52 protein-coding genes (1 of these 52 cut by a window edge) are annotated in these 57172 nt (G+C 71.9%); 26 read left to right on the forward strand and 26 right to left on the reverse strand.

Features of this window, described 5'->3' with window-relative positions; genetic code table 11:
• Positions 1–70: 70 nt before the first annotated feature.
• The 7 genes from AB0C20_RS04605 to folP all read right to left on the reverse strand — a co-directional run bounded on the left by AB0C20_RS04605 (position 71) and on the right by folP (position 4665).
• Positions 71–562 carry a hypothetical protein gene (locus AB0C20_RS04605; protein WP_238687029.1) on the reverse strand — a complete coding sequence of 164 codons (492 nt, stop codon included), beginning with the start codon at positions 560–562 and terminating at the stop codon, positions 71–73.
• A gap of 65 nt (positions 563–627) precedes the next feature.
• On the reverse strand, positions 628–936 hold the full coding sequence (locus AB0C20_RS04610) for a hypothetical protein (protein WP_357183420.1): 309 nt from the start codon (positions 934–936) through the stop codon (positions 628–630).
• Positions 937–989: 53 nt separating this feature from the next.
• Positions 990–2204, reverse strand: coding sequence for an ABC transporter permease (locus tag AB0C20_RS04615; RefSeq protein WP_357567356.1), 1215 nt, complete (start codon positions 2202–2204; stop codon positions 990–992).
• 119 nt (positions 2205–2323) lie between these two features.
• Entirely contained in the window at positions 2324–2860 is a 537-nt protein-coding gene (locus AB0C20_RS04620; protein WP_357183415.1) for a DUF3180 domain-containing protein, read from the reverse strand.
• Between the two features lie 19 nt (positions 2861–2879).
• On the reverse strand, positions 2880–3407 hold the full coding sequence (folK, locus tag AB0C20_RS04625; RefSeq protein WP_357183412.1) for a 2-amino-4-hydroxy-6-hydroxymethyldihydropteridine diphosphokinase: 528 nt from the start codon (positions 3405–3407) through the stop codon (positions 2880–2882).
• Positions 3404–3772, reverse strand: coding sequence for a dihydroneopterin aldolase (gene folB / locus AB0C20_RS04630; RefSeq protein ID WP_357567357.1), 369 nt, complete (start codon positions 3770–3772; stop codon positions 3404–3406). Before folB ends, folK begins: the two co-directional genes overlap by 4 nt.
• The gene (folP, locus tag AB0C20_RS04635) at positions 3769–4665 is read right to left on the reverse strand and encodes a dihydropteroate synthase (RefSeq protein WP_357183406.1); all 897 of its coding nucleotides are present in this window, start codon (positions 4663–4665) and stop codon (positions 3769–3771) included. The genes folB and folP overlap by 4 nt, the downstream gene beginning before the upstream one ends.
• Positions 4666–5022: 357 nt before the next feature.
• Here folP and AB0C20_RS04640 point away from each other — a divergent pair, with 357 nt between their 5' ends.
• From AB0C20_RS04640 to AB0C20_RS04670, 7 genes are all read left to right on the forward strand, one after another.
• Entirely contained in the window at positions 5023–5337 is a 315-nt protein-coding gene (locus AB0C20_RS04640; protein ID WP_074315118.1) for a hypothetical protein, read from the forward strand.
• Between the two features lie 13 nt (positions 5338–5350).
• Complete coding sequence (locus AB0C20_RS04645) at positions 5351–5713, forward strand: hypothetical protein (protein ID WP_053654782.1); 363 nt, start codon at positions 5351–5353, stop codon at positions 5711–5713.
• A gap of 70 nt (positions 5714–5783) precedes the next feature.
• Positions 5784–9236, forward strand: coding sequence for an ATP-binding protein (locus tag AB0C20_RS04650; protein ID WP_357183402.1), 3453 nt, complete (start codon positions 5784–5786; stop codon positions 9234–9236).
• Between the two features lies 1 nt (position 9237).
• Positions 9238–11187 carry an MFS transporter gene (locus AB0C20_RS04655; protein WP_357567358.1) on the forward strand — a complete coding sequence of 650 codons (1950 nt, stop codon included), beginning with the start codon at positions 9238–9240 and terminating at the stop codon, positions 11185–11187.
• Positions 11184–11741, forward strand: coding sequence for a hypothetical protein (locus AB0C20_RS04660; protein ID WP_357183397.1), 558 nt, complete (start codon positions 11184–11186; stop codon positions 11739–11741). Before AB0C20_RS04655 ends, AB0C20_RS04660 begins: the two co-directional genes overlap by 4 nt.
• Positions 11738–12916, forward strand: coding sequence for a M23 family metallopeptidase (locus AB0C20_RS04665; protein ID WP_357567359.1), 1179 nt, complete (start codon positions 11738–11740; stop codon positions 12914–12916). Before AB0C20_RS04660 ends, AB0C20_RS04665 begins: the two co-directional genes overlap by 4 nt.
• A 13-nt stretch (positions 12917–12929) precedes the next feature.
• Positions 12930–13529 (forward strand): hypothetical protein, encoded by a 600-nt coding sequence (locus tag AB0C20_RS04670; RefSeq protein WP_357183391.1) that lies wholly within the window; start codon positions 12930–12932, stop codon positions 13527–13529.
• Positions 13530–13532: 3 nt separating this feature from the next.
• Here the strand turns inward: AB0C20_RS04670 and AB0C20_RS04675 are convergent, their stop codons facing one another.
• On the reverse strand, positions 13533–13976 hold the full coding sequence (locus AB0C20_RS04675; protein ID WP_357567360.1) for a hypothetical protein: 444 nt from the start codon (positions 13974–13976) through the stop codon (positions 13533–13535).
• Positions 13977–14282: 306 nt separating this feature from the next.
• Here AB0C20_RS04675 and AB0C20_RS04680 point away from each other — a divergent pair, with 306 nt between their 5' ends.
• Positions 14283–16844, forward strand: a complete 2562-nt coding sequence (locus AB0C20_RS04680; RefSeq protein ID WP_357567361.1) for an FtsK/SpoIIIE domain-containing protein — start codon at positions 14283–14285, stop codon at positions 16842–16844.
• A gap of 46 nt (positions 16845–16890) precedes the next feature.
• A complete protein-coding gene (locus AB0C20_RS04685; protein ID WP_357183901.1) occupies positions 16891–17592 on the forward strand; it encodes a hypothetical protein in 702 nt (233 codons plus the stop codon).
• Between the two features lie 108 nt (positions 17593–17700).
• Here AB0C20_RS04685 and folE read toward each other — a convergent pair whose 3' ends face one another.
• The 4 genes from folE to AB0C20_RS04705 form a co-directional block, all read right to left on the reverse strand.
• Entirely contained in the window at positions 17701–18366 is a 666-nt protein-coding gene (folE, locus tag AB0C20_RS04690) for a GTP cyclohydrolase I FolE (protein ID WP_091403265.1), read from the reverse strand.
• 35 nt (positions 18367–18401) lie between these two features.
• Positions 18402–20420, reverse strand: coding sequence for an ATP-dependent zinc metalloprotease FtsH (ftsH, locus tag AB0C20_RS04695; RefSeq protein WP_357183385.1), 2019 nt, complete (start codon positions 20418–20420; stop codon positions 18402–18404).
• 529 nt (positions 20421–20949) lie between these two features.
• Positions 20950–21525 (reverse strand): hypoxanthine phosphoribosyltransferase, encoded by a 576-nt coding sequence (gene hpt / locus AB0C20_RS04700; protein WP_357183382.1) that lies wholly within the window; start codon positions 21523–21525, stop codon positions 20950–20952.
• Positions 21526–21625: 100 nt separating this feature from the next.
• Positions 21626–21871, reverse strand: coding sequence for a hypothetical protein (locus tag AB0C20_RS04705; protein ID WP_238687043.1), 246 nt, complete (start codon positions 21869–21871; stop codon positions 21626–21628).
• Between the two features lie 42 nt (positions 21872–21913).
• Between AB0C20_RS04705 and AB0C20_RS04710 the strand changes: the two genes are divergently transcribed.
• Entirely contained in the window at positions 21914–22876 is a 963-nt protein-coding gene (locus AB0C20_RS04710; RefSeq protein WP_357567362.1) for a helix-turn-helix domain-containing protein, read from the forward strand.
• 15 nt (positions 22877–22891) lie between these two features.
• Here AB0C20_RS04710 and tilS read toward each other — a convergent pair whose 3' ends face one another.
• The 3 genes from tilS to dacB form a co-directional block, all read right to left on the reverse strand.
• Positions 22892–23884, reverse strand: coding sequence for a tRNA lysidine(34) synthetase TilS (tilS, locus tag AB0C20_RS04715; protein WP_357567363.1), 993 nt, complete (start codon positions 23882–23884; stop codon positions 22892–22894).
• Positions 23885–23894: 10 nt separating this feature from the next.
• Positions 23895–24965, reverse strand: coding sequence for a zinc-dependent metalloprotease (locus AB0C20_RS04720; RefSeq protein ID WP_266304247.1), 1071 nt, complete (start codon positions 24963–24965; stop codon positions 23895–23897).
• Positions 24966–25058: 93 nt separating this feature from the next.
• Positions 25059–26555, reverse strand: a complete 1497-nt coding sequence (gene dacB, locus AB0C20_RS04725) for a D-alanyl-D-alanine carboxypeptidase/D-alanyl-D-alanine-endopeptidase (protein WP_357567364.1) — start codon at positions 26553–26555, stop codon at positions 25059–25061.
• 513 nt (positions 26556–27068) lie between these two features.
• On the opposite strand from dacB, the gene AB0C20_RS04730 reads away from it, so the two are divergent.
• Positions 27069–27575 carry an inorganic diphosphatase gene (locus AB0C20_RS04730; RefSeq protein WP_099849144.1) on the forward strand — a complete coding sequence of 169 codons (507 nt, stop codon included), beginning with the start codon at positions 27069–27071 and terminating at the stop codon, positions 27573–27575.
• A 31-nt stretch (positions 27576–27606) separates the two neighbouring features.
• Here the strand turns inward: AB0C20_RS04730 and eccD are convergent, their stop codons facing one another.
• Positions 27607–29010, reverse strand: coding sequence for a type VII secretion integral membrane protein EccD (eccD, locus tag AB0C20_RS04735; protein ID WP_357183368.1), 1404 nt, complete (start codon positions 29008–29010; stop codon positions 27607–27609).
• A gap of 101 nt (positions 29011–29111) precedes the next feature.
• On the opposite strand from eccD, the gene eccCa reads away from it, so the two are divergent.
• The 4 genes from eccCa to AB0C20_RS04755 all read left to right on the forward strand — a co-directional run bounded on the left by eccCa (position 29112) and on the right by AB0C20_RS04755 (position 36099).
• Positions 29112–33095, forward strand: a complete 3984-nt coding sequence (gene eccCa / locus AB0C20_RS04740; protein WP_357567365.1) for a type VII secretion protein EccCa — start codon at positions 29112–29114, stop codon at positions 33093–33095.
• Positions 33096–33169: 74 nt separating this feature from the next.
• Positions 33170–34510, forward strand: a complete 1341-nt coding sequence (gene mycP, locus AB0C20_RS04745; RefSeq protein WP_357183363.1) for a type VII secretion-associated serine protease mycosin — start codon at positions 33170–33172, stop codon at positions 34508–34510.
• A gap of 52 nt (positions 34511–34562) precedes the next feature.
• Entirely contained in the window at positions 34563–35354 is a 792-nt protein-coding gene (locus AB0C20_RS04750; RefSeq protein ID WP_357183360.1) for a phosphatase PAP2 family protein, read from the forward strand.
• Positions 35355–35391: 37 nt separating this feature from the next.
• Positions 35392–36099 carry a phosphatase PAP2 family protein gene (locus AB0C20_RS04755; RefSeq protein WP_357183357.1) on the forward strand — a complete coding sequence of 236 codons (708 nt, stop codon included), beginning with the start codon at positions 35392–35394 and terminating at the stop codon, positions 36097–36099.
• A gap of 19 nt (positions 36100–36118) precedes the next feature.
• On the opposite strand, the gene AB0C20_RS04760 is transcribed toward AB0C20_RS04755, so the two are convergent.
• From AB0C20_RS04760 to AB0C20_RS04785, 6 genes are all read right to left on the reverse strand, one after another.
• Positions 36119–37297: a MarP family serine protease gene (locus AB0C20_RS04760; protein WP_357183354.1), complete on the reverse strand. Its 1179-nt coding sequence runs from the start codon at positions 37295–37297 to the stop codon at positions 36119–36121.
• Between the two features lie 63 nt (positions 37298–37360).
• The gene (locus AB0C20_RS04765) at positions 37361–38053 is read right to left on the reverse strand and encodes a CoA pyrophosphatase (RefSeq protein ID WP_357567366.1); all 693 of its coding nucleotides are present in this window, start codon (positions 38051–38053) and stop codon (positions 37361–37363) included.
• The gene (locus AB0C20_RS04770) at positions 38050–38733 is read right to left on the reverse strand and encodes a TlpA disulfide reductase family protein (protein WP_357183349.1); all 684 of its coding nucleotides are present in this window, start codon (positions 38731–38733) and stop codon (positions 38050–38052) included. Before AB0C20_RS04770 ends, AB0C20_RS04765 begins: the two co-directional genes overlap by 4 nt.
• Positions 38730–39518 (reverse strand): endonuclease III, encoded by a 789-nt coding sequence (nth, locus tag AB0C20_RS04775; protein ID WP_357183346.1) that lies wholly within the window; start codon positions 39516–39518, stop codon positions 38730–38732. Before nth ends, AB0C20_RS04770 begins: the two co-directional genes overlap by 4 nt.
• A gap of 41 nt (positions 39519–39559) precedes the next feature.
• Positions 39560–40747 carry a CapA family protein gene (locus AB0C20_RS04780; RefSeq protein ID WP_357567367.1) on the reverse strand — a complete coding sequence of 396 codons (1188 nt, stop codon included), beginning with the start codon at positions 40745–40747 and terminating at the stop codon, positions 39560–39562.
• Between the two features lie 11 nt (positions 40748–40758).
• Positions 40759–41466, reverse strand: a complete 708-nt coding sequence (locus AB0C20_RS04785; RefSeq protein ID WP_357183340.1) for an adenosylcobinamide amidohydrolase — start codon at positions 41464–41466, stop codon at positions 40759–40761.
• A gap of 143 nt (positions 41467–41609) precedes the next feature.
• Here AB0C20_RS04785 and AB0C20_RS04790 point away from each other — a divergent pair, with 143 nt between their 5' ends.
• The 9 genes from AB0C20_RS04790 to AB0C20_RS04830 all read left to right on the forward strand — a co-directional run bounded on the left by AB0C20_RS04790 (position 41610) and on the right by AB0C20_RS04830 (position 52762).
• Positions 41610–42287 (forward strand): Crp/Fnr family transcriptional regulator, encoded by a 678-nt coding sequence (locus AB0C20_RS04790; RefSeq protein ID WP_007466162.1) that lies wholly within the window; start codon positions 41610–41612, stop codon positions 42285–42287.
• 112 nt (positions 42288–42399) lie between these two features.
• Positions 42400–43143, forward strand: a complete 744-nt coding sequence (locus tag AB0C20_RS04795) for a metallophosphoesterase family protein (protein WP_238687058.1) — start codon at positions 42400–42402, stop codon at positions 43141–43143.
• 369 nt (positions 43144–43512) lie between these two features.
• Positions 43513–44118: a TetR/AcrR family transcriptional regulator gene (locus tag AB0C20_RS04800; protein WP_210780790.1), complete on the forward strand. Its 606-nt coding sequence runs from the start codon at positions 43513–43515 to the stop codon at positions 44116–44118.
• 37 nt (positions 44119–44155) lie between these two features.
• Positions 44156–44953, forward strand: a complete 798-nt coding sequence (locus AB0C20_RS04805) for a TIGR03084 family metal-binding protein (protein ID WP_357183336.1) — start codon at positions 44156–44158, stop codon at positions 44951–44953.
• Positions 44950–46626, forward strand: coding sequence for an acyclic terpene utilization AtuA family protein (locus tag AB0C20_RS04810; RefSeq protein ID WP_357567368.1), 1677 nt, complete (start codon positions 44950–44952; stop codon positions 46624–46626). The genes AB0C20_RS04805 and AB0C20_RS04810 overlap by 4 nt, the downstream gene beginning before the upstream one ends.
• Positions 46623–47819 carry an acyl-CoA dehydrogenase family protein gene (locus tag AB0C20_RS04815; protein WP_357567369.1) on the forward strand — a complete coding sequence of 399 codons (1197 nt, stop codon included), beginning with the start codon at positions 46623–46625 and terminating at the stop codon, positions 47817–47819. The genes AB0C20_RS04810 and AB0C20_RS04815 overlap by 4 nt, the downstream gene beginning before the upstream one ends.
• Before the next feature lie 55 nt (positions 47820–47874).
• A complete protein-coding gene (locus tag AB0C20_RS04820) occupies positions 47875–49476 on the forward strand; it encodes a carboxyl transferase domain-containing protein (protein WP_357567370.1) in 1602 nt (533 codons plus the stop codon).
• A 128-nt stretch (positions 49477–49604) separates the two neighbouring features.
• Positions 49605–51602: a biotin carboxylase N-terminal domain-containing protein gene (locus AB0C20_RS04825; RefSeq protein ID WP_357567371.1), complete on the forward strand. Its 1998-nt coding sequence runs from the start codon at positions 49605–49607 to the stop codon at positions 51600–51602.
• On the forward strand, positions 51599–52762 hold the full coding sequence (locus AB0C20_RS04830; protein ID WP_357183323.1) for an acyl-CoA dehydrogenase: 1164 nt from the start codon (positions 51599–51601) through the stop codon (positions 52760–52762). Before AB0C20_RS04825 ends, AB0C20_RS04830 begins: the two co-directional genes overlap by 4 nt.
• 134 nt (positions 52763–52896) lie before the next feature.
• Here the strand turns inward: AB0C20_RS04830 and AB0C20_RS04835 are convergent, their stop codons facing one another.
• Both AB0C20_RS04835 and AB0C20_RS04840 read right to left on the reverse strand, forming a co-directional pair.
• Positions 52897–53910, reverse strand: coding sequence for a hypothetical protein (locus AB0C20_RS04835; RefSeq protein WP_357567372.1), 1014 nt, complete (start codon positions 53908–53910; stop codon positions 52897–52899).
• Positions 53907–54254 carry a PadR family transcriptional regulator gene (locus AB0C20_RS04840; RefSeq protein WP_357567373.1) on the reverse strand — a complete coding sequence of 116 codons (348 nt, stop codon included), beginning with the start codon at positions 54252–54254 and terminating at the stop codon, positions 53907–53909. Before AB0C20_RS04840 ends, AB0C20_RS04835 begins: the two co-directional genes overlap by 4 nt.
• A 98-nt stretch (positions 54255–54352) precedes the next feature.
• Here AB0C20_RS04840 and AB0C20_RS04845 point away from each other — a divergent pair, with 98 nt between their 5' ends.
• Positions 54353–54790: a DUF3592 domain-containing protein gene (locus tag AB0C20_RS04845; RefSeq protein WP_357567374.1), complete on the forward strand. Its 438-nt coding sequence runs from the start codon at positions 54353–54355 to the stop codon at positions 54788–54790.
• Positions 54791–54813: 23 nt separating this feature from the next.
• On the opposite strand, the gene AB0C20_RS04850 is transcribed toward AB0C20_RS04845, so the two are convergent.
• Entirely contained in the window at positions 54814–56025 is a 1212-nt protein-coding gene (locus AB0C20_RS04850; protein WP_357567375.1) for a hypothetical protein, read from the reverse strand.
• Entirely contained in the window at positions 56022–56963 is a 942-nt protein-coding gene (locus AB0C20_RS04855; protein WP_357183312.1) for a transporter substrate-binding domain-containing protein, read from the reverse strand. Before AB0C20_RS04855 ends, AB0C20_RS04850 begins: the two co-directional genes overlap by 4 nt.
• Before the next feature lie 168 nt (positions 56964–57131).
• On the opposite strand from AB0C20_RS04855, the gene AB0C20_RS04860 reads away from it, so the two are divergent.
• On the forward strand, positions 57132–57172 hold the 5' end (the start) of the coding sequence (locus AB0C20_RS04860; RefSeq protein ID WP_210780781.1) for a hypothetical protein. It continues 301 nt past the right edge of the window; only the first 41 of its 342 coding nucleotides appear in the window; it begins with the start codon at positions 57132–57134; its stop codon lies beyond the right edge, outside the window.

Below are 57172 nucleotides of genomic sequence, written 5' to 3' on the forward strand. Positions count from 1 at the left end.
CAGGTCCACCACCACCGGGTCGGGTCGGCCCTGGGCCTGCTCGACACCCCAGCCGCCCCGCTCGGTCGGGTCAGGCGCGACCGCCGAGGCTGGCGATGCCGATGATCCATCCGGTGAGAAAGCCGTAGCCGGCACCGGTGCTGGCGTCCTGTAGGGCCCCCAGCAGTGACGGTGCCGGGCCGAGCAGCGCCGCCAGCACGGCGGCCAGCCCGCCAGCCAGCACGTACGCGGCCCAGCCGGAGAAGAACTGGCTGACCGGGCCGGGCACCCGGGCGACCTGGGCGGCGGGCAACAGGTAGAGCAGCGCCACCGCGAGGACCACCAGCAGCACGGCTCGCAGGTCGGCGGCGAACAACCCGCCGGCCTGCCCGTCCGCGTCGAGCCGCCAGGCCGGCCAGGCGAGCAGGCGCGCGTAGAACGCCCCGGCCGACTCCGGGTCGGTCAGTGTGACGGCCCAGCCGGTGTACGCCGGACTGCCGCAGATGCCGACCAGCAGCAACACGGCGAGTGCGCCGGTGCCGGCGGCCGTGCCGTAGCGGCTGACCGGGCCGGAACGGTGCATGAACGACGCGATCCGCCCAGGCCCCGAACCGGTGGCTCGGGCGGACCTGGGCTGCCCCGAGCGGCTCAGTGCTTCATCAGGTAGTCGATGAAGGCGGCCCGCAGCAGCGGCGCCGACTCCTCGTAGCCGTGACCGGTCAGCTCCCGCCACAGCGCGTTGGCCTCGTCGATCGTCGGGCCGATCGAGTTCGGGGCGCCGTCCAGCACCGTGGCCTCGTCCGCGTTCGGCAGGTGGCGCAGCACCGACCAGAAGAAGGCCACGTCCCGACGCTCCCGGGCCCGGGCGAACGCCCGCTCCCGCAGCTCCTCGGTGGACAGCGCGTCAAGCTCCTCGAACGAGGTTCCGCCCGGGGTGGCGGCAGGTGAGTCGGTCATGTCGCCGAGCCTAACGGTCGAGATCAGCTCCGGCTCGGCGGACGCGACGCGGCTCACCGCTCGTCGGTGTCCCACCGTCGCGGGCCGTCCTCCCACCGCGGATCCCGCCACGGGTCGATCGGTTGCGGCGCGGCCTGGGTCGGCAGCGTGGGAGGCCAGTTGTCGACGGACTGCGGCTGCGGCGTGGTCCAGCCCGAGCTGATCGTGCCGTCGCTGACCGGCTCGGGCCGGTCGGTGCTGCCCGGTCGGGGCCGCCCGAGCGTCTCGACCAGGCGGGTGGCCAGCAACCCGACGCCGAGCGCGGCCCCGCCGACCACCCAGTTGCTCAGCGTCCAGCCGCGCTCCGGCGCGTACACCTGAAAGACCGTGACCAGGCCGACCGCCAGCAGCGTGCCGAACACGCCGCCCCGGCGGCCGTACGCGCTGGTGCCGGCGAGCAGGGCCACGCCCATGGCCAGCACCGTCCAGTCCAGCCCCGAGGTGGGCGCCACCGGCCCGGGGTCGTTGGCGGCCAGCAGGATGCCGGCCAGAGCGGCCAGCACCGTGGAGATGACCAACGCGACGGCGGTCACCACGGCGGCAACCGCGCCCCGCCGACGGGCCGGGTCGGCGATCGGTCGGTACCGGCCGACGAGCCGGCGGATCGCCCGGATCGCGCCGAACAACCCGCCCAGGACGGCCACCGCTGCGAAGCCGGCGAAGAGGTAACCGGCGCTGCTGGAGGGGTCGTAGTCGCCCTGCACCAGCACGGGCGCCGATCGGCGTTCGATGTACACCACCACGGCGGCGGCGCCGGCCAGGCTGGCGGCCCAGCCCGGCACGTGCAGCACCACCACGGCCAGCGCCAGCGCCAGCCCGCCCACCGCGGCGACCGCCACGGCCGGGCCGAGCGACGCCGGCAGGCCCCGGTCACCCTGCTCGGCGTAGTGCAGGGCGGCCGCTACCGCGATCGGGCCGACGGCCAGGTTCGGCGCGGCCGTGCGCAGACTCAGCCCGGCGGCCAGGGCGAGCATCCCCAGCCCGACCGCGTTGATCAGCAGCGTGCGCAGGTTGCCGTCGCGCACCGCGGCCGGATCCTCCCGCCAGAGCAGCCAGCTCACGGCGGCCAGCCCGGCCAGCAGCAGCAGCTCCCACCCCAGGTGTACGCCGATCCGATCCCGGCCGGGCTCACCGTGGGTGGGATCGTCGAAGACGTTGTCCAGGACGGCTGCCGGCACCCCCGACGAGGGTTCGGCCGACCGGTCCCGGCCCGCTTCTTCGTACCCCATGACGCCGCCTCCCCAGTGGCCGACCGTGCCCAGTCCGGCGCACGGACGGACCCTGGGCGGCCCTTGCTCTCCGATCGCAGGCACCGTACCCGCGCCCGCAGCCGGGCGTAACCCCCTGCTCAGCGCTGGCCGGGGCGGCTCTCCCGAGGGTCCTGCTCGCGCTCGTCGTCCGGGCGTTCCGGCACCCGGCAGGAGTGCTCCAACCAGAGCGCGGCGCCGACCAGTGCCAGCGAGGCGAGCAGGCCTCCGCCGGCGGCCGGTCGATCGTCCAGGGCTGCGCGGGTGGTCTCCACGAAGAGCCAGCCGGTGAGCCCCGCGTAGAAGCCCGCGAAGATCGCAGCGGCCAGTGCCGACGCCTTGGCCAGCACCACGAAGCGGGCGACCAACAGCGGATCGACCGGCTCCCGACCCGGCTTGCGCTCGATCCGGCCCCGGGTGTTGATCGCGGCGTACGCCTCCAGCACGGCGAGCCCGGCCAGCGTCACCACCGGCAGCCAGGGCAGCCGGGGAATGCCGCTGTAATAGAGGGTGCTGATCAGCAGCCAGGCCACCGCCGCCGCACCCAGGCCGGCCACTACCAGGGTCGAGATCCGGGTGGGGCCCATCCGCGACCCGTCCGGGCCCGACCCGCGGGGTGGGGGCTTCGCCTGCGTCATGCCGGCCGGTTCCGCTCGGTCATGCCGTCGACTCTAACGCCAACTCCGGCCGGGGACGCAGTTCCAACGCCTCGTCCGCCGCGGGGCCGATGGTCAACAGGTCGGTCAGCCAGCCGTGACCGGGCAGCCGACCGTACGGCTGGATGTCGATCCACGGACGCAGCACGAAGGCGCGCAGGTGCGCCCGAGGGTGCGGCAGGGTCAGCTCCTCCTCGTCGCTGAGCACCGGCTCGTCGTCGTCGCCCCAGACCGCGATCACGTCCACGTCGAGGGTGCGCGGCCCGAACCGCCGCTGCGGGTCACGGACCCGCCCGGCCGCACGCTCCGCGTCGCGGGCCCGCTCCAGCCAGTCGCGCGGGGTCGCGCTCTCGTCCTGCACGAGCACCACCGCGTTGAGGTACGCGGGCTGATCGGTGTCGCCCCACGGTGGAGTCTCGTACACCCCGGAGAGCACGAGCACCGCGTCGCCGAGGGTGGCGACGGCCGTACGCAGGTGCTCCAGGCGGTCGCCCAGGTTGCTGCCGAGCGACAGAACCGCCCGCGTCACCGGGTACGCGCCCGGGTCATGGTGACGGCCACGTCGCTGAAGGTGTGCGGTACCGGAGCCTCGGGCTTGTGCACTGTGATCGTCGCGGCGTCGACCCGAACGTCTGCCAGGCAGACCTCGAGGAGCCGGTCCGCCAGGGTCTCGATCAGGTTGACCGGCTCGCCGGTCACCACGGCGACCAGGCGTTCGGCCAACTCGCCGTAGTGCACTGTGGCGGTGACATCGTCGCTGGCGGCGGCCGGGCCGAGGTCCAGCTCCAGGACGGCGTCGACCACGAAGTCCTGCCCCTGAACGCGCTCGAAGTCGTACACCCCGTGCCGGCCGCGCGCCCGCAGGCCGGTCAGGTGGATCCGGTCCGTCGTCATCGCCGTACCCCATGCTCGTGATCGTCTTGCGTTCGCTTCCTGTCGTGCGGCGGCACGGCCAGGCGAGGCCTGCCGGTCGCCGCCCAGACGGCGAGCGCGTCGGCGGTGGCCTGCACGTCGTGTACGCGTACGCCCCAGGCGCCGGCGGCGACCGCCAGCACGCTGGTCGCCACTGTGGCCGCCTCCCGCTGGGCGGTCGGTCGCGGCGTGCCGTCCACGGCGGCGAGCAACCCACCGAGGTACGACTTGCGGCTAGCCCCGAAGAGCAGCGGGTAGCCGAGATCCAGCAACTCCGGCAGGCGGGCGCTGAGCTCCCAGTTGTGCGCGGCCGTCTTGGCGAAGCCGAGCCCGGGGTCGACGATGAGGCGGTCGGCGGCCACCCCGGCGGCCAACGCCGCGTCGATCCGTTGGGCCAACTCGGCCCGGACATCGGCCACCACGTCGGTGTAGGTGGCCAGTTCGCGCATGGCACGGGAGTGTCCACGCCAGTGCATCAGCACCCAGGGGCAGTGCGCGTCGCGGACCACCCGGGCCATGTCCGGGTCGGCCAGGCCACCGGAGACGTCGTTGACCACCGCCGCGCCGGCAGCCAGGGCGGCCTCCGCGACACGCGCACGGCTGGTGTCGACGCTGACCGCCACACCGGCGGCGGTCAGCTCGCGGATGACCGGCAACACCCGCTCGGCCTCGGTCGCCGCGTCGATCCGCTCGGCGCCCGGGCGGGTCGACTCGCCACCGATGTCGACCAGGTGCGCACCGGCGTCGCGTAGACGGACGCCGTGTCCGACGGCGGCGTCCAGGTCGGCGTACCGTCCGCCGTCGGAGAAGGAGTCCGGTGTGACGTTGAGGACGCCCATCACCACCGGGCCCGAAGCCCGCACCAGATCGGTCACGACTAGACGGTACCGGTCGCGGCAGCGGCGCCCAGCGACCCCGGGTAGGCCCCGTACCACTGCCCCTGACGTGCCGATTAGAACAGGTGTACGATCGGTCATCCGGGCAGTATCGGGCAGTCCCTTCGCGGCTTGTCGCAATCCGGGGCGGCCCGTACGCTTTGGAATTGGCCAGCATCGAGATGGCGAAGCTTGGAGGGAGGGCCGAAGCGGGGGAAAACCGCCCAAACCTCGCCACCCTCCGTGGTGAGTAACGAACACAGGGTCAAGAACGCCATGCCCTGTGGAGCACTTTTCCCGCCAGGCTTGCCTATTGCACCGCCGCGGCATCGCCGGCCGCGCTATGGGGAGGTTCCAGTGATCGCCTTCGAGCTCATGGAGACGGCGTCGTCCGGCGTCGCCCACGCGCTCTCCACCCTGGCGTCGACTCCACTCGCGGAGCCGGCACCGAAGGGGATCGACACCAACAGTGTCGTCACCTTCTTCGCCAGCAAGATCGCGCCGATCCTGCTCGCCGTCCTGGGCGTCATCTTCATCGGCCGTGCCAGCCGAGGTGAGATCTCCAAGGTGCTGACCAGCTCCGCGATCGCCATCGTCGGGCTCGCCTTCATCGCGGGCGCGGCAACACTCTTCTTCGTCGGCGATTACCTGATCGACCTGATCTTCGAATAGGCGCGTTCACCAGATGCGGCTGCGCACCGACGACGACATCTACCGGGCCCGCCTGGTCTACCTCGGGCCGCCCGGTTACACCCTTCCGGTCCACCTGCCCTACGCCCAGTACGGGCTCTTCATGCTGCTGGTCCCCCTCTACATGTTCATCCACTGGCTGTTCACGTTGACGGTCGAGCTCTTCCCAGCCTGGGAGATCGCGCTCGCCATCGTGACCACGTCGTTCATCTTCCGGCACGTCGACCCCGATCGGCCGGCGCGGGTGGTCATCCGCACCGCGCTGACCGACTGGCGACGCACCCGGGAGCCGGCGGTCGAGCAGCGCGATCCGCGCCTGGTCGGCAGCCGGATCAGGATTCGGGAGGAGCTGGCATGACCGGACGTACGTCGAACGGTCCGTCGCAGGACGCGGGCATGGGTCTGCCGACAGTCACCGAGGCGATCGCATGAGCCGCTCCTCCACGCCGGGCTCCCCGGCAGGCCGCCCAGGCGCACCAGTCGGTCACCGTGCGCACTCATTCGACTACACCGAGGACGAGGACGAGGTTGCCCTCGACCCCGCGCTGGTGACGTCACCTGGCCACGGTGCCGTCGGCGTGTTCCAGGCACCTCGGCCGATTCCCCGCCGGACGCCACCGGCCGAGCCCACCGCCGTGTCGGCCGGCGAGAACGCCGACATCGACTCCCCCTTCCTGGACCTCTTCGGCGGCGGGGGGCGACCCGCCTCGCCACGAGCCGTCACCGCCGGCCCGAGCACCCGCGAGCAGCCGGCGATCCCACATCAGCCGCCACCCACCGCCAGCCCGGCACCAGCCCGCGCGGTTCCCGAGCTCGAGCCACCGTGGACGCCGGCCGACCCGCCGGGCAATGGCGGCCGACCCGTCGAGCCACGACACGGCGGCGGCCACCCGGCCAGCGAGTCCCGGGTGCCGCATCAAGCCGGCGATCGACGGCCGATGCGGCGTCCGCCGGACGAGCCCGACCTGCCCACCGACGGCGGTTCACCGTCGGCGACCACAGGTTCCGTCCGCCGACCCGGCAACACCGTGCCGGGCGGCCGCCCCACAGCGATGTCGCCGGCCCGACCGGCGGCTCAAGGGCCACCCCAGCCGACGGTGGCCACCGGCCGGTCCACGGCCCCCTCGGAGCAGCCGGCCATGATCACGGCTGCGGATCGGCCGGCTCTCGAAAGCACGGCGCGCCGGGTCACCGACTCGGATCGACCCCGGAGCACCGGCACCTCGGCCTCCGGTAAGGAGATCGCCGCGCCGCGGCAGCGCACGGCGAGCCGATCGGATCGACCGATCAAGCCGACCCGGGTTCGCCCTCCGAAGATCAAATTCGGGGATCGGGATCCATCTGTCGAGCTGGCCATCACCGAGATCGCCGGCCACCTGACCTTCACACCCAACACCGTCACCGCGTGGTACTGGCTGCCCGAGGTCCGCTGGGCGTTCCGGCCGGACGCCGAGCGCGAGGCGCTGCTGTCGGCGATCTCCGAGCAGTACGCCGGCCTGGCCGGCTTCCGACTGCACCTGCGCCGCACCACCCGGCCGTTCCCGGCCGACGAGTGGGCGCGCACGATCGACACGCACACCTCGGCGCCGCTCCCCGACGTCCCCGGCACCACCGGCTGGGCCGACCACCTGGTCGCCGCCCAACGCCACCTGATGGCTGTCAACCACGCCGAGGGCCAGACCTACCTGGGCGTCACCTTCGCCAGGCGTTCCCTCGGCGACTCGCTCACCGAGCGGCTGCTGCGCACCTTCGGCCGGGGCACCGCCGATGGAGAACGCCGCAAACTGGGCCGCACCGTGGAACAGTTCGACGAGGTGCTCGGGGCGTTCGGCATGCGCGGCCGGCGGGTCACCGCCCAGGAGCTGGAATGGCTCCTCTACCGCTCGGTGGCGCTGTGCATGTCGCCGCCGAGCACCCTCTCCCCCGTCACCGACGGGCGCTGGGAGCGCGGCGACCTGCTCGCCATGACCGAGCAGGTCGAGCGCTACCGCACCCCGTACGGCTCGACGGTCAAGCTGGTCAACCGGATGACCGGCGAGGAGCGGCACGTGGCAGTGCTCGCGGTCGGCCGGATGGAGCCGCTGGAGATCCCGGAACGACACGAGCCCTGGCTGCACTTCCACGAGCGGCTGCCCTGGCCGATGGAGATCTCCACCCGCGTCGACATCCTCGGCTCCGGCGACTCCTTCCGTAATCTGGAACACCGGCTGCGGATGATCCGCTCGCAACAGCTCGACTACGCCGAACACGGCATCGACGCGCCTCCGGAGCTGGAGCGACTGGCCAAGCGCGCCCTGGTGATCGGCGACGAGATGACCACCGGCCTCCCGGTCGACTCGGCCCGTGCGCACGGCTGGCACCGGATCGCGGTCGGCGGCCGGACCAGGGAGGAATGCCTGGAGCGGGCCCGCCGGCTCATCCAGCTCTACTCCCGGGAGCTGCGCATCTCGCTGCAGCACCCGAAGAACCAGGACTGGCTGGCCCGCGAGTTCATCCCCGGCGAACCGATCGCCAACACCGGCTACGTGCGTCGCATGCCGGTGCCGCTGCTCGCCGCCGCGCTCCCCCAGGCCGCATCCAACGTGGGCGACCGGCGGGGCGACCTGATCGGCCGAACCGCCGGCACCTGCCGCCGTCCCGTCTTCCTCGACCTGCACTTCCCCATGGAGGTCCGGGAACGCTCCGGGCTCGCGGTCTTCGTCGCCGAACCGGGCGGTGGCAAGTCCACACTGCTCGGCGCCCTGGGCTATCTGGCCGCCCGCCGAGGTGTCCAGGTGACCCTGCTCGACCCGTCCGGCCCGCTGGCCCGCCTCTGCGCGATGCCCGAGCTGCGGCCGTACTCCCGGGTGTTGAACCTGACCGGCTCGGAGCACGGCACCCTGGCGCCCTACTCACTCATCCCGACGCCGCTGCGTTCCGAGTTCGGCACCGGGGCCGCCGGTGACCGGGAGTTCGAGATCGCGGTCTCCAACGCCCGAGCCGAGCGGCGGATGCTGGTCCAGGACATCTGCATGATGCTCGTCCCGCCGCAGGTGGCCAGGGAGGCGTCGACCGCCACCCTCTTCCGGCACGCCGTCCGCCAGGTCCCCGCCGAGGAGACCTCCACCCTGGACGACGTGGTGAGCTGCCTCGGGCGGCTCGACGACGACGCCGGCAAGGAACTGGCCAACCTCCTGCTCGACACCGCCGAGATGCCGCTGGCCATGCTTTTCTTCGGCCGACCGCCGGAAGGGCTGCTCGGTGCCGACGCGGCACTCACCGTGATCACCATGGCCGGGCTACGGCTGCCCGATCTCAAGATCGAACGCGAGTACTGGTCGGCCGAGGAAGCACTGGCCCTGCCGATGCTGCACACCGCCCACCGGCTCGCCGTGCGGCGCTGCTACGGCGGCTCGATGTCATCGCGCAAACTCGTCGGCCTCGACGAGGCGCACTTCATGGAAGGCTGGCGGTCCGGGCGCTCCTTCCTGGTCCGACTCGCCCGCGACTCCCGCAAGTGGAACCTGGCCGCACTGGTCGCCTCCCAGAATCCCAAAGACATCCTCGGCCTCGACGTGCAGAACCTCGTCTCCACAGTCTTCGTCGGCCGCATCGCCGAAGACGCCGAGATCGCCTCCGAGGCGCTACGGCTGCTGCGGGTGCCGGTCAACGACGGGTACGAGGCCACGCTCGCCTCGCTCTCCGCCGCCGACACCAGCTCGTCCAGCCGGCTCGGCTTCCGCGAGTTCGTGATGCGCGACGTGGACGGCCGGGTGCAGAAGGTCCGAGTCGACGTCTCGTACGTCGAAGGGCTGCTGGACCACCTCGACACGACGCCCGCCGCGATCGCCGCGGCGGCCGGCGTCCTGCCGAGCATCCCCCTGCCGGATCTGGAGGCGTGACATGGCTAGGGCCTGGGCAAGGACCGCGTCGTTCCTGCTCGCCCTTGGCGTACTGGCCGGGGCCACCCTCACCTGGCCGCTGATCGGCGCGGAGGCCGCAGCCGCCGCACCGCCCGCCGCCCAGGCCCGCGCCGACCTCTGCACGACCGCCGAATGGCAAGCTGACTTCCGCGCCTGCGTGGCGAAGCTACAAGCGGTCAGCGAAGACCAGGTCACCTGCCGCAACGCACCAACCCCCGGTACGCCGGACTCGGGGCTCGCAGGCTGGTTCGCGGCGGCGCCACCGACGGACGCCGCGAACGGAGTAGCTGGTCGGTACAGCCTCTATGGCTACGGTGGCTACAGCTATAACACCTATGACATCGACGGTGGCTGCGCCTCAAGCGTGCTTCATCCGGACTACAAGTTCACCACGACGATCGCCAATGGCGAGTTCATGGCCGCCACGGCGATTATCGGCGCATCAAATGCGCTCAGAGAGCGCGCCTGGGACCCCGGTTCGATGTGGGGATGGGCCGATCCGCTTGTCGAGCAGGCGACCAAGGCCGTGTACCAAAAGGTGTTCAGCGTCTTCGGAATCGTCACCCTGTGCGTGGTGGGACTCTACCTACTCTGGCGGTCCCGCCAGTCAGACATGAGCAACGCGATGACCACTGCGGGCTGGGCACTGCTGGTGATGGTCGCGGTCACCGCACTGGCCGCGTGGCCGGTCAAGTCAGCGAACATCGCCGACGGCGCACTTGTCACCAGCCTCGGAGTGGTGCATGACACCGTTGGGCCGCAGGCGAAGGAGCCGGACCCAGGGCGATGCATTGATCCGGACCGCTGCAAGGATCTTCGAACCCCTGCCGTCCGAGCCAGCGACACCGCTACCGAGACAATGCTGTACCGGAATTGGCTCCGGGGCGTATTAGGTTCAGCAGAAAGCGAGACCGCACTCAAGTACGGCCCCGCGCTCTACGATGCGAGATCTCTTACGTGGGGTGAGGCCAAGTCGATGCGCGCCAGCTCGGCCGCCCGAGAGGCGACGATCAAGGCAAAGCAGCAGCAGTGGGCGCGAGTGGCCCAGCAGATTAAGACCGAGGATCCAGAGGCGTACGAATATCTCCAGGGTATTCGCGATATGGATCGGGTCGGCGCCGGGTTCATCGCCGTGCTCGCGGCCCTACTCTTCGCGATGTTCGACCTGACCGCGTCGCTACTGGTATTGCTGGGTTTCCTGATCTTCCGATGGGCGGTGATCGCGGCACCCATCCTGGGCACCATCGGTCTACTGCGGCCGGCCAGCGCCGGTCTGCGGCGGTTGGCGAACGCAGTGGTCGCCGCGCTGTTCAACATCGCCATCTTCGGCACCGGGGCAGCCATCTACCTGTTTGCCGTCGACCTGATCATGAGTACCCCCACCATGCCGGGTTGGCTTCAGGTGGTGCTGGTCTGGCTCTGCGGGGTGGTCGGATGGCTGCTGCTGCGGCCGTACCGGCGGATCACGCAACTAGGCGGCAAGGACAGCAGCGAGGCGGTCAGTTCGGCCGGGTCCTGGCATCGCCGGTTCTTCCGCGACATGCGGACCGCCGCTCGCCTGGACGTAGCCGAGCCGGGCGGCACCGCCGAGCCGGTGGGTGGACGTCGACGGTCGCCCGACGCGACGCAGACCCGGCTACGTCCCGAGGCGCGGCGGGAGGACCCGGCCCCGGTGCCGACCGCGGCGGCCGAGGGCCGACGCGCGGACGCGGTGCGCCCCGACGGTCAAGAGCGGCCCGGCGAGGCACCGGCTGAGGAGGGCGGGGGTCGGAGCCGCCCAACCGCCCCGCAACCCCGACGCCGACAGCCAGCGACCTGGACCGAGCCGGATGTACCGGCTGAGAACCCGTCGTTCGTTGTCTACCGCCCGGGCTCCACCGAGCGAGTACCGGATCGCACCGGACCTCGGGTGCGCTCAGAGGCGAGGTGACGGTCATGCGACGGGCGTTGGAGTTCCTCTTCACTCGGGCGCTGCGGTCCCGGCTGGGCGTTGCGCTGGTGATCGGGGTGGTGGTCGTCGGTGTGCTCGGGGCGGCCCGGCTGATCTCGAACCCGGGCGATTCAGCCGATGGGTTGAGTAGCCGTCCGGATGGGCCGATCATCACCGTGGACCCGACGGCTGGCGACGACGGTCTGCTCAACAGCGCGGCTCCGCCGTCACCCGTGACGTCGCCCGGCGCCCGCACGCCCGAACAGACCGCGGACCGCTTCGCCAAGGCCTGGCTGGGCCGTCCCGGGATGACCACCGAAGAGTGGCAGGCTGGCCTGCGGCCACTTTCCACGCCAGCGCTGAGGGAGAAGTTGACCGGCGCCGAGCCCGAAAGCGTGCCGGCCGAGAAGGTCACCGGTCCTCCAACCATGCGAGAGCGGACCGAGACGTTCGTCGAGTTGGTGCTACCCCTTGATGCCGGCGGGCTCCGGTTGGAGCTGGTCACCTCCGATGGTGGTTGGCTGGTCGACGTTCTGGACTGGGAGCGGCCATGAGCGATGTTGGTAGCGCCAAAACGCGCCGGGGTCCCCTCCGGCTCGGTGTGGTCGCCGCGGTGCTCACCGGGATGCTGCTGTTGCTCTGCTGCACCGGCGGCACTGCGGCGTTCTTCCTCACCGGGCTCGGAGGCAACGACGCCGAGAACGGCGACACCATGGCGGGCATGGAGTGCGGGCCGGTCCGAGCAGTAAACATCGCGGGCAAGCTGCCACGATTCGCCCAGTACGGCGACAGTCAGGTCCGCAATGCCGCGATCATCGTCAAGGTCGGCCAGGACATGGGCGTACCTTCGCGAGGTTGGGTGGTCGCCCTCGCCACAGCTATGCAGGAGTCCGCCCTACGCAACCTTGCCAACAGCGGCGTACCCGAGTCCCTGGCTCTGCCGCATGAGGGCGTTGGCGCGGACCACGACTCGCTGGGCCTGTTCCAGCAGCGGCCGGGGTGGGGCAGTGTCGCCGAGCGGTTGAATCCCGCGTACGCGGCCCGCAAGTTCTACGAGAAGCTCGTCAAGGTGGGGAGCTGGCAACAACGACCGCTGACCGTGGTGGCGCAGCGGGTGCAGATCAGCGCATACCCGGACGCGTACGCCAAACACGAAGAGATAGCCAGCCGGATCGTGGACGCGCTGGCTGGTGGCGCGGCCCGCACTGTCGAGATCAACGGCAAGGCGGTGTGCAACGCGGCCGAGCGCGGCCAGATCGCTGCCTCCGGTTGGACCGCACCGATCCCTGGCGGAGTCGGCTCCGGTTTCCGCACCGCCAGCCGGCCCAGCCACAACGGAGTCGACATCGGCGCGGCAAAGGGCACCGAGATTCGCGCGGCAGCGACCGGTCGAGTGTTGGTTTCGACCTGCGACGAGGACCGCCGCCTCCGGCAGGACTGCAACGTGGACGGATTCCCCGGCAAGGGGGGCTGCGGCTGGTTCGTCGACCTGCTGCACGCCGGTGGCTACATCACCCGGTACTGCCACATGGTGGTTCAGCCATTCGTCAAGAAGGATCAGATCGTGACGGCCGGTCAGGTGATCGGCAAGGTCGGCAGCAGTGGCAACTCCTCCGGCCCGCACCTGCACTTCGAGGTGCACCTGCGCAACGACCGCAACGCGTCCGGCGCGGTGAACCCGGTCCCGTTCATGCGCGAGCGGGGTGCCCCGCTGCGCGCCGCTGAGTGAGGCCACCACTGGTATGACCGGACCGTTACCTGACCCGTTCGCCGACCAGCCGGACTGGGCTCCACAGCCGCCGAGACCGCTGACCATCGTCCCCGCGACGGAGCGGGTCGAGCTACGCGGTCGACGGGTGCTGGTCGGGCTGCCCGGGATGGGTTGGCGCGGGGACCTGCGCGCGGACGACCGGGTGGTGCAGAGCGCCAGGACCTACGTGCCGGTGATCCCCGAGCACGAGTGGTACCGGGCCGAAGCCGACCAGGTCGAGGTGTTCGCGCCGTTGGTGCCGGTGGAGCGGGTCTGGGTGGAGACCGTCGGCAGTCGACCGGACGTGGACGACGCCCGGGACACGGGCATCCGGTTGGTATCGCTGGACGGCCCGGCGCACCGGACCCCCACACCGGTCTTCGAAGCGGACGCGGTCACCGGTCGACGGGTGGTGCACGTTGAGAACGGCCTGGAGCATCGTGACCTTCGAGCGGTCACTGAGACCTACTCAGGGGCCGAAGGGGACATCTGTGTGCGAGTCACACCCGAGGTGGAATGGTACCGCTGGGCCTGGCGCGGCCAGTCGCCCACCACGTTGGAGGTCCCGGTCCATCTCCTGTGGATTGAATGAGAGTCAATTAATCCTGGAGCCAGCACATACACGCCATCCGTCCCGGTTGCTCAAATCGAACTGCCACCTATCCGCCAAGCTCTGATGGATTCCGTCAATTGCGGCGCTCCGCCGAATGACAGCGATCACGGTGGCGTCGGTGCCGACAGTCTCAGTCACGACGACATCTTCGATGTTGATCGAGAAGGAGACGCCCAGTTCCTGCTCCCGGCTGACAACGTCAGCAGCGAACTCATCGACCAAAGGGACTGCACCATCGCAGGTGAATAACTTCGCTCGGTTCGGGTCGCCGGAGACGAGCGTCGCCTGAAGGTAATTGATCACCGCGACGTCTGGCGTGCTGCGGTCGGGCGTCGAGGCGCGGTTGTACCAAACCAAGGCGGTCGCGACCCCGCCGACGCAGAGCAGGGCGAGCACGCCAGCCACGACAGTGAGCACCGTCCGCATTCGGCGGCGCGGCGGCTGCGGCGCCGGCGTTGCCGGGGCGGGCGGCAGCTGCTCCGACGGTGTCCGCTGGGCCGGTACGCGGGAGACCTGGGAACCGGCGGGGGGCTGCACTGATTCCACCTCCTGAAGTTATCGGCTGGACGCTCCGGAGCCAATGCCTCAGATCCAGCGGATCGTGACGGACCCCTCCCCACCGGTGAGATCCACGACAACACCGGCGCAGCGCCGAGGCACCTCCCGGAGGAGGACCGTCGGCTGGGATACCGTCTCTGCTTGGGGAGGGGTTGCCAACCTCGGGTAGAGGGGGTGGACGCGGTGGCCGGTCCGAAGGCTCGTACGAACCGCGCCGCAGCCCTGCACCGTCGGGCGGCGGCCGTCGCGACAGCGGCTGCTGGGATCCTGGACGAGACGCGGCCTGCTCCGGCCGATCAGCGCCGCCAGTACGAGGTGGCCGACCGGTTACGGACGGCTGCGGCGTTGCTGGCGCCGGGCTGGTCGGGCGCGGCACTGGACTCACTCACCGTGGACTCGCCGGCGGGTGATGGTCCGCCGCCGTTCGTTCGGGTCGGTACTGCGGCGCCGTTGGACGACGCTCGTTTCCCCGCGTTGGTGCCACTTGTCGGCACCGGTCACCTCAGCGTGGACGCTGATGCGCGGGAGCCGCGGGTGGCGGGTTTGCTCCGGGCCGTACTCCTGCGGTTGTTGGGTGCGGCACCGGCGGGTGCCCTGCTGATTCGCGCGGTGGATGCCACCGGAGCTGTGCTGACGCCGTTCGGGGCACTCGCGGATGCCGGCCTGTTGCCGCCGCCGGCGGTGGACGTGGCGGGTCTGCGCGCGGTGCTCACCGAGGCGGAGCAGTGGGTGACGCCGGGGGCGAGTGGGCGACGCCGTCACGATCGGACGCTGTTGCTGGTGGTGGCGGCGCTGCCGGAGTCGACCGGCGCGTCCGATCTGGCGCGCATCGAGACGTTGGCCGAGCGGGGGCCGGCCGCTGGGCTGCACCTGGTGGTGGCGGGTTGGCCGCCCGCCGGCCCGTACTCGGCCCGGGCACCACTGCCGCACACGACTCCGCTGGCGCTGCGGAATGCGTACGCGCTGCTCGGCGATCCGCCGGGGGCCTCGTTCGCCGGGCCGGGCGCCGATCCACCGGGCGGTCTGAACTCGCCGGTCTTCGTCGAGTCGGACCCGCCGGCCGAGTTGGTCGATGCGGTGTGTCGGCGGCTCGCCGAGCAGGTGGAGGCGGGTTCCCGGTTGGCGCTGGGTGCTCTGCTGCCGCCAACGGGTGAGCGGTTGTGGGAGACGGACTCGGCCGACGGGCTGACCACTACCGTCGGCGACGCCGGGGGCCGGTCGGTGCCGCTGGGCTTCACCGAGTTGACCCCACACTGGCTGGTGAGTGGCCGGTCCGCTGCGGGCCGGGCGGCGTTCCTGACCACCGCGCTACTCGGCCTGGCCGCCCGGTACGGCCCTGACGACCTGGCGTTCTACCTGGCGGATCTCGGCGACGGCGAGTCCTTCGTGGAGTTCTTGCAGACCGAGCGGGACCGGTCGTGGGTTCCGCAGGTGCGCGCGGCCGCGATGGCCGCCGACCGGGAGTACGTCCGGGATCTGCTGGACGAGTTGACGGCCGAGGTCCAGCGCCGCACGGAGGCGGGCGCTCGGGCCGGAGGACAACGCTTCGCGGAGCTGCGTCAGCACCAGCCGCTGCCCCGGATCGTCTGTGTGGTGGACAATGTGCCGCTGCTCTTCGCCGAGCGGGATCGGCTGGCCGCCGAGGTGGCCGCCCAGTTGGACGGGCTGGCCCGGGCGGGTCGGGCGTACGGCGTGCACCTGGTCTTGGCGGGCGCGGGCGAGTTGGGGTTGAGTGCGCGCGCGGATGCTGGTCATCGGGATTCGGTGCTCGGGCAGTTTCCGGTACGGGTGGCGCTACCGGGTGGCAGCCCGGTGTTGGAGCCGACGAACGACTCGGCGGCCGGTCTGCCGGTGGGCAGCGCGGTGGTGAACACTGCCGGCGGGCTCGGCGGCCCTCGGGGGGCGATCCGGGGTCACGAACGGTTGATCCGTCACCCGGATCCGCAGGATCATCCGGAGGTCGTGGAAGAGCTGCGCCACGAGTTGTGGGCGGCGCGTCCGGCCGGGTCCGTGCCGCCGGTGGTCTTCGCGGGGTACGCCCGGCCGCTGCTGGGCAACGATCCGCGCCACCGGGCGGCCCTGGCGGGACAGGCACACGGACCGGCCGCCCTGTTGGGCCGGGCGGTGGACGTGGCCCGGTCGACGGTCGCTGTGCCGCTGGGTCCGGCGGCCGGGCGCAACCTCGCGGTGCTGGGGTCGGGCACCGCGGCGGGCGGGCTGTTGGCGACGGCGGCGCGGAGCACGTCGGCTCACCACGCACCGGGCGGTGCCCGTTTCCTGGTGGCGGCACCGGACCCGGGCGCGCGGGCTTTGGCGGAGGCGTTGACTGCGGATTTGGCCACCCGGCACGCGGCCGAGTTGGTGGATCTGCCGACGCTGCTCGCGGACGCGGCCGACGACCTGCCGACGTATCTGGTGGTCTTCGGGCTGGACCGGCCGGGGCCTCGGGATCTGCCGGTGGACCGGTTGCGGTCGCTCCTACGGGACGGGCCGCCGGCGGGCCGGCATCTGCTGGGCTGGTGGCGTGCGGTTCCGCCGTTCGCCGCGTTGTTCGAGCCGGCGGGCGAGGTCGACAAGCTTGCGGCGGTGGCCGTGCTGGACGTGCCGGTCGCGCAGCTCACAGCGGTCTTTGGTCGGCCGGTCGAGTGGCAGGTGCGCCCCGACCGGGCGGTGCTCTGGGACGGCCCGGACGAGCGGGGCACTGTCCTGGTGCCGTTCGCCGACGAGGCCGGCTGAGCGGGTGGCGCGCGTGGAGGGTGTCGAGGTGGATCCGATCGCGACGGTGACCGGGCCGGGACGGCAACGGGCAGAGGCGGCGCCCGGGGACGCCTCGCCGCGGGCGGTCGAGCCCAGCACGGCCTGGACGGAGTATCTTGCGGCCGCCCGCCAGTTGGACGGGGTACGCCGGGGCGCGGCTGCCGCTGCCGGTGAGCAGGCCCGGTCGGCGGAGGCCGCCCGGGAGGAGTTGACTGTGGTCCGTACCGGGCTGGCGAGTCAACAGGAACGGCTGCGCGAGTTGGGCGTACCGGCGATCTCCCTGGTGCCGTCACCGCCGGAGCTGACCGAGGCGGCCCGGTCGATGGCGGGTGGCCCGGCGGCCGTTTTGGCGGCGCTGCGGACCGCGCGTGGTCGGGCCGAGGCGGCGGACGCGGCGCTGGCCGCGCGCCGCCGGTTCCGACCGGGGTCCTGGCCCGCGCGGGCGCGCAACCTCCTGGTGTACGGGCCGTTCGCGCTGCTGGTGCCGCTGATCCAGGTCGTGGTGCTCGTAACGACGGGGGTGGGACCGGCCACTGTGGCGGCGTTGATCTGCGGACTGCCGATGCCGGCGGTCGCGTTCGTCGCCGGTTGGATTGGCATTGGCCGGTTGTTTCGGGTCAGCCCCACCGAGCGCCTGGACCGTACTGTGCGTTTCGGCGCGTTGGTGTGCCTGGTGCCGGCGGTGCTGGCCACGGCGGGCCTGCTGTTGGCGCTGCTCGCTGGCTGATCCGTCGGGCCGGAAAGCCGCCCGGTCGGAGCAACGCCGGCCGGGTGGTGAAGACGCAACGGCCGGCCGTCCCGGATGGGTGTCGGCCGGCCGTGGGGCGTCGAGGTGTCAGCGGGGGATGATCAGCGCCATCGCTTCGGCCCGCGACTTGGAGTCCGATTGCAGGATGCCGCGTACCGCCGACGTGATGGTCTTGGCACCGGATTTCTGGATGCCGCGCATCGCCATGCACATGTGTTCGCATTCGAGCACGACGACGACGCCGCGTGGTGCGAGTTTGCTCATCAGTAGGTCGGCGACCTGCGAGGTGAGCCGTTCCTGCACCTGCGGCCGACGGGCGAAGACCTCGACGAGGCGGGCCAGCTTGGACAGGCCGGTGATCCGCCCATCGGGGCCCGGGATGTAGCCGATGTGCGCGCTGCCCCGGAAGGGCAGCAGGTGGTGCTCACAGAGGCTCATCACGTCGATGTCCCGGACGATGACCAGCTCTTCGTGGTTGGCCTCGAAGGTGGTGCTGAGCACCTGGGCCGGGTCGACCCGCAGGCCGGCGAAGAGTTCGGCGTACGCACGGGCGACCCGGGCCGGGGTCTGCTGGAGTCCGTCGCGGTCCGGGTCCTCGCCGACTGCGATCAGGATCTCGCGGACGGCCTTCTCGATCCGGCCGAGGTCGACAGCGTCCTCGACGGGGCGGCCGGTCAGTTTGCCGCTGATCAGCCGTGCGGCCACGTAGTCCAGCTCGTCGTCGCCGTCTGGTTCGGTCGCGGAGACGGCCAGCTCCCGGTGTGGGGAGCTGGCCGTCGGGTCGTTGCTCAGTGCGTGCCGTCCGAGTTGTTGGACGGCGCGATCCCGCCGACCGACGCCTGCGCGCCGTCAGCCTGGGCCTGCGCCTTGAGCTTGTCCTTCTCCGCAGGGGTGAGCACGGGCGGCTCGGTGGAGGGCTGGCGCTTGCCGAAGCCGTTGTACGGCGCCAGCGGCGGGCGCTTGACCACCCGGGAGCAGATCCGCGCCATGTCGGCAGTGGAGAGGGTTTCCTTCTCCATCAGCTCGAGCACGATGTTGTCCAGGACGTCCCGGTATTCCACCAGGATCTCCCAGGCCTCGTCGTGCGCCAGCTCGACCAGTGCCCGCATCTCGCCGTCGATCTCGGCGGCCACCGAGTCCGAGTAGTCCCGCTCGTGGCCCATGTTGCGGCCGAGGAACGGCTCGTCCCCGCTGGTGCCGTACTTGATCGCGCCGAGCTTGGAGCTCATGCCGTACTGGGTGATCATCGCGCGGGCCAGTTGGGTGGCCTTCTCGATGTCGTTGCCAGCGCCGGTGGTCGGCTCGTGGAAGACCAGTTCCTCGGCGGCGCGACCGCCCAGGGCGTACGCCAGGGTGTCGATCATCTCGGCACGGGTCTGGGTGTACTTGTCTTCGGTCGGGAGCACCAGGGTGTGGCCCAGCGAGCGACCACGGGACAGGATCGTCACCTTGTGCACCGGCGCGGCGTGCGGCAGCGCCCAGGCGACCAGCGCGTGGCCACCCTCGTGGTACGCGGTGATCTTCTTTTCGTTGTCGCTCATGACGCGCGTCCGCCGCTGCGGACCGGCGACCACCCGGTCGATCGACTCTTCCAGCGAGTCGTTGGTGATCGCCCGCTGCTCCTTACGAGCGGTGAGCAGGGCCGACTCGTTGATCACGTTGGCCAGGTCGGCGCCGCTGAAGCCCGGGGTGCGACGGGCCACGGCGTCGAGGTCGACGTCGGGCGTGAACGGCTTGCCCTTGGCGTGCACCCGCAGGATGGCCTTGCGGCCCTCCATGTCGGGGGCGTCCACCGGGATCTGCCTGTCGAACCGGCCCGGGCGCAGCAGCGCCGGGTCGAGGATGTCCGGCCGGTTGGTGGCCGCGATCAGGATGACCCCGCCCTTGGTGTCGAAGCCGTCCATCTCGACGAGCAGCTGGTTGAGCGTCTGCTCCCGCTCGTCGTGACCGCCGCCCATGCCGGCGCCACGGTGCCGCCCGACGGCGTCGATCTCGTCGACGAAGACGATCGCCGGGGCGTTCGTCTTGGCCTGCTCGAACAGGTCACGGACCCGGCTGGCGCCGACGCCGACGAACATCTCCACGAAGTCGGAGCCGGAGATGGAGTAGAAGGGCACCCCGGCCTCGCCGGCGACCGCGCGGGCCAGCAGCGTCTTGCCGGTGCCGGGCGGGCCGAACAGCAGCACGCCCTTCGGGATCTTGGCACCCAGGGCCTGGTACTTGGCCGGGTTCTGCAGGAAGTCCTTGATCTCGTACAGCTCTTCGACGGCCTCCTCGGCACCCGCGACGTCCGCGAAGGTCGTCTTCGGAGTGTCCTTGGTGATCATCTTGGCCTTGGACTTGCCAAAGTTGAGCACCCGGGAGCCGCCGCCCTGCATCTGCGACATGAAGAAGAGCAGCAGGAGCACGAGCAGCGCGATCGGCAGCAGGTTGACCAGCAGGCTCACCCAGATGCTGTCCGAGGAGACCTTGGCGTCGGCCGGGCCGGTGACCCGGTTGTTCGCCTTGGCGTCCAGCACCTCGTTCCAGATCTGGTCGCCAGCCTGGTACGGGAACTGGGCCTCGATCTTGTTGGTCTCGGTCTTACCGAACTTGGTCTTCTGAGCCAGGTCCAGCTGGAGCGTCTGCTCCTTGTCCTGGAAGACCACCTTGTTGATCTTGGCGGTGTGCAGTTGATCGAGCGCAACGGAAGTGTCCACGCGGTGGTAGCTGGGACCACTGGTGAACAGTTGACTGAGCACAACGGCGCCGAGGATGACCAGGATGATCCAGACCACCGGTCGGCGGAAGAAACGCGTACGTTCCATACTGTTGTCGAGCGCCGGGGCGCCCGCATCCTCCTGATCGACGTCCTGACCGTCTGATGGTGTCGCCGCGCTGAGCGGCGGCCGGAGCCGCCGTGCGGGCCGGCCTCGACCCCGAGGCGCGAAAACTACCGCGCCGCGGTCATTCGACGGTACACCGTGTACGCGAGGAGTGAGCTTGCGAGCCCCGCAGTGGTGCACCATCAAAAGACCGTGTACGCCAGCAGCGAACCTGCGAGCCCCCGCACTCTGCGCGCCCTCGACATCGACGACACGCACCGTGGGCAGGCCCACCAGCCTCGCAGCCAACGTACGGCGAGTCCGGGTGGAAGCCGGCGTGGCGGGGAGTCCGGCTCGGCCACCCGAGCGCCCGGTCACGCGATCGAGAGGGTCGAGCGCGGAGGAACCTCCGGGCCACCGTGCTACACGGTAACCGCATCAGCTGAGAGCGCGCTGAACGTCGGCTTGATGGACGCCGATGCAAGTAGGGCTCATGTCGACGGGCGGGCCGTCGCGACGGGTCGCTCCGGCGTCAGGAGCGGGCGTAGACCTCGGGCTTGAGCACCCCGACGTACGGCAGCTCCCGGTAGCGCTCAGCGAAGTCGAGGCCGTACCCGACCACGAACTCGGTGGGGATGTCGAAGCCGACGTACTTCACTCCGACCGGCACCTTGACCGCGTCCGGCTTGCGGAACAGTGCGACCACCTCGACGCTGGCCGCCGAGCGCGACTCGAGGTAGCGCAGCAGCCAGGAGAGCGTGAGCCCGGAGTCGACGATGTCCTCGACGACGATCACGTGCCGACCGGCGATGTCCCGGTCCAGATCCTTGAGGATGCGGACCACCCCGGAGGAGGTGGTGCCCTGGCCGTAGGACGAGATGGCCATGAAGTCGAGTTCCGCCGGCGGGCCGTTGCGGCCCAGCGCCCGGGCGAAGTCCGCCATGAACATCACCGCACCCTTGAGTACGCACACCAGCAGCAGCCCGTCGCCCACGTGGGAGTAGTCGGCGGAAACCTGCTTGGCCAGCTCCGCCGTCTTCTCGCGGATCTGCGCCTCAGAGATGATCACGTGGTCGATGTCGGCGTCGTACCAGGAGCCGTCAGCCATGACTCCTAGCCTGCCGTACGTCGGATGGCCTTCGTCGGCGGGGCCGCACCTTTTGGCGCGGTCCCGCCGAGGATTTTCCGGGCAAATGACTCTAATCACGTCAGTTGGTGCGTGACCGCCAGCGGCGGCCATCGTCGCTCGGCTTCCAGTCGGCCGAATCGTGGCTGTCGACGGTGAGGCCGGCCGCCGAGGCGGCGGCGAGGAGGACGAGGAACAGGAGGATGAACAGGAACTCCATGGCGGCGCTCGCTTTCGCATGATTGCTGTCGGTTTCGCCGCCGGTGCGCACCGGACTGAGACCAGTCTGCGACGTCACGAAGCGACCGGACAGTGGCAGGAATGCCATTGGTCATCGATTTACTGCCACCTGTCGGGTTACCCTCGTCACATGCTGCGGTCCGTTGCCGTCCTCGCCCTCGACCAGGTCGCTCCCTTCGAGCTCGGCGTGCTCGCCGAGGTGTTCGGCACCGACCGGACAGCCGACGGTTTCCCCGCCTACCGCTTCCAGGTGTGCAGCCCGGACGGCGCTCCCGTGCGTACCTCGTCCGGCTTCCACCTCACCCCCCACGCCGACCTCGGCCCTGTCGACGACGCCGACCTGGTGGCCATCCCCGCGCACAGCCAGGGCACCACGGTCCCCGGCCCGGTGCTCGACGCGCTCCGCCGGGCCGACGCCCGCGGAGCGCACCTGTTCAGCGTCTGCTCCGGCGCCTTCCTGCTCGGCGAGGCCGGGCTGCTCGACGACCGCGAGTGCACCACCCACTGGCGGTACGTGGACGAGCTGCAACGGCGACACCCGCGCGCCCGGGTGCGGTGCAACTCGCTCTACGTCCAGGACGGTCGGTTGCTCACCAGCGCAGGCACGGCGGCCGGCATCGACGCGTGCCTGCACCTGATCCGCCAGGAGCACGGCTCGACCACCGCGACCCGACTGGCCCGGCGGATGGTGGTCCCGCCGCACCGCGACGGCGGCCAGTCCCAGTACGTCGAGGCGCCCATCCCGAAGGCGCCCGAGGCACCCACCCTCGAACCGGTGCTGGAGTGGCTGATGGGTCACCTGGACCGGACGATCACAGTGGAGGAGTTGGCCGCCCGCGCCGGCATGGCGCCCCGCACGTTCGCCCGCCGGTTCCGCGCCGAGACCGGCACCACCCCGCACGACTGGCTCACCAACCAGCGGGTGCTGCTCGCCCGGCGGTTGCTGGAGGAGACCCCGTTGAGCGTGGAGGCGGTCGCCGACCAGTCCGGCTTCGGCGACGCGGCAGCGTTGCGCCACCACTTCAGTCGCCGGGTCGGCGCCACCCCGCACAGCTACCGGACCACCTTCCGCGACCGGGCGCACAGCGGCTGAGACCGGCAGGTCAGATCAGGTGGGGCGCACCGATGCCAGCCGGCCGTCGCGGCGGAGCACCCGAACGCCGCCGGGCAGGTCGGCCGGGCCCTGACCGTGCCAATCGGTGACCAGGGCGTCCAGGGCGGCGACGTGCCGATGCGACAGGGCACCGGGCAGCGCGCCCACCTCGCGGGCCCAGGAGTGCAGCACCCGGCCGCGTACGGCGGGCACCAGGCCGAGCAGCGCCGGCACGGACAGCCCTCCGTCGGGGCACCGGGCCGTCGCAAGCGCCGTCCCCGCCAACTCGTCGAGCGCGGCGTTGTCGGCGGCCACCAGCCGGGCGGTACGCGCCAGGTTGTCCACCACGCCCGGCCCGAGCGCCCGCACCAGCGCCGGCAGCAGGTCGCCCCGCACCCTCGACCGGGCGTACGACGGGTCGCTGTTGTGCGGGTCCTGCCACGGGCTCAGCCCGAGGACGGCGCAGGCGGCCCGCGTCTGCTCCCGACCGATCTCCAACAGCGGGCGCACCAGTGGCACCCCGCCCAGATCGCGTCGGGCGGGCATCCCGGCCAGCCCTCGTGGGCCGGCGCCCCGGGCCAGCGCGAGCAGCACCGTCTCCGCCTGGTCGTCACGGGTGTGCCCGGTGAGCACCGCGACGGCGTTCTCCTGCCGGGCCGCTTCGGTCAGCGCCTCGTAGCGGGCCTCGCGGGCGGCCGCCTCCGGCCCGCCGGGACGCCCGGCCACCTCCACCCGGGCCACCGTCACCGACGCGAACCCGACAGCCCGCCCCCAGGTGGCCACCGCCTCGGCGCGCTCCGCGGAGCCGTCCTGCAGGCCGTGGTCGACGGTGACGAGCGCCGCGGCGCGGCCCAGCCGCGGTGCCACGAAGACGGTGGCCGCCGCGAGCGCGAGCGAGTCGGCACCACCGGAGCACGCGACCAGCACCGGACCACCGGACGGCAGACCGGTCAGGGCGCGGCGGACCGCCACCCGGATCGCGGCCACCGGCGGAGCGAGCGCGGCCACCGGCGGGTGGTCAGCCAGCGGCCGGGATGGGGCCGGCCGGGCCGTGCACCCGGGCGACCCAGGCGTCCGGGTCACCCAGCTCCGACAGTCGGGGCAGGGTCAGCGGCGAGTTGAAGATCGAGTTGAACCCGTCCATGCCGACGCGTTCCACCACCCCGTGCACGAACTTGCGCCCCTCGGCGTACTGGCGCATCTTGACGTCCACCCCGAGTAGCCGGCGGATCGCCTTCTCCAGCGGGTTGCCCGCCTCCCGGCGTCGGTTGAACGACGCCCGGATCCGCTCCACGCTCGGGATCACCTGCGGGCCGACGCCGTCCATCACGAACTCGGCGTGCCCCTCCAACAGCGTCATCAACGCGGTGAGCCGGTCCAGTACGGCCCGCTGGGCCGGGGTCTGCACGATGTCCAGCACGCTGGTGCGGCTCTCCGAATCACGAACCGCGTCGGACAACGTGGCCACCCCGCGCCGCAACCGTTCGACCAGGTGCTCACTTCCGCTGGACGAGGCGTCGACGAACGCCTGCACCTCGCTGAGGAAATAGGCCCGCATCCACGGCACGGCAGTGAACTGGGTGCGGTGGGTGACCTCGTGCAGACACACCCAGAGCCGGAAGTCCCGAGGGTCGGCGCCGAGCTTGCGCTCCACCTCGACGATGTTCGGTGCGACCAGGAGCAGCTGGCCCGGGTCGGCCGAGAAGACCTCGTACTGGCCGAGCACCCGGCCGGAGAGGTAGGCCAGCACCGTCCCGGCCTGCACCCCGGTGAGCCGGGACCCGATCGCCTCGGTCAACGCGCCCGGTTGCTTGTCGCCGGAGAGCCGACTCACCAGCGGTGTGATCACCTCGCGGAGACCGGCGATGTTCGTCGCGGCCCAGTCGCGGCGATCGACCACCCGGACCGGCGGGTGCGACACCTGCGCCCGCAACCCCGTGTAGTCGGCCACGTGCCCGGCCGCCTCGTCGGTCAGCCGACGCAGGTCGCCGACCACGTCGGTGGCTTCCGCGTACGACACGCGGGGGCCAGACTTGCTCAACGCCCCCGCCGTGGCGGCGGCCAGATCCCAGTCCACGAACTGCGCCATGAACCCACCGTACCCGCGCCGCGACACCCCGGCCCGGGCTCGCGCCCTCGATCGACACCGATGGCGACCGCGTCGCCCCCCGACCGGCGACTGTCAGCCGCAGCCGCAACCGGCCAGCGCTGCGGCGATCCGGTCCAGTGCCGGCTGGGCGGTGTCCCGGTCACCCGGCACCTTGTCGGTGAGCACCGCGAAGGTCAACAGGCGACCATCGGCGGTGGTGACCAGGCCCGCGACGGAGTGCACGCCGGTCAGGGTGCCGGTCTTGGCCCGGACGCTGCCCGCGCCCGCGGCAGTGCCAGCGGCGTTGCGGTAGCGCTCGTTCAGCGTCCCGGACCAACCGCCCACCGGCAGACCACCGAAGACGCCGGCCAGCTCCGGATGGTCCGGACTGGCGGCCAGGCGGATCAGATCGGTCAGCAGCGACGGGCTGATCCGGTTGAGCCGGGACAGGCCGCTGCCGTCGGAGACGCTGATCTCGTCGGCGGGCAGGCCCAGCTCCGCCACCTCGGCGTCCATGGCGGCGGCGCCACCGTCGAACGAGGCGGGCTGTCCGCGGGCCAACGCGACCTGCCGGGCGAGCGCCTCGGCCACCAGGTTGTCGCTCTCGCTGATCATGACGTCGACGAGCCGGATCAGCGGCGGGGACTGCACCACGCCCAGTTCGGTACCCGGTGCCGGGCTGGCGCCGGTCGCCGCCTGAGGCGAGGCAGCGCCCCGCTTCACGGCGGAGGTCGGCACCCCGAGCAACCGGGCGAACGCCTTGCCGGCGGCGAGGTCCGGCTCGGCGAACCGCTGGGCGGACCCGTGCTCGACCCCCGGGTCGGTACGCGCGCCGTCGGTCATCAACGCGGTCATCGCGCCGCCCGAACCGCCGGTGGGGATGTCGTCGTCCCAGCCAGGGCCGTAGACCGGGCCGGAGTAGACCGAACCGTCGACCGTGACACTGGTCGGGGGCGTGCCTCCGAGCGCGGTACGCACCTGGTTGGCCAGGTCGTCGAGGCGCGCCGCACCCGGGTAGTAGCCCTTCTTGTTGATCGCGAGGGTCGGGTCCCCGCCCCCGACGATCACCACCTCGCCGGCCTTCGCGCCGGCCACGGCACGAGTGGGGATCCGGTAGCCGGGCCCGCGGGCCGCCAGCACTGTCACAGCGGTCGCCAGCTTCGTCACCGAGGCGGGCACGGTGCCGTCGTCCGCCCCCTTGGCGAACAGCGTCTGACCGGTGATCACGTCGGCGACCGAGACGTTCACCCGGTCGCCCAGGGTGGCGACGCCGACCAGTGGATCGAGCACGGCCCGCACCCCGTCCGGGGTGGGCACCGGGGCGTTCGAATCCGGGCCGCCCAGCACGTCCGACGGGGCGGGTTCCGGAGTCACGCCGGCCGCTTGCGGCCCGGACCCGGCGTCGTCGCCCAGCCACCCGGCGACCGGGCCGGGACGGGTGATCACGACTCCGACGCTGGCGAGCACCAGCAGGAGCACGGCGGCCAGCAGCACCGGCAGCCGCCTCCGACGGCGCGTCTCGGCGGCTGCGGGCGCGGGCGCAGGCTCGGCGTCGGCGGGTGCCGGCAACGCGGAGATCGGCGGGCCCACCGGGGGGACCCCGCCAGTGCCGGAAGCGGTCAGCGCGGGACCGAACGACGGGCTGAGTGGCGCAGGGCTGACCGGGACCGTGGCACTGCCGCGTGGCGGGCCGCTCACCGGTTGATCACCGCCGGCTACCGGGAAGTGACCCGCGTTCGGAGCGGGCGACGCCGGCCCGGCCGGCGGGCGCCAGGGCAGCGGCGGGGGCCGCTCGGGCACCGTTTCCGGTGCCGGGGCCGGAGCTTCGGGTGCCCGTGGGAGGTGCGCCTCCGGCACCGGGACCCGCCCCTTGGCACTGCCGGAGCCGGATCGTCCGGTACCGTGCGCGGAGCCCCCGTCCGGGCGGTAGTGTGAATCTTCCCTCCCCACGACCCCCTCCTCCCCCAGCGAAAATCGGCTTGGGTGACACTACTTCGGTCCGAAGACTATGCGGCGGCCGGAGTCGGCGGGTGGGCATTCACCTGTCCGGAGGGGTCGCCAGTGGTTCCGTTAGCCAGCGTGGGCAGACGAGGGAGCGTGCAGATGGATTTCGACGTGACGGTTGAGATCCCCAAAGGTCACCGGAACAAGTACGAGGTGGACCACAAGACCGGCCGGATCCGGTTGGACCGCACCCTCTTCACCTCCACCCAGTACCCGGCCGACTACGGGTTCATCGAGGGCACCCTCGGCGAGGACGGCGACCCGCTGGACGCGCTGGTGCTGGTCCCCGAGCCGACCTTCCCGGGCTGCCTGATCCGCTGCCGCACCATCGGCATGTTCCGGATGACCGACGAGAAGGGCGGGGACGACAAGGTCCTCTGCGTGCCCTACGAGGATCCTCGCCAGGAGCACCTGCGCGACATCCACCACCTCGGCGAGTTCGACCGCCTGGAGATCCAGCACTTCTTCGAGGTGTACAAGGACTTGGAGCCCGGCAAGTCGGTGGAGGGCGCGACCTGGGTCGGCCGCACCGAGGCCGAGGCCGAGATCCACGCCTCCTACAAGCGAGCCAGGGACGCCGAGGCCCGCGGCGAATCCATGCACTGACGACCGCTGACGCACCGGGCCCGGGGGCCGCTCAACCGAGCAGCCCTCGGGCCCGGTCGTACAGGTCGAGCACTGCGCAGGCGATCGGCACCACGGCGACCACCAGGGCCGTGTCGGTGAGGTCCGCGATCCTCCCGAGGTACGGCGAGACCGGCCGGCGGGCGTACCCGGTGCCGCTGGCGACCGCCACCAGGGCCAGCGCAGCCCCGCCCAGGACCAGCACCAACCGCCCGGTCCCGTCGGCCCGAGCGACCAGCACGGCACCCAGCGCCGCGTAGCCGGCCAGCCCGGCGAGCACCGTCGGCACCCGGTGTCGCAGCGCCACGAACAGCCGCGACCGCAGCAGCAGCACGGCCGAGGTGACCGCCACCAGCACCCGGCCGGCCGTGCCACCGGCGACCACCAGTACGACAGCGGTGGCCGCCACCAGCAGGGCGTGGCCGATCAGCATCCCGGTGAGAATCTCCTCGGTGCGGATCACCGCGGCGTGCACCCGACCCCGGTCCGGCAGATCCCGCACCCGCTCCGGCTCCTCCGCCGAGGTGGCGGCCGGCAGGGTGATCGGCGGCAGGGGCAGCTTGCCCAGTCGGATGGCCAGCAGCGGAATCACGCCGACGGCGAAGACCAGTGCGCTGAGCAGCACCGCCGCCGTACCGGCCGTGGTCATCAGCAGCCCACCGAGCGCGGCCGCCGCGCCGACCAGGCCGACAGTGACACCGGCCACGAAGACCCGCAGCCGACTGGCCACCCCGAGGAGACCGATCAACGCGGCCAGCAGCAGCGCGACCGAGCCGGCCAGCAGTTCGGGAGCGCCCACCCAGCGGACCGGCCCGATCGGCCCGACCGGGTCGCCGGAGCCGACGGCCAGGGCACCGGCAGTGAACGCGTACGGCAGCGCGTAGCCGCCGAGCGTCGCCCCTGCGGCGCCGTCCCCGTTGGCACGGGAGGCGACCGCGCCGGCCACTGTGAGCACCAGCGCCACCGCGACGGCCGTCAGCCAACCGACCCGGAGCGTCGGGCCACCGGCGAGCAGCGCGAGCAGTCCGACCCCGAGCGGTACGGCGGCACCGGCCAGACCGGCTGCCCGGGTGGCGGTCGGCGACCAGGCGCCGCCGCGGCGGCGTGCACCGTCGGCGATCGCCTCGATGACGTCGTCGTACTCCAACTCGGGCCAGTGCGCGCGGGCCGGCACGAGGTGCAGCACCTCACCGTCGCGGACCCCCTGCGGCAGGAGCGCCTGTGCGGTAACCAGCAACGCCCCGTCGGTGCGGCGGAGCACCCAACCGCCGTGCTGCTCGCCGTCGTCGGCGAGCCCGACACCGGCGTGCCGGAGCACGTCGGGCAGCAACTCGGCCAGGGGCACCTGCTCCGGCAGGGCGACGTCCACCCGTCGTTGCGGCGCGCTGATGGTGACGCGTGCCAGCCCGGTAGTCATCGACTGGTCTCCATATCGACTGGGATCGGAGGCTGCGCGGACGACAGGACTTTACCTACCATGAGCCAGGCTCGGGTTACCCAGCGCTGTCAGGAGGCCGAGTGTCCACCGTCGTCATCAAGCGCCCGCCGCGCCGACCAGCGCCGGAGATTCCCGCCGGTGAGCTGTCGGTCGACGCACCGCCGGAGATCCCCGTGGTGACCGGCGGGCGGTGGCAGCAGATGCTCATGCTGCTGCCCATGCTCGGCGGCACGGTCGCGATGGCGATGATGTTCGGTCGGGGCGGTGGGGCCTACTCGTACGTGGTGGGCGGCATGTTCGGGCTCTCCTCGTTGGCGATGCTCGTGACGTCCTGGGGCAGTGCCTCCGGCACCCCGAAGAAGTCCGAGATGATGGCCGCCCGCAGGGAGTACCTACGCCACCTGGCCACGCTGCGGCGGCGGGTCCGACGGACCGCGGGCCAGCAACGGGCCGGGGTCTTCTACAGGCATCCGGATCCGGGCCGGCTCTGGTCGACCGTGGACAGCCACCGGGTCTGGGAGCGGCGCCCGGCCGACCCCGATTTCGCTGTGGTGCGGGTCGCCGTCGGGCCGCAGACACTGGCCACCCCACTGGTCCCACCGGTCACCCGGCCGCTGGAGGAGCTCGAGCCGATGACCGCCGGCGCGCTACGCCGCTTCCTGGACGCGTACTCCGTGGTTCCGGACCTGCCGGTGGCGCTGTCGCTGCGCAGCTTCGCCCGGGTGCACGTGCGATCCGCCGGCCGCGGCCGGGCGACCACCCCGACCACCGGCGGGCCACCCACCGGCGACCCGGCGGCACAGGCGCTGGTCCGGGCCGTGCTGACCCAGTTGGCGGTCTTCCACGCCCCCGACGAGCTGCTCGTCGCGGTCTGCGCCGGGCCGGAGCGCCGCGCCTGCTGGGAGTGGGTGAAGTGGCTCCCGCACGCCCACCATCCCGCCCGCACCGACGCGCTCGGCCCGGTACGCCTGGTCACCAGCTCGGCCGCCGAGCTGGAGTCGCTGCTGGCCGACGTGCTGGCCACCCGGTCCCGGTTCAGCCCGGCCGGCCCGGCCACCGACGGTCCGCACGTGGTGGTGGTCCTCGACGGCGGCGACCTGACCGGTGCAAGTGACCTGACCGGCGACGGCGGCATCGACGCGGTCACAGTGCTGGACCTGGACACCCCGCCGCCCCGACTGCTGGACCGGTACGCGCTGCTGCTGGAGTTGCACGGCCGGCGGCTGCACTCGCGGTCGTCCGACGGGCACGCCGAGGTGGGCACCGCCGACCAGTTGGACCTGGCCGACGCCGAAGCGGTCGCCCGACGGTTGGCGCCGCTGCGTCTCGCCGGCGCGGCCAGAGGGCCGGACGCCCCGCTCCAGGCCGACCTGGGCCTCCCCGAGCTGCTGGGCCTCGGTGACCCGGAGAGCTTCACTGCGGAACAGGGCTGGTTGCCGCGCTCGGCACGAGACCGGTTGCGGGTGCCGATCGGGGTGGGCGCGGACGGCGGCGCCATCGAGCTGGACCTCAAGGAGTCCGCCCAGGACGGCATGGGCCCGCACGGCCTGCTCATCGGGGCGACCGGCTCCGGCAAGTCCGAGCTGCTCCGCACGCTGGTGCTGGGGCTCGCCGCCACGCACAGCTCCGAGCAGCTCAACTTCGTGCTCGTCGACTTCAAGGGTGGCGCCACCTTCACCTCGTTCGACAGGCTGCCGCACACCGCGGCCGTGATCACCAACCTGGCCGACGCGTTGCCCCTTGTCGACCGCATGGTGGACGCGATCAACGGGGAGTTGGTGCGCCGCCAGGAGTTGCTGCGGCGGGCCGGCAACTTCGCCAGCGTGCGCGACTACGAGCGGGCCAGGGCGGCCGGCAGCCCGCTCGCCCCGCTGCCGTCGTTGCTGCTGATCTGCGACGAATTCTCGGAGCTGCTCTCCGCCAAGCCCGACTTCATCGACCTGTTCGTGCAGATCGGTCGGCTGGGCCGGTCGCTCGGCGTGCACCTGCTGCTCGCCAGCCAGCGCCTGGAGGAGGGCCGGCTCCGCGGGTTGGACACCCACCTCTCGTACCGGATCGGGTTGCGCACCTTCTCGGCGCTGGAGTCCCGGACGGTGCTCGGCGTGGCGGACGCGCACGAGCTGCCCCGCTCACCGGGCCACGGCTACCTGCGTGCCGGCACCGACCCGCTGGCCCGCTTCAAGGCCGCGTACGTCTCCGGTGCCGTCCGCCGTCGGGCCGCGTCGGGCGGCGTCGCCACCGAGGGGGGCGCGCGGCTGCTCACCTTCACCACCCATGTCGTACCGGTGCCCGAGCCGACGGCCCCGGTCGTGCCCGTCGTCACGGAGGAGGAGGGCACCAGGACGCTGCTCGACCTGCTGGTGGACCGGCTCGTCGGGCAGGGCCCGCCGGCGCACCAGGTCTGGCTCCCGCCGCTCGGCCAGCCACCGGCCCTGGACGAGCTGCTCGGTCCGGTCGAGGTGCACCCGAAACGCGGGCTGACAGTCGGCAACCCGGAGCTGCACGGGGCACTCGGCGTGCCGATGGCGGTGGTGGACAAACCGTTGGAGCAGCGCCGGGACCTGCTCTGGCTGGCTCTGGACGGCGCTGCCGGGCACGTCGCTGTGGTCGGTGCGCCGCAGAGCGGCAAGTCCACAGCCCTGCGCACGCTGATCTGCGCGCTGGCGCTCACCCACACACCGGCCGAGGTGCAGGTCTACTGCCTCGACTTCGGCGGCGGCGGGTTGGCCGCGCTGCGCGACCTTCCGCACGTCGGCGGGGTGACCGGCCGCGCCGACCCGACCGCCGTACGACGCACCGTCGGCGAGATGACCACCCTGTTGGTCGACCGGGAACGCCGCTTCGCGGAGCTGGGCGTGGAGTCGATGGCCGCGTACCGGCAGCGTCGAGGGGCAGCGGGGACGGCAGGCCAGCCGGGAGCCGACCCGTACGGCGACGTGTTCCTGGTGATCGACGGGTGGAGCACCATCCGCGGGGAGTACGACGACCTGGAGCCACTCGTCACCGACCTCGCCACCCGGGGCCTGTCGTACGGGGTGCACGTGGTCGCCACGGGGCTGCGCTGGCTGGATTTCCGCCCGGCGATCCGGGACCTGTTCGGCTCCCGGCTGGAGCTGCGCCTCGGGGACCCGACCGACTCGTTGGTGGCCCGGCGCGCGGCCGCCAACGTGCCCGAGCGCTCCGGCCGGGGGGTGACCGCTGAGGGCCTGCACTTCCTCACCGCGCTGCCCCAGCTCGGTACCGCCGGCGGCGACACCGCCGACCTGGTCAAGAGGGTCGCCGACGGGTGGGCGGGCGCTCCGGCGCCCCGGGTGCGGCTCCTGCCGCCGGTGCTGCCGTACGCCGATCTGGACCTCGCCTCGACGACCGGGCTGCGGCTGCCGATCGGGATCGCGGAGGCGGACCTGCGCCCGGTGTTGCTCGACTTCGCCACCGAGCCGCACTTCGTGGTCTTCGGGGATTCGGAGTGCGGCAAGTCGTCGTTCCTGCGCGCGCTGGCCACGTCGATCATCACCCGGTTCACTCCCGAGCAGGCCCGGGTGATCCTCGTCGACTACCGGCGCAGCCTGCTCGGTGCCATCGAGACGCCACACCTGATCGGGTACGGCACCGCGGCGGCACACACCGCCGACCTGGTCGAGTCGGCCGCCGGTTACCTGGAGCGGCGGGCTCCCGGGCCGGAGGTCACCCCGCAGCAGCTGCGGGACCGGTCCTGGTGGTCCGGGCCGGAGCTGTTCGTGCTGGTGGACGACTACGACCTGGTGGCGGCGGGGCCGGCGAACCCGTTGCGCGCACTGGAGGAGCACCTTCCGCACGCCCGGGACATCGGGCTGCACCTGGTGCTGGCCCGCCGGTCCGGTGGGGCGAGCCGGGCACAGTACGAGCCGATCGTGCAGCGCCTGCGCGAGCTGTCCACGGCCGGCCTGGTGATGGCGGGCAGCCCCGAGGAGGGCGCGCTCGTCGGGCCGGTGCGCCCCGGACCGCTGCCGCCGGGGCGTGGTCGGCTGGTCACCCGGCGGGAGGGCGTACGCCTTGTTCAGCTGGCGCAACTGCCGCCGCAATGACCTGACTCGCCGGTTCTTCCCGTGACGGGTGGGGAAACCGGTAATCTCCGATCGTCATGGTTCCGTCGGGATGAATGGCTGGGTATGTGACTGGGGTGCGGCACAGCGGTCCGTCAGCGGCCCGACGAGCGACCGGCCGGGCGCTGCTCGGCGTGGCCGCGGCGCTTGCCGTCGTGGCCCCGACCGCGGCAGCCGTGCCGGTCGCCACGCCCACCAACGGTGGACAGCTCGCCGGCGCGCCGATGGCGTTCGCCCCCGGTGACGCCATCGCCCGCACCGACCAGGTCCGCGACGAGCAGTGGCAGCTCGACGAGTTGCAGGCCGAGACGGCGTGGCGCAGTTCGACCGGCCGGGGCGTGACAGTGGCGGTGGTCGACTCCGGAGTGGACGGAAACCACCCCGACCTGGTTGGCCAGGTGCTGCCCGGCAAGGACCTGGTCGGCCCCGGTGGTGCGCCGGGCCCGGATCCGGTGGGTCACGGCACCACTGTCGCCGGCCTGATCGCCGGGCGCAACGACGACAAGCGGGGCGTGGTCGGCCTTGCACCGGACGCCCGGATCCTGCCGGTCCGCGTGCTCGATGAGGAGAACCGGTACGACGACGCGCTGATCGTCGCCCAGGGGGTCCGCTGGGCGGTCGACAACGGCGCCCGCGTGATCAATCTGTCGCTGGGCGGCAGCGGCGACAGCCCGGCCCTGGCCGCCGCCCTGGACTACGCGTTCGTCCGGGACGTGGTCGTGATCGCCTGCACCGGCAACCTGGCCACCTCCACCAGCACCAAGGTCTGGTATCCGGCGCGGGAGCCGGGCGTGATCGCGGTCTCCGGTCTCGAACGCAGCAGCGACAACATGTGGTCCGGCTCGATCACCGGCCGGGCGACGGTGCTCACCGCCCCCGCCAGCGGGCTGGTCGGCGCCAAGCCTCCCAGCGGGTACTGGCGGGTGCAGGGCACCAGCTTCGCCGCGCCACTGGTGGCGGCGACCGCCGCGCTGGTCCGATCCCGCTATCCGCAGATGCCAGCCGGTGAGGTGGTCAACCGGTTGTTGGCCACCGCCCGGGACCTGGGCCCCACCGGGCGGGACGACCGCTTCGGGTACGGGGTGGTCGACCCGGTGGCCGCGTTGACCGCTCAGGTGCCGCCGGTGACCGCCAACCCGCTGGACGACCAGACGTCGCCGGGCGTGACCGGTTTCGGTCCGGCGCCCGGCTCGGTCGACGACGATCCGGTGGCCGGTGCCGGTGCCGATCCACTCGGTCTCGCGGCGTCCGGTCAGCAGAGCCGCTGGACGGCTCGGGCGGCGGGCGGTCAGGACACCTCCGCTCCGAAGCAACTGTGGACCACTGTCGTGCTCCTCGTCGCTCTGGTCGGTGGTGCGGCAGTGATGGTGCGCCGGCTGCGTCAGCGGACTCGTTGATCGAGGCCGACCGGCAGGCCTGACCGGCTGCCCGGCCGGGTAGAACGGACGCATGAGTACGCACCGGCCGCCCACCCTCGCCCCCACCGGCCAGCCGTCCTGGCGACACCGCCGATTCGACAGGGATCACGCGCTGGGTCTACGACTCACTCTCGCCGCCACTGCGGCGTTCCTGGTGCTGGTGCCGTTCGCGCTGCTCACACTGCTGGTGCTCGGCGCCTGGGCACCGCTGCACCGGCTGGACACGGCGGTCACCGACGCGCTGCACGGCTACGCCCAGGATCACCCGGCCTGGGTCGTGCTGATGCGGGTCTGGACCGAGGTGTTCGCACCGATGCCACTGCGCGCCGTCGCCCTGCTCCTGGTGGTCTGGCTGCTGCGCCGGGGAGCCCGCCGGCTGGCCCTCTGGGCGGCCACCACCATGGTCGTCGGCGGGTTGGTCGGTCCGCTGCTCAAGTTGCTGGTCGGCCGGGACCGGCCGGAGTTGCTGGACCCGGTGGCCCGGGCCGCCGGCTACTCGTTCCCCTCCGGGCACGCGCTGAACGCCACCCTGGCCGCCGGGGTGCTGCTGCTGGTGCTCCTGCCGTACGCCGGGCGCGGGGCGGCGCGGGCCGCGCTCTGGGTGGCGGCGGTCCTGCTCACAGTGGTGACCGGGCTGAGCAGGGTGACGCTGGGCGTGCACTTCACGAGCGACGTGGTGGGTGGATGGTTGCTGGGTGTGGCAGTGGTCGCGGCCACCACCGCCGCGTTCACCAGTTGGCGGGCACACACCGGTCTGCGGCCGGTCCGGCCGACCCGCGACGGCGTCGCGCCCGAGGTCGAGCGGCACCCGGGAGCGGCCTGAGGAGTGACGGAGAGGTCGGCCGGGTACTGGCCGACCCATGTCCGAGACCGTGGTCCAGATCGTCCGGCGGGTGCTGCTGCCGGTGTCCCTCCTGCTCGGGCTCATGGTGCTGCTCGGGGTGCTGGTCACCCGGGTGTTCGCCAGTACCTGGCCGTTCACCGTGGAGGACGCGGTGAACCGCGAGTTGGCCGCCGACCGCACCGGCGACTGGAACAACGTCTCGCTGGTGTTCAGCACGCTGGCCAGCACCCAGATGATCGTCGTGGTCACCGTGCTGGTGGCGTTGACGCTGCGGCTCTGGCTGAAGCGCTGGCGCGAGCCGCTGTTCCTGTGCGCGGCGGTGACCGCCCAGGCACTGGTGTTCCTGCTGACCACGCTGGCGATCGACCGACAGCGACCGGCGGTGGAGCACATGGACGTGTCGCCACCCACGTCGAGCTTTCCGTCCGGGCACACCTCGGCGTCGGTGGCGCTCTACGTCGGCATCGCCGTGCTGCTGGCGCTACGGGCGCGAAGCACCGGAGCGAAGGTCACCTGGTGGACACTGCTGCTGATGGTGCCGCTGGGCGTGGCGCTGACCCGGATGTACCGGGGGATGCACCACCCGAGCGACGTGGTGGCGTCCTTCCTCAACGGCGGCACGTGCGTCGCGATCATGGCCCGCGCGGTGCTGGACCGGGGCCTGCGGTGGGGGCGGGCGACGCTACCGACAGTCAGGCGTCGCGCCCTGCCGGCTCAGGGCTGAGCTGGCCCCGCAGCGACGCTCAGGTGCACTCACCGGTGGCGACCTGCCGGTTGCGTTCGGCACCGGCCAACGCCACCGGGCGGGCCTCGGCCGCCGTCACGGCGAAGCCGGTGTTCGGGTCGTCGGACGCCGCCGCGAAGATCACGCCGAGCACCAGGCCGTTGGCGGACAGCAGCGGGCCGCCCGAGTTGCCGCTGCGCACCAGCGCCCGGATCGTGTAGATCTCCCGGGTCACCTCGGTGGACGAGTAGATGTCCGGCCCCTTGATCCGGTCGACGTCCCGGACCCGCGCCGACTGCGCGTTGTACGGGCCGTCGAGCGGGAAGCCCAGCACGATGGCGTCGGAGCCGCTGCCCGCGTTGCCGGCGGCGAACCGCAGGGACGGCCCGGGCAGCCCGGGCACGAGCAGCACCGCGAGATCCCGGTTCGGGTCGTAGACCACCACCTTGCCGTCGTACCGCTCGCCGCCCAGCTCCACGGCTACCGAACGGGTGCCGGCCACCACGTGCGCGTTTGTCATCACCCGGTCGTCGGCGTACACGAAGCCGGACCCCTCGATCCGGCGCGAGCAGCTGGGCGCGGAGCCGAGCACCTTCACGACCGACTGCTGACCGCTGACCACGATCTGCGAGCCGGCCAGCGCCGGGTCCGGCGGGTCGACCTGGCGGGCCCGGGTGGGCGCGAGGTCACCGAAGACGTCCGGGAACCCGTCGGTGTCGACGGTGTCCTCCAGCGCCGTGGACAGCTCGTGGGCCTGCTCCGGCAGGACCTGGTTGACCACCGTGATCAACGCGCTGTTGCGGACCGAGGCGGCGAGCCAGGGCACCGAGGACGAGCCGAGCGGCACGGCGACCAGCCAGGCGAGCAGGAGCACCGCGAACAGCGAGACGAGCGCGCCACCGACGTCGTCGGCCCGTTTGCCCACGTCGCTGGTGATCGTCTTACGCAGGTGCGAGCCGAGCCAACCGGCGAGTGCCTGCCCGACCACCGCCAGCCCGAAGATGGCCACCAGCGAGATCAGCACACGGGTGCCGGCGTCCACGAACTGTCTGGCGAACAGCGGCCCGAGCTGGAGACCCAGCAGCAGACCCAGGAAGAAGCCGGACAACGACGTGACGCCGATGACGAAACCCTGGCGGTATCCGCTGATCGCGAACACGAGCATGAGCAGCAGCAGGACGAGATCCACGACGGACACGGGTCAAGCGTACGGGCAGTGTGCCCACCGGATGACCATCGCTTGCGGATGGTGACCGTGCGGTCAGCGCAGGGCGTTCTCGTCTGCCTCGTCGGTGCCTGCGGACGGGGCCGGTGTCGCCCCGGTCGGCGGAAGCTCCACCACCCGGCCGCGCGGCCATGGACGGGCCCAGCCGCCCATCTCGAGCAGTGTGGCGAGCACCCCGGCGGTGAAGCCCCAGACGAGCATCCCGCGCGCCGAGAACGCCGGCCCGATCCAGCCGCTCGGGTGCCGGACGCGCAGTCGGTTGGCCGGATCGACCAACTCGCTGACCGGCAGGCGGGCGACGTGCGCCACCTCGGCCGGCTCCCGTGGGTGCACCGGGTGCGGGTCGTGCCACCAGGCCAGCACCGGCGTGACCACGAAGTCGCTGACCGGGATCCACAGTTTCGGCAGCTCGGCCAGCACTGTCACGCTGCCCGGGTCGAGGCCCACCTCCTCGTTCGCCTCGCGCAGGGCGGTGGCGCGGACGTCGGCGTCCTCCGGGTCGGCCGCCCCCCCGGGAAAGGCGGGCTGGCCGGCGTGGTTGCGCAGGGTGGCGGCGCGTTGCAGGACCAGCACGTCGGGACCCGCGCCGGGCTGCTCGCCGAGCAGCACCAGCACGGCGCTCTCCCGACCGCCCTCGGCCGGCGTGGTCAGCCTGGTGAAGTCCTCGGCGCGGGCGGTGCCCAGCCGGGTCAGCAACGGCTCGATCCACTCGGGTGGCCGACGGGTCACGCCGGCACCGCCAGGCCGAGGTGCTGGCGGACCAGCTTGGCGAGCTTGGCGTCGTCGAGAGCACCGCTGGCGTCGACGTGCCGGAGCTGACCGTCGGCGTCGACGAAGAGGGTCAGCGGAATGGCGTTGCGCTTCAGCTCGCGCTGTAGCGCCTCGCCCTGATCCACCAGGATCGGGAACCGGACGCCGAAGTCCTCACCGATGGACTGGGCGCCGCCCCGGCTGTCCCGACTGTTGACACCGACCACCTGGAGCTGACCGGCGGCCCGCTCGCTGAGGCGTTGGAAGGCGGGCAGCTCCTTACGGCACGGCGGGCACCAGGAAGCCCACACGTTGATCACCGCCGGCCCGGCCACCTCCCGCAGCACGACGGGGGCACCGCCGGTGAAGCAGGAGAGCGTCAGCTCGGGCAGCGCCGACCCGCCAGCGGCGCGGGCCGTCGTGCCGGAGGCCGTCGGCCCCGAGCCGGGCGACGCGGGAGTCGCCGTTGCGGGGGCCGCCGTGCCGGCGCCGGGCGGCGCGGCGGTGGGTGCCGTGCTCAGCGTTGTGCAGTCCCGGAACGGGGACGGTCGCTCAGCCGCGGCCGGACGGGGAGCTGGCTCGTCGTCGGTGGGGCCGCTGGTGCAACCGGTGACGACCAGCAGCAGCGGCAGGACGGCGAGGGCGAGTCGGCGGTTCACGGCACCTCCGCCGCGATCGCCTGCGCCGGCACCAACTCCGGGTCGACTCCGGCAGCCACCGCGAGGTCGCGCGCCCGAGGGCCCTTGAGCAGCTTGGCGGCGGCCGCCGGCTCGGTCGGGCCGGTACCGTACGAAGGGCAGAGCTTCGCGAGCGTGCAGGCGCCGCAGGCCGGCTTGCGGGCGTGGCAGACCCGTCGCCCGTGGAAGATGATCCGGTGCGAGAGCATGGTCCAATCGCGCTTGTCGTACAGCGCGCCGATCGCGTGCTCGATCTTGACCGGGTCGGTCTCGGTGGTCAGCCGCCACCGGTGGACCAGCCGCTGGAAGTGCGTGTCGACAGTGATTCCCGGGACGTCGAAGGCGTTGCCCAGGATCACGTTGGCGGTCTTGCGGCCGATGCCGGGGAGCGTCACCAGGTCGACGAGCCGGCCCGGGACCGCGCCGTCGTACCGGTCGAGGAGGGCCTGACCGAGCTTGAGCAGTGAGTCGGTCTTGTTGCGGTAGAAGCCGGTGGGCCGGATCAGCTCCTCCATCTCGCCCCGGTCGGCGCCGGCGTACGCGGCAGCGCTCGGGTAGCGGGCGAAGAGCTTCGGGGTGACCTCGTTGACCTTCTTGTCCGTGCACTGCGCGGACAGGATCGTGGCGACGGCCAGCTCCAGAGCGTTGGAGTGGTCCAGCTCACAATGCGCGTCGGGATGCGTCTCGGCCAGCACCCGGCCGATCTTGCGGGCACGGCGTTTGCGCCCGAGATCGGTCTCGCTGGCACCGGGAGGGCTACTGGTCACGACGGTCAGCCTACGTCGCACCCCGGACGCTCCTCGTCGGGTCAGCCAGCGGTCGGTGCCGAGATCTTTCCCTGCCCGTCGAGGCGAGCGCCGCCCTTCGGGAAGTCGGCGCGGCTCAACTCGGTGACCAGGCCCAGGCCCCGGTCGTCCGGGTCCATGGTCGGCTTCCCGGCGGAGTTCATGTACGTCGAGGTGAACGAGCCGCCGGCCCAACTGCCGTCCGGCTTGAGCGACACCTTCAGCACCCCGCCCCAGCCGAGGCGGCCGGCGTTGCTCAGCGAGTTGCCGCCGCCGGCGAAGTTGCCAAGGCTGTACGCGATCAGGCGCCCGTTGTAGAACTCCATCCCGCGCAGCACGTGCGGGCCGTGCCCGACGATCAGGTCGGCGCCGGCGTCGATCATGGCGTGCGAGAACTTCACCGGGTCGCCCCGGTTCTCGCCGAGGAACATCTCGGTGCCCGGCTTCACCCGGGTCTTGTCGGCGCCCTCGCCACCCATGTGCACCTGCACCACTACCAGGTCGGCCATGGTGGCGGCCTTGGCGACCACCGCCTTGGCCTTGTCGATGTCGACGAGGCTGTTGGACCAGACGTACGACGAGAAGCCGGCGACGGCGACCTTGACGCCCTTGACGTCGACCACCGTGATCTCGTTCGGTGCGCCGGTGTGCTCCAGGTCGTACTTCTTCAGGGCCTTCTGGGTGTTCTCGTAGCCCTTGGGCCCGTAGTCGTAGCCATGGTTGTTGGCCTGGTTGAGCACGTCGAAGCCGGCGTCGCGCAGGTGGGCGGCGTACTCCGGCGGGGCGCGGAACTGGAAGCAGCGGGTGGAGTTCGCCCCGCACTTGCCGGTGCCGGTGTCGACGGTCAGCGGCTCTTCCAGGTTGCCCATCACCAGGTCGGCCTTGAGCGCCTCGGTGACCGAGTTGAAGAAGCCCTTGCCGCCGGCGGCGGGCAGCCGGCTGGGCGCGTTGCCCATGATGATGTCGCCGGTGGCCGAGAGCGAGATCGCGCCACCCTGACCTGACGATGCGGGCGCGGTGGCCTTCGGGCCAGCCGTGGAGACCGGCGCGCCGGTGCCACCACCTCCAGCGCCGGGCTGCCAGACGGGTGCCTCACCACCGGAGTCGGCACAGCCGGCCACGAGGAGGGCAGCCAGCAGCGCGGCGAGGGCGAGGGCGAGGGCGAGGCGGCGGCGGCGCGGGCGGGACGCGAGGGGGGCGGGAGCATACATCGCCCGCGACCCTACCGGTCGTCAAACGCGCCGACGACAGCCGATCGGTTGGACTTTGCGCCGCTGAGCTGGTCGGACCACGGCACGACCGGCCGGGAACCCCCGGCGAGCACCGCCGCGTGCACCGCTCGGGCGAGCGGAGCGCCCCAGGTGGAGCGCGGCCCGCCGTACGCGGCCTCCGGCCCGTCCACCGGGCAGAGCACTGTGACCGCGTCGGTGGGCGTGCCGGTCCCCGGCACCCCCAGCTCGGCGATCGCCTGGGTCTTCGCCTCGGTCGCCGTGGCCACCGCGTTGACCAGCGCCGAGTCGGCGAGCCGGGCCGGCACGTACACCACGATGTTGACAGTGCCGACGCGTTCGGTGAGCGCGGCCGGCGCCGGAGCGGCAGCGGGCACCGGCGTGCCGAGCCCGACCGTCGCCCAGGCCCGCACCCCGGCGTCGGTTCGCCCCATCACCTCTGTCACATCGACGCCGGTCAGCAGACCGATCCCGGGCCCGTCGAGAGCAAGCTCGGCGGCGAGCGAGGCCAGGTGGGCCGCAGGGTCCTCCCGGTCGTACGACATCGGTACCGTCGCGTTCAACACCCACCGCCGGACCCCGATGCCACCGCCCAGCGGGGCACTGCTGACCGCCCGCAGAGGCACGTCCGCGCGCCAGACGAGCAGCGGGACGCGCCGCCCGTCCTCGGCGCGGCTGGTCAGAGTCGGCTCGCTCAGCACGTCGGGCAGGTTACGCCCACCGATCAAGATTCCAGGGGCGACCTCTGATTCATGCTCACGTGCGCCTAGACTTGGCGGCGCGCGAGGGGATCAGCGGACGGCGGCCCCGGCCGACGGACGGCACGCGCAACCGGAGGTGCGCAATGGACGAGGTACTGGCCCGCAGCGGGATCTTCCAGGGTGTTGACCCGGAAGCTGCCGAGGCGCTTGCCAAGGAGATGGAGACGATCGAGGTCCGCAAGGGCGAGATCGTTTTCAATGAGGGCGAGCCCGGTGACAGCCTCTACATCCTGCTGTCCGGGAAGATCAAGGTTGGTCGCCGCGCAGCGGACGGCCGGCAGAATCTCATCGCGGTGATGGGGCCGTCGGACATGGTCGGTGAGCTGTCGCTCTTCGACCCGGGTCCGCGCACGGCGACCGCCACCGCGGTGACCGACACCCGGCTGGTGCGGCTGCGTAAGCAGGCGCTGCGGCCGTGGCTCAACAACCGCCCGGAGATCGCCGAGCAGTTGCTCCGGGTGCTCGCCCGGCGGCTGCGCCGGACCAACGACTCGCTCGCCGACCTGATCTTCACGGATGTGCCGGGCCGGGTCGCCAAGAACCTGCTCCAGATGGCGGGCCGCTTCGGCACCCGCGACGGCGGCGTTCTGCGGGTGACCCACGACCTCACCCAGGAGGAGATCGCCCAGCTCGTCGGCGCCTCCCGGGAGACCGTCAACAAGGCGCTTGCCGACTTCGCCTCGCGTGGCTGGCTGCGGTTGGACGGCAAGAGCATCATCATCCTGGACCCGGAGCGCCTGGCCCGTCGCGCCCGCGTCTGAGCAGCACCCGACGTCCCCGCCCGCCGTCACCGACGGTAGGCGGGGACGTTTGCCGTCTGCCTGACGCAGAATCGCTGGCCTGGAGGCGGGGCCCCCGGTGAGGGTGGGGCGCATGGTGAACCGAGTAGCGGTGCTCTCCGACATCCATGGTGTCCTGCCGGCGCTGGAGGCCGTACTGGCCGAGCCGGACGTCGCCACCGCCGATCTGATCGTGCTCACCGGTGACATCGCCGCGGGCCCGCAACCGGTCGAGGTGCTGGACGTGCTCGCCGGCCTGGGCGACCGGGTGTGCTGGGTCGGCGGCAATGCCGACCGCGAGCTGGTCGAGGCCCGGTCCGGCCGCCCTGCGTCGATCGAGGTGTCGAACTGGGCCGCCGGGCAGTTGCGCGACGACCAGGTGGCCCGGCTCGCCGGGCTGCCGGCGACGGCGACGCTGGAGATCGACGGCCTCGGGCCGACGCTGTTCTGTCACGCCACGCCCCGCGACGACGAGGAGGTGGTGCTCGTCGACTCCCGGATGGCGCGCTGGGTGGAGGTGTTCGACGGTCTCCCCGCCGAGGTCTCCACGGTGGTCTGCGGCCACACACACATGCCGTTCACCCGGCTGGTCGACCGGCGTCTGGTGGTCAACCCGGGCAGCATCGGCATGCCGTACGGGGGCGCGGGCGCGTGGTGGGCGCTGCTCGGGCCAGGCGTCCAACTGCGCCGCACCGCCTTCGACGTGGACGCGGCCTGCGCCCGGGTGGCGGCCGAGTCGACCTTCCCCGACGCCGCCGCCTGGGCCGACGAGTACCTGCGCTCCCAGCACAGCGACGTCGACGCGCTGACCGCCTTCGGCCCCCGCGACGGCCGCTGAGCAGGCACTGAGCCGGGCGGCGGACGGACGGCGGACGGACGGCGGACGGACGGACGGCGGACGGACGGACGGCGGACGGACGGACGGCGGAATGCCACTCTGGGAGCCTTTGGAGCTGAATCGTTTGCGGCATCAGCCGTAGGTGATCGGCAGGCCGATGCTCGAACGAGGTCGACGGGCACGGTCGGACGACGTCGACGGGCACGGTCGACGGGCGATTCGTTTGTGACATCAGCTCCATAGCGCGACGAGCCACCCATGCCGACCTCCCGCCCCGCCCCGCCTCACCCCACCGCGAGCCACCGGAGCGTCACCAGCTCAGAAAAAGTCAGTCTTGACTGTTTGTTTCGTAGGCAGCAGGCTGTCTCCGTGCCCACCTCATCGACGCGTGTCCCTCAGCAGGAACGCAGCCGCGCCACCCAGGCCCGGCTGCTGGAGGCGACAGTCGACTGCCTGATCGAGCACGGTTGGTCCGGCACCACGACCACAGTCGTCGCGGCGCGGGCCGGTGTTTCGCGCGGGGCACAGCTGCATCACTACCCGACGAAGGCGGCGCTGGTGACGGCCGCCGTGGCCCATCTGGCCGAGCGCCGGGCCGACGAGTTGCGTACCGAGGCCGAGGCGCTGCCGGCCGGCCCGCAGCGGTTGGACCGGGTTGTCGACCTGCTCGCCGTGGCCTTCACCGGGCCGCTGTTCGTAGCCGCGCTGGAGCTCTGGGTCGCCGCCCGCACCGATCGGGAGCTGCGTGACGCCCTGGTGCCGCTGGAGGCGACGGTCGGGCGGGAGATGCACCGGCTCACCGTCGCCCTGCTCGGTGTCGACGAGCGGAGACCCGGTGTCCGCGAAGCGGTGCAGGCCACGCTCGATCTGCTCCGTGGGCTCGGGGTGGCCAACCTGCTCAGCGACGACTCCGCCCGCCGGGCCGCCCTGTTGACCACCTGGAAGCGCCAGCTCGCCACCCTGCTCACGCCCTGACCGCCGGCCGCACCGGCCACCACCGACCGGAGGCACCATGGTCGACCTCAGCGACCTGCTCACGGACCTGGCCGACGAGTCCGCCCAGCTGGACGCCCTGGTGGCGCCCCTGCCCGTGGCCGACTGGGCGAGGCCGACCCCCGCGCCGGGCTGGAGCATTGGGCATCAGATCGCCCACCTCGCCTGGACCGACCACGTCGCGCTGTTGGCCGCGACCGATCCCGAGGCGTTCTACGCGACGGTCACCGCCGCTCCGGACGTGACCCGACTCGTCGACGTCGGCGCCGAGGAGTTCCTCGCCCCGCCAGCCGAGCTGCTGACCCATTGGCGGGCCGGGCGAACCGCGCTCGTCGACGCACTGGCTGCCGTTCCGGCCGGTGGCAGACTGCCGTGGTACGGCACCCGGATGTCGGCCACCTCGATGGCCACCGCCCGGATCATGGAGACCTGGGCGCACGGCGCGGACGTGGCCGACGCCCTCGGCGTGATCCGCCCCGACAGCGACCGACTCCGGCACGTGGCGCACCTGGGCGTGCGTACCCTCGGACACGGCTTCGCCGCGCACGGCCGGGAGGCACCGACGGCGCCGGTCCGGGTCGAGCTGGTCGGGCCCGGCGGGGAGGCCTGGAGCTGGGGTCCGACGGACGCCGCCGACCGGGTCGCCGGCCCGGCTCGGGACTTCTGCCTGCTGGTCACCCAGCGCCGACACCGCGCGGACCTCGCTCTGGTCGCCACCGGGGCGGTCGCCGACGAGTGGCTCGACGTGGCGCAGGCCTTCGCCGGGCCGCCGGGTGATGGCCGGCAGCCGGCCGGCGGGATCGGGGTACGGGCATGATCCGCATCGGCAACGCCTCCGGCTTCTACGGCGACCGCTTCACCGCCTGGCGGGAGATGCTCGACGGTGGTGAGCTGGACGTGCTTACCGGCGACTACCTCGCTGAGTTGACCATGCTGATCCTTGCCCGGGACCGCCTGCGCGACCCCGACCTGGGCTACGCGAAGACGTTCCTGCGGCAACTGGAGACCTGCCTCGGCACCGCCCTCGACCGGGGGGTGCGGATCGTGACGAACGCCGGCGGGCTGAACCCGGCCGGCCTGGCCGCCGCCATCGAGAAGCTCGCCGACCGGCTCGGCCTGCCGACACGGGTCGGGTACGTCGAGGGCGACACCATCCAGCGACCGGACGCGTTGAGCGCCAACGCCTACCTCGGCGCGTTCGGGATCGCCGCCTGCCTCGACGCTGGCGCGGACGTGGTGGTCACCGGCCGGGTCACCGACGCGTCGCTGGTGGTCGGCCCGGCCATCGCCCGGTACGGGTGGGGCCGCGACGACCTCGACGAGCTGGCCGGGGCCACCGTCGCGGGGCACCTCGTCGAGTGCGGCGCGCAGGTCACCGGCGGTAACTTCAGCTTCTTCACCGAGCTGCCCGACGGCGGCCACCGGCCCGGGTTCCCGATCGTCGAGGTGCACAGCGACGGCTCCTCGGTGGTCACCAAGCATCCGGGCACCGGCGGCGCGGTCACAGTGGAGACGGTCACCGCCCAACTGCTCTACGAGATCGGTGGGCTTGCGTACCTTGGGCCGGACGTGGTCACCCGACTGGACACTGTGACGCTGCACCCCGACGGGGCGGACCGAGTCCGGATCTTCGGCGTACGGGGCACACCGCCGCCGGCCACGCTGAAGGTGGGCGTCAACAACCTCGGCGGCTTCCGCAACTCGATGACGTTCGTCCTCTGCGGGCTGAACGTCGAGGCGAAGGCGGCACTGGTCCGGGGGCAGGTCGAGGAGGCGGTGGGCAAGGACGGGCTGGAGTTCACGCTGGCCCGGACCGACCATCCGGACGCCGTCGACACCGAGGCGGCCAGCGCCCTGCTTCACGTACACCTGCGCGACGGCGACAAGGCGCGGGCCGGGCGGGCGTTCTCGGCCGCCGCTGTGGAGTTGGCCCTGGCCTCGTACCCGGGCTGCACGCTGACCACGGTGCCCGGTGACGCGACACCGTACGGCGTCTTCACCGCCGACGCCGTGCCGCAGGGCGCGGTGGCGCACGTGGCGGTGCTACCCGGTGGCGAGCGGGTGCCGATCGCTCCGCCGATCCGCACCGCCCCCACCTCGCCGGACGAGTCGGCCCCGGGTGGTGACCCGGCGGTCGACGGCCCTACCCGGCGCGGGGCGCTCGGCGAGGTGGTCGGCGCACGATCCGGGGACAAGGGCGGGGACGCCAACCTCGGTGTCTGGGCGCGTTCCGACGCCGGGTACGCGTGGCTGCGGACCTGGTTGACAGTCGAACGGCTGGCCGAGCTGGTGCCCGAGACCGCTCCGCTGTCGGTGCGGCGCTACGAGTTGCCGAACCTGCGCGCCGTCAACTTCGTGATCGAGGGCCTGCTCGGCGCCGGGGTGGCCGCGTCCACCCGGTTCGACCCGCAGGCCAAGGCACTCGGCGAGCTGCTGCGCGCCCGGATCGTCGACCTGCCGGCCGACCTTGCGACGGGGGTATCCCGATGAGCATCGTGGACACTCCGGAGCGCCGGCAACTACGCGAGCTGACCCGGGCGTTCGTGACCCGGGAGGTGTTGCCGCACCTGGACGACTGGGAGCGGGCCGGCGAAGTGCCTCGGGCGCTGCACGCGACCGCCGCGAAGCTCGGTCTGCTCGGCATCGGCTTCCCGGAGTCCGTCGGTGGCAGCGGCGGTGACCTGCTCGACTCGATCATCGTGACCGAGGAGCTGATCCGCTCCGGTGGCTCGTCCGGGCTGGTGGCGGCCCTGTTCACGCACGGGATCGCGTTGCCGCACATGGTCGCGGCGGCCGGTGCCCGCACCGGTGGCTCGCTGGGCGGCCGGCTCGGTGGCGTCTCGTCCACGGCCGACGACAGCCTGATCGAGCGGTACGTGCGGCCCACGCTGGCCGGCACGATGATCGGCGCGCTGGCCATCACCGAGCCGGACGGCGGTTCGGACGTGGCCGGCATCCGCACGACCGCCCGCCGTGACGGCGACCATTACGTGGTGAACGGGTCGAAGACGTACATCACCAGCGGACACCGGGCCGACTTCGTGACCACCGCGGTGTGCACCGACTTCCCCGGCAGCGGTGAACTCACCCTGTTGGTCGTCGACAAGAGGTCGCCCGGGTTCACGGTGGGACGCCGGTTGGAGAAGCTGGGCTGGCACTGCTCGGACACCGCCGAGCTGTCCTTCGCGGACGTGCGGGTGCCGGTCGCCAACCGGATCGGCGCGGAGAACACCGGCTTCCTGGCGATCATGCAGCACTTCGCGGCGGAACGGCTGTCGCTGGCGACCCAGGCGTACGCGACAGCGCAGCGCTGCGTCGAGTTGGCGGTGCGCTGGTGCCGGGACCGGGAGACGTTCGGGCGTCCGCTGGCCAGCCGGCAGCTCATCCGGCACCGGTTGGCCGAGATGCACACCCGGGCCGAGGCGGCCCGGTCGTACGTGCACGGGGTCGCGGGTCGGGTGGCGGCTGGCGAGCCGGTGGTGACCGAGGTGGCGATGGCGAAGAACGTGGCGGTGGCCGCCTGCGACCACGTCGTCGACCAGGCGTTGCAGTTGCACGGCGGGTTCGGCTACCTGCGCGACGCCGAGGTGGAGCGGCACTACCGCGACGCGCGGATCCTCGGCATCGGTGGCGGCACCACCGAGATCATGAACGAGATCATCGCGAAAGGCATGGGCCTGTGAGCGCGAGGAGTGAGCCGGGTCTGCGAGCCCCGCAGTCGCGAACGAAGGAGGCACGGTGACCACACTGGACAGCGCAGTCGACCCGTCCGCGCCCTCGTACCTGGCGAACCGAGCGGCGTTGCTGGAGCGGTTGACCGAGTTGGACGCCGCGCTGGACCAGGCGCGGGCGGGTGGTGGCGACAAGTACGTGACCCGACACCACGCGCGCGGCAAGCTGCTCCCCCGGGAGCGGATCGAGCTGCTGGTGGACGCCGACAGCCCCTTCCTGGAGTTGTCGCCGGTCGCCGCGTACGGCTCGGACTTCCCGGTCGGGGCCAGCGTGGTCACCGGCATCGGGGTGGTCGAGGGCGTGGAGTGCCTGATCGTCGCCAACGACCCGACGGTACGCGGCGGCGCTGTCAACCCGTGGTCCCTCGCCAAGACCCGGCGGGCTGGCGAGATCGCCCTGGCCAACCGGCTGCCCATGGTCAATCTGGTGGAGTCGGCCGGGGCGGACCTGCCCACCCAGGCGGAGATCTTCATCCCCGGTGGTCGGGTGTTCCGTGACCTCACCCGGCTCTCGGCGGCCGGCATCCCCACTGTCAGCGTGGTCTTCGGCAACGCCACGGCCGGTGGCGCGTACGTGCCGGGGATGTCCGACCACGTGATCATGATTCGGGACCGGTCACAGGTCTACCTGGCCGGTCCGCCGCTGGTGAAGATGGCGACCGGCGAGGTCACCGACGACGAGTCGCTGGGTGGCGCGGCGATGCACGCCGGCACGTCCGGGCTCGCCGACTACCTGGCCGCCGACGAGCGGGACGGCATTCGGCTGGCCCGGCAGTGCGTCCGCCGACTGAACTGGCGCAAGCAGGGCCCGTCGCCGCGGACGGCGGTGCCGCAGCCACCGAAGTACGACCCGGAGGAGTTGCTCGGCATCACCAGCGCCGACCTGAAGGTGCCGTTCGACCCGCGGGAGGTGCTGGCCCGGATCCTGGACGGCAGCGACTTCGACGAGTTCAAGCCGGCGTACGGGGACGCGCTGGTCACCGGTTGGGGTGAGCTGCACGGTTACCCGGTGGGGGTGCTGGCGAACGCCCGAGGGGTGCTGTTCAGCGCTGAGGCGCAGAAGGCGGCCCAGTTCATCCAGCTCGCCAACGCCTCGAACACCCCGTTGATCTTCTTGCAGAACACCACCGGCTACATGGTGGGCACCGAGTACGAGCAGCGCGGCATCATCAAGCACGGCGCCCTGATGATCAACGCGGTGTCGAACTCGACGGTGCCGCACCTGACGGTGAACCTGGGCGCCTCCTACGGGGCGGGCAACTACGGCATGTGCGGCCGGGCGTACGAGCCGAGGTTCCTGTTCACCTGGCCGAACGCGAAATCGGCGGTGATGGGCCCGGCTCAGCTCGCGGGGGTGCTGTCGATCGTGGCCCGGCAGGCGGCCGCCGCACGGGGGCGCGACTACGACGAGGACTCCGACGCGGCGATGCGTTTGATGGTCGAGCAGCAGATCGAGTCGCAGTCCGGCGCGCTCTTCCTCTCCGGCCGGCTCTACGACGACGGGGTGATCGACCCCCGGGACACCCGGACCGTCCTCGGGCTCTGCCTATCGGCGATCCACAACGGACCGGTGAAGGGCGCCGACGGTTTCGGCGTCTTCCGGATGTAGACCGTGAGCGCGAGGAACGCAGCGAAGCGGAGTCCCGCAGTCGCGAACAAAAGGCAGGCACCGTGAGCGCGAGGAACGCAGCGAAGCGGAGTCCCGCAGTCGCGAACGAAAGGCAGGCTCAGGGCACCATGATCAACAGACTGCTCGTGGCCAACCGGGGCGAGATCGCCCGTCGGGTCTTCGCCACCTGCCGCGCAGTGGGCGTGCAGACCGTCGCCGTGCACTCGGACGCCGACGCCGACGCGCCGTTCGTGGCCGAGGCCGACCAGGCCGTACGCCTGCCGGGGAGTTCACCGGCCGAGACATACCTGCGGGTCGACCTGATCCTGGACGCGGCCCGCCGCAGCGGCGCGGACGCCGTCCACCCCGGCTACGGGTTCCTCGCCGAGAACGCCGAGTTCGCGGCGGCGGTGACCGACGCGGGACTGACCTGGGTCGGCCCGCCGGCCAAGGTGATCGCCGCGATGGGCGACAAGCTCGCGGCGAAGGCACTGCTCGCCGAGGCGGGCGTGCCGATGCTGCCGAGCTGGACCGACACCGACGAGATCACTGACTTTCCGGTGCTGGTGAAGGCGTCCGCTGGCGGCGGTGGCCGGGGCATGCGGATCGTCCGGACCGCCGACGAACTGGCCGAGGCGGTCGCCTCCGCGCGCCGCGAGGCGGCTGCCGCGTTCGGCGACGGCACCGTGTTCATCGAGCGGTACGTCGAGCGCGGCCGGCACGTCGAGGTGCAGATCTTCGGTGACGCCCACGGCCGAGTGGTGGCCTTCGGTGACCGGGAGTGCTCGATCCAGCGGCGCCACCAAAAGATCGTCGAGGAGGCGCCGGCGGTCGTGTCCGAGCGGGTGCGGACGGCGTTGCACGAGGCGGCGGTGGCCGCCGGGCGCGCTGTCGACTACCTGGGCGCGGGGACTGTGGAGTTTCTGCTCGCCCCGGGCGGTGAGTTCTTCTTCCTGGAGATGAACACCCGACTTCAGGTGGAGCATCCGGTTACCGAGTTGTGCACCGGGCTGGACCTGGTGGGCCTACAACTGCTCGTCGCCGAGGGCGAGCCGCTGCCGGCGACCCTGCCGGAGAGCACCGGACACGCGATCGAGGTACGCCTCTGCGCCGAGGACGCGGCGGCGGGTTGGCGGCCGGCCACCGGGACCCTGTACCGGTTCAGCGTCGGCGCGGTGGCGGCCGAGTTCGGTGGGCTGGCCGGGCCGGGTCTGCGGCTCGACTCGGGTGTGGTGGCCGGTTCGGTGGTCGGGGTGCACTACGACTCGATGCTCGCGAAGGTGATCGCCTGGGGTCGTACCCGCGCGGAGGCGACCCGGCTGCTGGCCGGCGCTCTGGCCCGGTCCGAGTTGCATGGGGTGACCACCAACCGGGACCTGCTGGTCCGGGTGCTGCGCAGCCCCGCGTTCGCCGCCGTGGAGATCGACACGGGTTTCCTGGACCAGCACCCGGAGGTCTTCGCCCCGCTCCTCCCCGCCAACCAGGTCCCACTCACCGCCCTCGCCGCCGCGCTGGCGGGCGCCGCGCACCGCCGGGCGACCGCGCCGGTGCTGGGCGGGCTCCCCTCCGGTTGGCGCAACGTGCCCGCAGTCCCGCAGGTCAGCCGCTTCGTCGGGCCGGACGGCGACGAGATCGAGATCCGCTACCGGTTGGACCGGGCCGGCCGGCTCGCCGACTGGTCCAGCACCTCTGCGGCCGAGGAGTCCGCCGAGCGGCCGACGGCACCTGCCGTGGCGCTGGTCGAGGTCACCCCGGACCGGGTGGTGCTCGACGTCGACGGAGTTCGGCGCGCGTACCGCGTACACCGGGTGGGGTCCGCTGTCTTCGTGGACGGCCCGGACGGGGCGGCGAGCCTGGCCGAGCTGCCGCGTCTCCCGCTGCCCACCGCGGCGGTGGCGGCCGGGTCGCTACTCGCGCCACTGCCCGGCGTGGTGACCCGGGTGCACGTCCAGGTAGGCCAGCGGGTCACGGCCGGCGATCTGCTGCTCACGCTGGAAGCGATGAAGCTGGAACATCCCGTGCTCGCCCCGATCGATGGCGTGGTCGCCGAGCTGCCGGTGCCGACCGGCGGTCAGGTGCAGACGGGCGCCGTGTTGGCCGTTGTCGACGAAAAGGACCCCCGATGACCTTCGATCTCACCCCCGAGCAGGATCAGCTGCGCGACGCCGTGCGGGCGTTGGGCCGCCGGTACGGCCACTCCTACTTCGTCGAGAAGGCGAGGGCCGGCGAACACACCACCGAACTGTGGGCGGAGGCCGGGCGGCTCGGCTACCTGGGGGTCAACATCCCCACCGAGTACGGCGGCGGAGGCGGCGGCATCACCGAGCTGGCCATCGTCTGCGAGGAGTTGGCGGCGGCGGGTTGCCCGTTGCTGCTGCTGGTGGTCTCCCCCGCCATCGCGGCGACGGTGCTCAGTCGGCACGGCACCGAGGAACAGCGCAAGCGGCACCTGCCGGGCCTCGCCGACGGCTCCCAGAAGATCGTCTTCGCGATCACCGAGCCGGAGGCCGGTTCCAACTTCCACAGGCTCGGCACCGTGGCTCGCCGCGACGGCGACGGCTGGCTGCTCAACGGCCGCAAGTGCTACATCTCCGGCGTCGACGAGGCCGGTCACGTGCTGGTGGTGGCCCGCACCGAGGATTCCTCCACCGGCAAGCTGAAGCCGGCACTGTTCCTGGTTCCGACCGACGCGGCCGGGCTGACCAGGTCCAAGCTGGACATGGAGATCGTGTCCCCGGAGAACCAGTTCCTGCTCTACCTGGACGACGTGCGGGTGCCCGCCGACGCGCTGCTCGGTGAGTCGCTGGACGCCGGGCTGCCGGCGCTCTTCGCCGGGCTCAACCCGGAGCGGATCACGGTGGCCGCGATGGGTGCCGGCACCGGCCGGTACGCCATCGAGCGGGCCAGCGAGTACACGGCCACCCGCAAGGTCTGGGGTGGTCGGAGCATCGGCTCACACCAGGGGGTGTCGCATCCGCTGGCCCACGCGGCGGTGCAGGTGGAGCTGGCCCGCCTCATGATTCAGAAGGCGGCCACCCTGTACGACGCCGGCCGCGACCTGGAGGCCGGAGTGGCCGGCAACATGGCCAAGTACGCGTCCGGGGAGGCCGCCGCGCTCGCCGTGGACACCGCAGTGCAGGTGCTCGGCGGGGCCGGCATGACCACCGAGTACGGGGTGGCGACCCTGCTCGGCGCGGTCCGGGCCGGCCGGATCGCCCCGGTCAGCCGCGAGATGATCCTCAACTTCGTTGCCCAACACGTCCTCGGCCAGGACAAGTCGTACTGACGCCCGCCCCGCCTGCCTGCCTGCCTGCAAGATCGACTCGGTTTCCTTGAAGTCGGGGGGTCCGAGGGCCAAGGACCCCCCGACTTCCTGAAAACCGAGTCGATCCTCTGCTCAGGCTGCGTGGCGCGGCCTCCTCACGCTCCTTGTCTGCCCGGCCGCTCCCGGCGGTGCAGGATCGCCACTGCCAACCCGAAGAACAGCGTGGGCGTCAGCACCAACACCAGCCACTGCGCGGGCGTGAGCGCAGCGAGCACACCGTCGTGGGTGGAACGCCCCAGGAACGTCCCAGTGGCGCTGAACCCCACCCGGGTGAGCAGCAGCGTGACGCCCACCGGAACCACAAGTGCGAGCAGGCGCCGCCGCAACACCGCTGGCGTCGACAGGATGGCAAGGGCGAAGAGCAGGTATCCCGCCGTCAGCAGGATCGCCTCGATCCGGCCGACGCCGACGGTGAAGATCCACGTGCCGTAAACGGGAGTCGTCGCGTCATCAGCACCAGTCACCTGGGCGATGCTCGGAGCACCGACGCTGATTAGCGTCGCCGCCGTCAGCGTGCCGAGTCGCCAGCGCGCGAGGGAAGCCGCGGCGGAACGGGGAGCACGGACGGCGAGCACCAGCGGAACCATCGCGGCGAGCACTGCGGGCCAGAGATTGCGCACAGTGGAATATTGCCCGTAATCCTCGGCGACCCGCACCACCTCGAACGCCGCGCAACAGACGGCGATCGCGGCTGCCGCTCGGCCCCACCCGAACACGGCCGACACCGCCACGGTGAGCCACAGCAGCGCCACGAAACCGACCGGCCAGAGGACGAACGGTTCTCCCAACCCCTCGGGATAGCCGTCCGCGAACATGGCGAGGTGCAGCACCGGAACGCGCGCATCCCGCACGAACAACATCAACGCGGCGATCAGGCCGAGCGCCTGCGCCGCCTCCCGCCACGCATCGCCCGAGAATCGCGCACCAGCCTGGCGGACATGCGCGTGCAACGCCCCGCCGAGCAGGGCGAGCACGTCCCGCGCCGCCGGCCTGCGCTGGCCCGGTGACGCGTCGTCCAGCAGCACCCCGATCAGCTCGTCCTCGTACTGCCGACGGTAGGCGCCGGGATAACAGGCCAGCAGCCACCGGTAACCGTGTTCCAACGTCATGCCGCACCCCCGTCGACGATGAGACCGGCGCGGCGCAGTCGCACGCTCGCCGCGTCGGCGTTGCTCCGCAGACGCGCCGACTCCTCGGCGAGTCGTTGCGCCCCCGACGCCGTGAGTCGGTAGTAGCGGCGCAACCTGGACTGCACCTGCTCCTCGCGCTCGATGTCGATGAGGCCCTCGGTCCGCAGCCGGTCGAGGGCCGCATAGAGGGTGCCGGCGCGCAGGTCGACCCGCCCATCGGAGATCTGGCGGACCTCCTCGAGGACGGCGTAACCGTGCCGTGGAGCCTCGACGAGTGCGGTGAGGATCAGATAGGTGGACTCTTGCATGGAAGCCTTCGCCATCGCCGCAGCATATACCGTCCGACTGTATATACGGCAGCGCGTCTCACCGCAATTCGCGTCGTGTTTACCGGCCCGCCCCGCCGGAGATGTGGAGCGGCATGGATCTGCTGCGAACGCGTCGCCCGCCGGCACCACTGTTCGCCGGGCTCGGCCTCGTTGTCGTCATCGGCTTCGCCATCGCCGCCTGGACGGTGTGGACCAATGACCAGGCGCTGCAGGACCGAGGGGTGGAGGCCACCGCCCAGGTCGTCAAGGTCAACAAGGGTCGCATCCACGTCGAGTTCGAGACCCCGGACGGGCGGCGTGCGCAGACGCTTGTCGGTCAGGGCGACGAGCCGCCCGGTGCTGCTCCGAATGTGGGCGACGAACTCCCGATCGTCTACGACCCGCAGGACCCGGAGGCGGAGGTGGCCGATCGCCGCGCCCCGCAGAACCACCGCGTCGCCTACCTGCTCGCCGGCGTCGCGGCCGCCGCGGCAGTCAGCGTGCCACTGGCCACCGTCGCGCTCGTGCGGGCCAACCGCCGGGAACGGTAGCCGCTGCGCTCGTCGGATGGGCGTCAGGCCGGGGTACGGCAGGCGGCGTCGATGCGGTGGACCGGGCGGACCCGACGGCCCATGCCCTCCAACAGCGAATCCTCGACGTGGAAATCGTGAATGCGCAGTTGGTGGCGGGGCAGTTCCTCCTCGCTCGGGCAGAGCACCTGGGCGCGGACCAGACCGACCGGGACGTACCGGACGCCGCCCTTCTCCTGAAGGATCACCATGTTGACGTCGTCGGTGGTGACCACGTGCCCGCGTACGTCCTCGGTGGGCCCACTCTCCGGGCCCACTGTGGTGACTGTCAGCGGCAACACCGGCGTGGTGATCACCGGCACGGCGGCCCAGATCAGGGTGGCGAGCACCGCCACCTCGGTCACCGACGCCAGCGGTCGGATCACCATGCCCGGCAGCGGCCCCGCGATGAACAGGGCCAGCAGCGGAGGTACCACGATGAGCACCAGCGCCAGCCACTCGTCGCCCTGCCGCATCGCTTCGCGCATCGTGGGCAGCATCAGCCAGCCGTAGCCGGCGAGCAGCGCGCCGATCAGCAGCAGCCTGGGCACCACCCGCTCGTGCAGCCGCCCCGGGCGCAGTTGGAACGCGGCCACGAACGCCGGCAACAGCAACGGCAGATAGAGCAACGGCCAGGTGATCAGGGCGAGGAGGAAGCTGGCAAGCACCACCCAGGCGGGGGTGATGTCGGCCCAGCGGGCGAAGAGCGGGCGGCGACGGGTGCCCGGCGGAAGTCGATCCGCGCTGACGGCCAGTACCGCGCCGAGCGCGAAGACGGCGACCAGCCCGGTGGAGAGCAGCCGGGCCGCCGTGGTCAGGAAACCGGCGAGCAGGTTGACCGTCCCGACGTTGGCCACCAGCAGCAGCGTGGTCTGGAGCTCCCCGCCGGCCTCCACGCCGAGGCGGAGCACCGAGAAGATCGCCGGTACGCCCACCACTGCGGTCCAGAACGACTGACTGGCGCGGGCGCGCCGCTCCGCCGGATCCCAGCGGACCCGCCCCGGCTCGACCGCGGCGACGACCGGCTCGGCCGGTTCGGCGACCGGCACTCCGGCCGGCCAGACGACGTCACCTCCTGCGCCGGCCGCTGAACGATCGACGGCCGGAGGTGCTGCGGCCGTACCGTCGACTGCCGGCGCGGCGTCGCTGCCGGGCACTGACGTGCGGGGTGGCGGGACCGGCCCGTCGCCGCTGGTGGCGGTCGGTGCCGCGCTCACTTCGCGGGCGCCTTGTCGTCGAAGTCGACGAGCTTCGGTACCTCCAGCGGCTGCGGCTGGCGCTTCTCGGCCTTCAGCCAGGGGCCCAGGGTCCGGTTGTACGCGGTCTGCCAGGGGCTGGCGTCGCCGTCGCGGCCCTGCACGTAGCTCTTCTGCAGGAAGAACGCGACCAGGTCGCGCAGCGCGGGATCACCGATCGGCACGCCGATGCCCAGCAACTCGCTGGTGCCGAACGGCATGTCCACGATCTCGAACTCCTTGGGGAAGCTGGCCAGGAAACCGGCGAGGATCGACTCGTCGGAGCTGACCGCGTCGTACCGGCCCTTGCGGATGCCATCGACGCAGTCGCCGACGTCCTTGACCACGAACGTCTTGACCTGGTGCTTCTCCAACTCGGCCTCGGTGGTGGAGCCGCCGCTGGTGCACACCTTGTACGCCGGGTCGCGCAGATCCTCGATGGTGCGGACCTTGTCCTTGAGCCGAACCGGCACCATCACCTCCTGCGTGGTGACGAAGTACGGCCCGGCGAAGCTGACCAACTGCTTACGGTCCTCGGTCATGGAGAAGCTGGACACCACCAGGTCGACGGTGCCACCTTGCAGCGACGGGATCCGGTCCTCGGTGGCCACCGATACGAACTCCAGCCGCTGATCCCCCTCGTAGCCGAGGGAGGCCGCGACGTAGCGGGCGATCTCGACGTCGAACCCGACGTGCTGGCCGTTTCGCAACTCACCCATCAGCGGCTCGTTGGTGGCGACACCGATGCGGAGCTTCGACTGACCGTAGATGTGCGTCTCGCGCATCTTCTCCTGCACTGAGGGCAGTTCCGGTTCCTTCCGGCTGTCGCAACCGGCCGCGGCGGCGAGTACGAGGGTGAGAGCGACCGCCAGCGTCGAGGCGATCGAGCGGAGCCGGGACTGCGAACTGCGTGAGTTCATGGGCGACCTCGCTACCGGAAGGGCCTGCGGAACACCGAGAGTAGCCGTTCTTGTCCAATCCGTGTGGGCGCGATGACCCCTGCCGAGTCGACGGCTCGGATCGACGTCGATCGGCGCGGCGGTCGGCTCTGCGGTTGACAGCCGGCGTAGTCACGACATGCTGGACGGGTGAGCCGATTGTCCAGACCCGATGCGCGCACGGTGGCGGT

The organism is Micromonospora sp. NPDC048843 (genome assembly GCF_040649965.1).
Classification (GTDB): Bacteria; Actinomycetota; Actinomycetes; order Mycobacteriales; family Micromonosporaceae; genus Micromonospora; species Micromonospora hortensis.

Bases quoted from the DNA above. Each gene is read 5' to 3' on its own strand.
- AB0C20_RS04710 (WP_357567362.1), top strand. From the start codon at position 21,914: ATGCTGCGGTCCGTTGCCGTCCTCGCCCTCGACCAGGTCGCTCCCTTC.
- AB0C20_RS04615 (WP_357567356.1), bottom strand. From the start codon at position 2,204: ATGGGGTACGAAGAAGCGGGCCGGGACCGGTCGGCCGAACCCTCGTCG.
- AB0C20_RS04780 (WP_357567367.1), bottom strand. From the start codon at position 40,747: ATGTATGCTCCCGCCCCCCTCGCGTCCCGCCCGCGCCGCCGCCGCCTC.
- AB0C20_RS04750 (WP_357183360.1), top strand. From the start codon at position 34,563: ATGAGTACGCACCGGCCGCCCACCCTCGCCCCCACCGGCCAGCCGTCC.
- eccD (WP_357183368.1), bottom strand. From the start codon at position 29,010: ATGACTACCGGGCTGGCACGCGTCACCATCAGCGCGCCGCAACGACGG.
- AB0C20_RS04655 (WP_357567358.1), top strand. From the start codon at position 9,238: ATGGCTAGGGCCTGGGCAAGGACCGCGTCGTTCCTGCTCGCCCTTGGC.
- AB0C20_RS04650 (WP_357183402.1), top strand. From the start codon at position 5,784: ATGAGCCGCTCCTCCACGCCGGGCTCCCCGGCAGGCCGCCCAGGCGCA.
- AB0C20_RS04755 (WP_357183357.1), top strand. From the start codon at position 35,392: ATGTCCGAGACCGTGGTCCAGATCGTCCGGCGGGTGCTGCTGCCGGTG.
- folB (WP_357567357.1), bottom strand. From the start codon at position 3,772: ATGACGACGGACCGGATCCACCTGACCGGCCTGCGGGCGCGCGGCCGG.
- AB0C20_RS04855 (WP_357183312.1), bottom strand. From the start codon at position 56,963: ATGAACTCACGCAGTTCGCAGTCCCGGCTCCGCTCGATCGCCTCGACG.
- AB0C20_RS04670 (WP_357183391.1), top strand. From the start codon at position 12,930: ATGACCGGACCGTTACCTGACCCGTTCGCCGACCAGCCGGACTGGGCT.
- AB0C20_RS04830 (WP_357183323.1), top strand. From the start codon at position 51,599: ATGACCTTCGATCTCACCCCCGAGCAGGATCAGCTGCGCGACGCCGTG.
- AB0C20_RS04730 (WP_099849144.1), top strand. From the start codon at position 27,069: ATGGATTTCGACGTGACGGTTGAGATCCCCAAAGGTCACCGGAACAAG.
- AB0C20_RS04605 (WP_238687029.1), bottom strand. From the start codon at position 562: ATGCACCGTTCCGGCCCGGTCAGCCGCTACGGCACGGCCGCCGGCACC.
- hpt (WP_357183382.1), bottom strand. From the start codon at position 21,525: ATGGCTGACGGCTCCTGGTACGACGCCGACATCGACCACGTGATCATC.
- AB0C20_RS04720 (WP_266304247.1), bottom strand. From the start codon at position 24,965: ATGGCGCAGTTCGTGGACTGGGATCTGGCCGCCGCCACGGCGGGGGCG.
- AB0C20_RS04835 (WP_357567372.1), bottom strand. From the start codon at position 53,910: ATGACGTTGGAACACGGTTACCGGTGGCTGCTGGCCTGTTATCCCGGC.
- AB0C20_RS04705 (WP_238687043.1), bottom strand. From the start codon at position 21,871: ATGGCATTCCTGCCACTGTCCGGTCGCTTCGTGACGTCGCAGACTGGT.
- AB0C20_RS04815 (WP_357567369.1), top strand. From the start codon at position 46,623: ATGAGCATCGTGGACACTCCGGAGCGCCGGCAACTACGCGAGCTGACC.
- AB0C20_RS04795 (WP_238687058.1), top strand. From the start codon at position 42,400: ATGGTGAACCGAGTAGCGGTGCTCTCCGACATCCATGGTGTCCTGCCG.
- ftsH (WP_357183385.1), bottom strand. From the start codon at position 20,420: ATGGAACGTACGCGTTTCTTCCGCCGACCGGTGGTCTGGATCATCCTG.
- AB0C20_RS04840 (WP_357567373.1), bottom strand. From the start codon at position 54,254: ATGGCGAAGGCTTCCATGCAAGAGTCCACCTATCTGATCCTCACCGCA.
- AB0C20_RS04845 (WP_357567374.1), top strand. From the start codon at position 54,353: ATGGATCTGCTGCGAACGCGTCGCCCGCCGGCACCACTGTTCGCCGGG.
- AB0C20_RS04610 (WP_357183420.1), bottom strand. From the start codon at position 936: ATGACCGACTCACCTGCCGCCACCCCGGGCGGAACCTCGTTCGAGGAG.
- AB0C20_RS04675 (WP_357567360.1), bottom strand. From the start codon at position 13,976: ATGCGGACGGTGCTCACTGTCGTGGCTGGCGTGCTCGCCCTGCTCTGC.
- AB0C20_RS04805 (WP_357183336.1), top strand. From the start codon at position 44,156: ATGGTCGACCTCAGCGACCTGCTCACGGACCTGGCCGACGAGTCCGCC.
- AB0C20_RS04665 (WP_357567359.1), top strand. From the start codon at position 11,738: ATGAGCGATGTTGGTAGCGCCAAAACGCGCCGGGGTCCCCTCCGGCTC.
- AB0C20_RS04825 (WP_357567371.1), top strand. From the start codon at position 49,605: ATGATCAACAGACTGCTCGTGGCCAACCGGGGCGAGATCGCCCGTCGG.
- AB0C20_RS04620 (WP_357183415.1), bottom strand. From the start codon at position 2,860: ATGACGCAGGCGAAGCCCCCACCCCGCGGGTCGGGCCCGGACGGGTCG.
- AB0C20_RS04810 (WP_357567368.1), top strand. From the start codon at position 44,950: ATGATCCGCATCGGCAACGCCTCCGGCTTCTACGGCGACCGCTTCACC.
- AB0C20_RS04645 (WP_053654782.1), top strand. From the start codon at position 5,351: ATGCGGCTGCGCACCGACGACGACATCTACCGGGCCCGCCTGGTCTAC.
- AB0C20_RS04790 (WP_007466162.1), top strand. From the start codon at position 41,610: ATGGACGAGGTACTGGCCCGCAGCGGGATCTTCCAGGGTGTTGACCCG.
- mycP (WP_357183363.1), top strand. From the start codon at position 33,170: ATGGCTGGGTATGTGACTGGGGTGCGGCACAGCGGTCCGTCAGCGGCC.